The sequence below is a fragment of the Candidatus Chlorohelix sp. genome (genome assembly GCF_037138995.1).
Classification (GTDB): Bacteria; Chloroflexota; Chloroflexia; order Chloroheliales; family Chloroheliaceae; genus Chlorohelix.
This window is the reverse complement of the sequence record NZ_JBAXHI010000004.1, coordinates 57,672-115,342: the sequence shown is the minus strand read 5'-3', so window position 1 is coordinate 115,342 and position 57,671 is coordinate 57,672. Positions and strand designations below refer to the sequence as shown.

Annotated in this window: 47 protein-coding genes (2 of these 47 cut by a window edge); 23 read left to right on the top strand and 24 right to left on the bottom strand. The window is 46.4% G+C overall.

Features of this window, described 5'->3' with window-relative positions:
* On the bottom strand, positions 1 to 136 hold the 5' end (the start) of the coding sequence (locus WCK19_RS03415) for a PAS domain S-box protein (protein ID WP_342395955.1). The gene continues 2,105 nt to the left of window position 1, outside the view; the window shows 136 of its 2,241 coding nt (coding positions 1–136); the start codon lies at positions 134 to 136; the stop codon falls past the left edge of the window.
* 179 nt (positions 137 to 315) lie between these two features.
* On the opposite strand from WCK19_RS03415, the gene WCK19_RS03410 reads away from it, so the two are divergent.
* Positions 316 to 1,734, top strand: a complete 1,419-nt coding sequence (locus WCK19_RS03410) for a replication-associated recombination protein A (RefSeq protein ID WP_342395954.1) — start codon at positions 316 to 318, stop codon at positions 1,732 to 1,734.
* A gap of 31 nt (positions 1,735 to 1,765) precedes the next feature.
* Here WCK19_RS03410 and WCK19_RS03405 read toward each other — a convergent pair whose 3' ends face one another.
* The 8 genes from WCK19_RS03405 to hisB all read right to left on the bottom strand — a co-directional run bounded on the left by WCK19_RS03405 (position 1,766) and on the right by hisB (position 7,205).
* Positions 1,766 to 2,293 carry a hypothetical protein gene (locus tag WCK19_RS03405; protein ID WP_342395953.1) on the bottom strand — a complete coding sequence of 176 codons (528 nt, stop codon included), beginning with the start codon at positions 2,291 to 2,293 and terminating at the stop codon, positions 1,766 to 1,768.
* 22 nt (positions 2,294 to 2,315) lie between these two features.
* On the bottom strand, positions 2,316 to 2,696 hold the full coding sequence (gene hisI / locus WCK19_RS03400) for a phosphoribosyl-AMP cyclohydrolase (protein ID WP_342395952.1): 381 nt from the start codon (positions 2,694 to 2,696) through the stop codon (positions 2,316 to 2,318).
* Positions 2,693 to 3,079 (bottom strand): hypothetical protein, encoded by a 387-nt coding sequence (locus tag WCK19_RS03395; RefSeq protein ID WP_342395951.1) that lies wholly within the window; start codon positions 3,077 to 3,079, stop codon positions 2,693 to 2,695. The genes hisI and WCK19_RS03395 overlap by 4 nt, the downstream gene beginning before the upstream one ends.
* A gap of 66 nt (positions 3,080 to 3,145) precedes the next feature.
* A complete protein-coding gene (hisF, locus tag WCK19_RS03390; protein ID WP_342395950.1) occupies positions 3,146 to 3,904 on the bottom strand; it encodes an imidazole glycerol phosphate synthase subunit HisF in 759 nt (252 codons plus the stop codon).
* Between the two features lie 17 nt (positions 3,905 to 3,921).
* Positions 3,922 to 4,623, bottom strand: a complete 702-nt coding sequence (gene hisA, locus WCK19_RS03385) for a 1-(5-phosphoribosyl)-5-[(5-phosphoribosylamino)methylideneamino]imidazole-4-carboxamide isomerase (protein WP_342395949.1) — start codon at positions 4,621 to 4,623, stop codon at positions 3,922 to 3,924.
* Positions 4,617 to 5,264 (bottom strand): imidazole glycerol phosphate synthase subunit HisH, encoded by a 648-nt coding sequence (gene hisH / locus WCK19_RS03380; protein WP_342395948.1) that lies wholly within the window; start codon positions 5,262 to 5,264, stop codon positions 4,617 to 4,619. Before hisH ends, hisA begins: the two co-directional genes overlap by 7 nt.
* 96 nt (positions 5,265 to 5,360) lie before the next feature.
* Positions 5,361 to 6,542, bottom strand: a complete 1,182-nt coding sequence (locus tag WCK19_RS03375) for a hypothetical protein (RefSeq protein ID WP_342395947.1) — start codon at positions 6,540 to 6,542, stop codon at positions 5,361 to 5,363.
* Positions 6,543 to 6,602: 60 nt separating this feature from the next.
* Positions 6,603 to 7,205 carry an imidazoleglycerol-phosphate dehydratase HisB gene (hisB, locus tag WCK19_RS03370; protein ID WP_342395946.1) on the bottom strand — a complete coding sequence of 201 codons (603 nt, stop codon included), beginning with the start codon at positions 7,203 to 7,205 and terminating at the stop codon, positions 6,603 to 6,605.
* Positions 7,206 to 7,348: 143 nt separating this feature from the next.
* Here hisB and WCK19_RS03365 point away from each other — a divergent pair, with 143 nt between their 5' ends.
* Entirely contained in the window at positions 7,349 to 7,777 is a 429-nt protein-coding gene (locus WCK19_RS03365) for a response regulator (RefSeq protein ID WP_342395945.1), read from the top strand.
* A 60-nt stretch (positions 7,778 to 7,837) separates the two neighbouring features.
* Here the strand turns inward: WCK19_RS03365 and WCK19_RS03360 are convergent, their stop codons facing one another.
* From WCK19_RS03360 to WCK19_RS03320, 9 genes are all read right to left on the bottom strand, one after another.
* Positions 7,838 to 8,545, bottom strand: a complete 708-nt coding sequence (locus WCK19_RS03360) for a pentapeptide repeat-containing protein (protein ID WP_342395944.1) — start codon at positions 8,543 to 8,545, stop codon at positions 7,838 to 7,840.
* A 35-nt stretch (positions 8,546 to 8,580) separates the two neighbouring features.
* Complete coding sequence (locus tag WCK19_RS03355) at positions 8,581 to 9,027, bottom strand: PaaI family thioesterase (protein WP_342395943.1); 447 nt, start codon at positions 9,025 to 9,027, stop codon at positions 8,581 to 8,583.
* 58 nt (positions 9,028 to 9,085) lie between these two features.
* Positions 9,086 to 10,201 carry a histidinol-phosphate transaminase gene (gene hisC / locus WCK19_RS03350; RefSeq protein WP_342395942.1) on the bottom strand — a complete coding sequence of 372 codons (1,116 nt, stop codon included), beginning with the start codon at positions 10,199 to 10,201 and terminating at the stop codon, positions 9,086 to 9,088.
* Between the two features lie 174 nt (positions 10,202 to 10,375).
* Positions 10,376 to 10,546 (bottom strand): hypothetical protein, encoded by a 171-nt coding sequence (locus WCK19_RS03345; RefSeq protein ID WP_342395941.1) that lies wholly within the window; start codon positions 10,544 to 10,546, stop codon positions 10,376 to 10,378.
* 3 nt (positions 10,547 to 10,549) lie between these two features.
* The gene (gene hisD / locus WCK19_RS03340; protein ID WP_342395940.1) at positions 10,550 to 11,857 is read right to left on the bottom strand and encodes a histidinol dehydrogenase; all 1,308 of its coding nucleotides are present in this window, start codon (positions 11,855 to 11,857) and stop codon (positions 10,550 to 10,552) included.
* Between the two features lie 64 nt (positions 11,858 to 11,921).
* A complete protein-coding gene (locus WCK19_RS03335; RefSeq protein WP_342395939.1) occupies positions 11,922 to 12,446 on the bottom strand; it encodes a hypothetical protein in 525 nt (174 codons plus the stop codon).
* Positions 12,447 to 12,456: 10 nt separating this feature from the next.
* Positions 12,457 to 13,422 (bottom strand): ATP phosphoribosyltransferase, encoded by a 966-nt coding sequence (hisG, locus tag WCK19_RS03330; RefSeq protein ID WP_342395938.1) that lies wholly within the window; start codon positions 13,420 to 13,422, stop codon positions 12,457 to 12,459.
* A gap of 143 nt (positions 13,423 to 13,565) precedes the next feature.
* Positions 13,566 to 13,916 (bottom strand): RloB family protein, encoded by a 351-nt coding sequence (locus tag WCK19_RS03325; protein WP_342395937.1) that lies wholly within the window; start codon positions 13,914 to 13,916, stop codon positions 13,566 to 13,568.
* A 121-nt stretch (positions 13,917 to 14,037) separates the two neighbouring features.
* Positions 14,038 to 14,841, bottom strand: coding sequence for a DUF169 domain-containing protein (locus tag WCK19_RS03320; protein WP_342395936.1), 804 nt, complete (start codon positions 14,839 to 14,841; stop codon positions 14,038 to 14,040).
* A 198-nt stretch (positions 14,842 to 15,039) separates the two neighbouring features.
* On the opposite strand from WCK19_RS03320, the gene pgi reads away from it, so the two are divergent.
* The gene (gene pgi, locus WCK19_RS03315; RefSeq protein ID WP_342395935.1) at positions 15,040 to 16,668 is read left to right on the top strand and encodes a glucose-6-phosphate isomerase; all 1,629 of its coding nucleotides are present in this window, start codon (positions 15,040 to 15,042) and stop codon (positions 16,666 to 16,668) included.
* A 208-nt stretch (positions 16,669 to 16,876) separates the two neighbouring features.
* Complete coding sequence (locus WCK19_RS03310; RefSeq protein WP_342395934.1) at positions 16,877 to 18,466, top strand: YifB family Mg chelatase-like AAA ATPase; 1,590 nt, start codon at positions 16,877 to 16,879, stop codon at positions 18,464 to 18,466.
* A gap of 128 nt (positions 18,467 to 18,594) precedes the next feature.
* Here the strand turns inward: WCK19_RS03310 and WCK19_RS03305 are convergent, their stop codons facing one another.
* Positions 18,595 to 19,794 (bottom strand): NAD(P)/FAD-dependent oxidoreductase, encoded by a 1,200-nt coding sequence (locus WCK19_RS03305; protein WP_342395933.1) that lies wholly within the window; start codon positions 19,792 to 19,794, stop codon positions 18,595 to 18,597.
* 1,006 nt (positions 19,795 to 20,800) lie between these two features.
* Between WCK19_RS03305 and WCK19_RS03300 the strand changes: the two genes are divergently transcribed.
* Complete coding sequence (locus WCK19_RS03300) at positions 20,801 to 21,208, top strand: hypothetical protein (RefSeq protein WP_342395932.1); 408 nt, start codon at positions 20,801 to 20,803, stop codon at positions 21,206 to 21,208.
* Entirely contained in the window at positions 21,208 to 29,883 is an 8,676-nt protein-coding gene (locus WCK19_RS03295; protein ID WP_342395931.1) for a glucoamylase family protein, read from the top strand. Before WCK19_RS03300 ends, WCK19_RS03295 begins: the two co-directional genes overlap by 1 nt.
* 232 nt (positions 29,884 to 30,115) lie before the next feature.
* Here WCK19_RS03295 and WCK19_RS03290 read toward each other — a convergent pair whose 3' ends face one another.
* Positions 30,116 to 31,537, bottom strand: a complete 1,422-nt coding sequence (locus WCK19_RS03290; protein WP_342395930.1) for an ATP-binding protein — start codon at positions 31,535 to 31,537, stop codon at positions 30,116 to 30,118.
* Positions 31,538 to 32,072: 535 nt separating this feature from the next.
* On the opposite strand from WCK19_RS03290, the gene WCK19_RS03285 reads away from it, so the two are divergent.
* The 17 genes from WCK19_RS03285 to WCK19_RS03205 all read left to right on the top strand — a co-directional run bounded on the left by WCK19_RS03285 (position 32,073) and on the right by WCK19_RS03205 (position 53,310).
* On the top strand, positions 32,073 to 32,990 hold the full coding sequence (locus tag WCK19_RS03285; RefSeq protein WP_342395929.1) for an NAD-dependent epimerase/dehydratase family protein: 918 nt from the start codon (positions 32,073 to 32,075) through the stop codon (positions 32,988 to 32,990).
* A 205-nt stretch (positions 32,991 to 33,195) separates the two neighbouring features.
* Positions 33,196 to 33,846 (top strand): SIS domain-containing protein, encoded by a 651-nt coding sequence (locus tag WCK19_RS03280; protein WP_342395928.1) that lies wholly within the window; start codon positions 33,196 to 33,198, stop codon positions 33,844 to 33,846.
* A gap of 9 nt (positions 33,847 to 33,855) precedes the next feature.
* Positions 33,856 to 34,452, top strand: a complete 597-nt coding sequence (locus tag WCK19_RS03275) for an HAD family hydrolase (protein WP_342395927.1) — start codon at positions 33,856 to 33,858, stop codon at positions 34,450 to 34,452.
* Positions 34,449 to 35,705: a glycosyltransferase family 4 protein gene (locus tag WCK19_RS03270; RefSeq protein ID WP_342395926.1), complete on the top strand. Its 1,257-nt coding sequence runs from the start codon at positions 34,449 to 34,451 to the stop codon at positions 35,703 to 35,705. The genes WCK19_RS03275 and WCK19_RS03270 overlap by 4 nt, the downstream gene beginning before the upstream one ends.
* Positions 35,706 to 35,750: 45 nt before the next feature.
* The gene (locus WCK19_RS03265) at positions 35,751 to 36,455 is read left to right on the top strand and encodes an acyltransferase (protein ID WP_342395925.1); all 705 of its coding nucleotides are present in this window, start codon (positions 35,751 to 35,753) and stop codon (positions 36,453 to 36,455) included.
* A gap of 10 nt (positions 36,456 to 36,465) precedes the next feature.
* Complete coding sequence (locus WCK19_RS03260) at positions 36,466 to 37,584, top strand: DegT/DnrJ/EryC1/StrS family aminotransferase (RefSeq protein ID WP_342395924.1); 1,119 nt, start codon at positions 36,466 to 36,468, stop codon at positions 37,582 to 37,584.
* A gap of 244 nt (positions 37,585 to 37,828) precedes the next feature.
* The gene (locus tag WCK19_RS03255) at positions 37,829 to 39,019 is read left to right on the top strand and encodes a glycosyltransferase (RefSeq protein ID WP_342395923.1); all 1,191 of its coding nucleotides are present in this window, start codon (positions 37,829 to 37,831) and stop codon (positions 39,017 to 39,019) included.
* Positions 39,020 to 39,048: 29 nt separating this feature from the next.
* Positions 39,049 to 40,617 carry a sugar transferase gene (locus tag WCK19_RS03250; protein ID WP_342395922.1) on the top strand — a complete coding sequence of 523 codons (1,569 nt, stop codon included), beginning with the start codon at positions 39,049 to 39,051 and terminating at the stop codon, positions 40,615 to 40,617.
* 10 nt (positions 40,618 to 40,627) lie between these two features.
* Complete coding sequence (locus WCK19_RS03245) at positions 40,628 to 41,395, top strand: acyltransferase (protein ID WP_342395921.1); 768 nt, start codon at positions 40,628 to 40,630, stop codon at positions 41,393 to 41,395.
* Positions 41,396 to 41,513: 118 nt separating this feature from the next.
* Positions 41,514 to 42,932, top strand: coding sequence for an FAD-dependent oxidoreductase (locus tag WCK19_RS03240; RefSeq protein WP_342395920.1), 1,419 nt, complete (start codon positions 41,514 to 41,516; stop codon positions 42,930 to 42,932).
* A 68-nt stretch (positions 42,933 to 43,000) separates the two neighbouring features.
* Positions 43,001 to 44,503, top strand: coding sequence for a radical SAM protein (locus WCK19_RS03235; protein ID WP_342395919.1), 1,503 nt, complete (start codon positions 43,001 to 43,003; stop codon positions 44,501 to 44,503).
* 13 nt (positions 44,504 to 44,516) lie between these two features.
* Positions 44,517 to 46,364: an O-antigen ligase family protein gene (locus WCK19_RS03230; protein WP_342395918.1), complete on the top strand. Its 1,848-nt coding sequence runs from the start codon at positions 44,517 to 44,519 to the stop codon at positions 46,362 to 46,364.
* Complete coding sequence (locus WCK19_RS03225) at positions 46,361 to 47,278, top strand: glycosyltransferase family 2 protein (protein WP_342395917.1); 918 nt, start codon at positions 46,361 to 46,363, stop codon at positions 47,276 to 47,278. The genes WCK19_RS03230 and WCK19_RS03225 overlap by 4 nt, the downstream gene beginning before the upstream one ends.
* Positions 47,279 to 47,402: 124 nt before the next feature.
* Positions 47,403 to 49,016, top strand: coding sequence for a hypothetical protein (locus tag WCK19_RS03220; RefSeq protein WP_342395916.1), 1,614 nt, complete (start codon positions 47,403 to 47,405; stop codon positions 49,014 to 49,016).
* A gap of 15 nt (positions 49,017 to 49,031) precedes the next feature.
* Entirely contained in the window at positions 49,032 to 50,570 is a 1,539-nt protein-coding gene (locus tag WCK19_RS03215) for a sialidase family protein (RefSeq protein WP_342395915.1), read from the top strand.
* 23 nt (positions 50,571 to 50,593) lie between these two features.
* On the top strand, positions 50,594 to 51,976 hold the full coding sequence (locus WCK19_RS03210) for a hypothetical protein (RefSeq protein WP_342395914.1): 1,383 nt from the start codon (positions 50,594 to 50,596) through the stop codon (positions 51,974 to 51,976).
* Between the two features lie 377 nt (positions 51,977 to 52,353).
* Positions 52,354 to 53,310: a class I SAM-dependent methyltransferase gene (locus WCK19_RS03205; protein WP_342395913.1), complete on the top strand. Its 957-nt coding sequence runs from the start codon at positions 52,354 to 52,356 to the stop codon at positions 53,308 to 53,310.
* Between the two features lie 106 nt (positions 53,311 to 53,416).
* Here the strand turns inward: WCK19_RS03205 and WCK19_RS03200 are convergent, their stop codons facing one another.
* The 4 genes in view from WCK19_RS03200 to WCK19_RS03185 are tightly spaced (at most 9 nt apart) and all read right to left on the bottom strand, a layout consistent with a single transcriptional unit that may run on beyond the window.
* Positions 53,417 to 54,790, bottom strand: a complete 1,374-nt coding sequence (locus WCK19_RS03200) for a glycosyltransferase family 4 protein (RefSeq protein WP_342395912.1) — start codon at positions 54,788 to 54,790, stop codon at positions 53,417 to 53,419.
* 3 nt (positions 54,791 to 54,793) lie between these two features.
* Entirely contained in the window at positions 54,794 to 56,251 is a 1,458-nt protein-coding gene (locus WCK19_RS03195) for a flippase (protein WP_342395911.1), read from the bottom strand.
* A 9-nt stretch (positions 56,252 to 56,260) separates the two neighbouring features.
* Positions 56,261 to 57,418 carry a glycosyltransferase family 1 protein gene (locus WCK19_RS03190; protein ID WP_342395910.1) on the bottom strand — a complete coding sequence of 386 codons (1,158 nt, stop codon included), beginning with the start codon at positions 57,416 to 57,418 and terminating at the stop codon, positions 56,261 to 56,263.
* Positions 57,415 to 57,671, bottom strand: partial view of a hypothetical protein gene (locus WCK19_RS03185; RefSeq protein ID WP_342395909.1) — the 3' end only. It continues 3,043 nt past the right edge of the window; the window shows 257 of its 3,300 coding nt (coding positions 3,044–3,300); the start codon falls outside the window, past its right edge; it ends in the stop codon at positions 57,415 to 57,417. Before WCK19_RS03185 ends, WCK19_RS03190 begins: the two co-directional genes overlap by 4 nt.

Here is a 57,671-nt window from a genome sequence, read left to right as displayed (position 1 = left end):
GTTCCAATTCTGTAATTCTAGAGGTAGCCTCAAGCGTTTGCAGTTTCTGTTTTTCTAATAAGTTCTCTAATTCTGTGATACGCCGGGATAGCGTTTCAATTTCGAGGCTTTCACGTTGACTACTTTCATCCGGCATATATAACTCCGCTTGGAACAATTCAGCTGTATATAAATTATTACACCTTATATTTTACTCTTTTATTTAGCTATTGGAAATGAAAAAAGATTTACCTTGTGTGAGAATGCTTAAGAAATATAATTAAAACTAGAACGGCGGTTTTTACAACCTTGCTGCACCTGTGTTGAAGTGTTACCATGCAGACAAAGGTAAGCAACTTGAAAGGTGGCTTTATGACTCAGGCTTCTTTTTTTGGCGAGGAGACATCCGAACATAAAAATGAACTAATCCTTGATGCGGCTATGCCACTGGCAGCCCGGATGCGCCCGATGGATTTTGAGCAGTTTGTAGGGCAAAATCATCTGACTGAACCGGATGCTGCGCTGCGCCGTGCTGTGGAAAACGATCGTTTTGGTTCAATAATCCTGTGGGGACCGCCCGGCGTTGGCAAAACCACGCTGGCAGAGATTATAGCCCGCTGTACCCATGCCCATTTTACCCGCGTAAGCGCCACTAGCGCGGGCGTTGCCGACCTTCGCAAAGTAGTTGAAGAAGCCCGCCAGCGTCGCAAAGCCTACAAGCAGAAAACCATTCTTTTTATTGATGAGATTCACCGATTTAACAAGGCGCAGCAAGATGCGATTCTGCCTGTAGTGGAGAACGGCACTATTACCTTGATCGGCGCAACCACCGAAAACCCCTCTTTTGAAGTGAACGCTGCTTTGCTTTCCCGCGCCCGCGTTTTTACCATGTACGCCCTGACCGATGAGGAAATCAAGCTGGTAATCCATCGTGCTTTATCCGACCCTGAGCGGGGCTTGGGCAAACTGAATATTAAGCTGACTCCAGAAGTGGAAGAAAATATTGCCAATTACGCCAACGGAGATGCGCGTTCGGCGTTGAATATTCTTGAATTGGCGGTTTCCATTGTTATGAAGAATGAAACCGACCAGATTTTAATTGACCTGCCTTTGTTGGAAAGCGCAGTGCAACGACGCGCCCTGTTGTATGATAAGGGCGGCGAGCAGCATTATGACCTGATTTCGGCATTGCACAAGACCATTCGAGGTAGTGACCCGGATGCCGCGCTTTACTGGCTTGCTCGCATGTTGGAGAGCGGCGAAGACCCCCTCTTTATTGTGCGGAGGTTGGTGCGGGCTGCCAGCGAGGATGTCGGTATGGCTGACCCCCAAGCGTTGGTAGTGGCAATGGCGGCACAGCAAGCAGTACATTTCATCGGGATGCCAGAGGGTGCGCTGGCGTTGGCGCAATGCGTGGTATATCTCGCCACTGCTCCCAAGAGCAATCGTTTGTACGGGGCTTACAAGCAGGTTCAGGCAGATGTGTTGCTCTCCCGCAATGAGCCTGTGCCGCTACATCTACGCAATGCTCCTACTCAGCTAATGAAGAATTTAGGCTACGGCGAGGGTTATCGCTATGCTCATGACCATGAAGGCGGTTTCGTGTACCAGCAAAACCTCCCCGATGCCTTAGAAGGTCGCCGTTATTACGAGCCAACCGATCACGGTTTTGAAATTACCATCGGTGATAGGCTCGCCTATTGGCGTAAAGTTGCCGAACAGGAAAGAGAGAAGCGTAAAATTGGCAAAGATTAATACCGTAGCGGAGTTATAGAAAGCCGCGTACTTATGGCTTTATAAGGTTGTTCCAGTAAGGTTGTAAGTAATTTTTCTCGCGCATCTCGGTCAGGTCGCGTTCTAGCAGTTGGGCGGGGGATAGGTTGGCGAATTTGCATGCGCGTCCCACCAATTCCAACGCCTGCCTGATTCCGCTACTATCTCCCGAAACTGTCTGCTTGAACAGCAAGGCTAACTCCTCTGCCGGAAGCGTAGGCGCGTCAAAGCCTTCTAGCAAGGCAACATCCGGCGCAATCTCGCCATATCCTATACCACTCGACACCGCATAGCACACTGCCCAATAGAATACCTCGTAGCCTTCCAGCACAATATCCTGTGGGAAGCCCTCATGCACATGCGTGCCTAGTACCACCCCTTTGAGTTCTTCCAATTCTTCCAGTAAGCGCAACCACAGCTTTTCCAGATTTCCGACTCGTAGGCGGTTACTGGTTCCGCTCTGTTCCGCAAGGTCGTTATCTCTCAAAAATTCGTAAACGCCCCATGCAACATGGCACATTTCAGCCAGATTATTTCGCACGACATATCCCTGATTATTCTATCTATTGTAGCGGCTTCCAATCCGCGCGGCGATAATAGCAACTTTTGTGTCCGGTATGGCACGCGATACCACCCGCCAGATTCACTTTCAGCAATAGGCTGTTTTCCTCGCAATTGATAAAAAACTCTTGCACCAGCAGAAATTGTCCGCTAGTTTCGCCCTTTAGCCATAAAGTTTGGCGGCTACGACTCCAGAAATGTGCCTTTCCAGTTTGCAACGTGCGCTCGAAAGCTTCGCGATTCATAAAAGCCACCAGCAACACTTCGCCGCTGCTCGTTTCCTGCACAATCGCCGGAATGAGATTCTGCCCGTCCTCTCCAAAATCGAGGCTAACCGTTTCTGTTCCTTCTACGCTCAGCGTTTCCAACGATATTTTGCTCATTTTTGCCCTTGCTCTTTGATGCTGCACCGAATCAAGAATTCAACCAACAGCACCGGGGGAATCATGTAACCAATTCGGCGCGAGGTAGGCTGGATAAAAACGCCTTTGCCGAACATGTGCATGGCAAAGTCGCTAATTTCCGCGAGCATGCGGATTAAAATCCCCTGCTTTAATTGCTGTGAATCTTTTGCCCGAATAATAAAACTGCCGATAATTACCTCACGCAATGCCAGCGCCCGTACCAACGCCAGCCCGGAACTTTTTTTTGTATCTACCCCTAGCAAAGAACCAAGCTGACGAGTCCATGCCAGCAGCATACCGCCAAGTATCAGGAAACCCCAGCCCATCAAGCGGGGGAGTATTTTTATCAATTGCGAAATCAAACGATGATAGCCTTTCAATGTTGTGTATGTGGGTTGGTATATATTTCCTGCTCACAAGGGTTTATTTCACAACCGCATCGGCAACCCTTTGTCGTGTAGATACTCTTTAGCCTGACGTATAGAGTATTCGCCGTAATGGAAGATACTTGCCGCCAGCACCGCATCGGCTTTACCCTGCTCTACCGCTTCGTACAAGTGTTGTAGGCTGCCAGCCCCACCGCTGGCAATCACCGGAACGCTCACACTTTCGGAGATGGCGCGGGTGAGCGGTAGGTCGTAGCCGTTTTTAGTGCCGTCCGCATCCATGCTGGTGAGCAAGATTTCGCCTGCGCCCAGTTCCACGCCGCGTTTCGCCCATTCTACCGCGTCAAGCCCGGTAGGGGTGCGTCCGCCATGCAAGAACACCTCCCAACCGCCCGTTTCGCGCTGTTTCGCGTCAATTGCCAGCACGATACATTGGCTACCGAAATGGTTTGCCCCTTCTGCAATAAGCGCCGGATTTTGCACCGCCGCTGTATTGACCGAGACCTTATCCGCACCCGCATCCAGCATTCGCAGCATATCGTTAAGGGTGCGAATACCGCCGCCGATAGTGAAAGGAATAAAAACCTGCGAGGCGGTGTGGCGTACCATTTCCACAACCGTTTCACGTCCGTCACTGCTGGCGGTGATGTCGAGGAATACCAATTCATCCGCGCCTTCCGCATCGTAGAAAGCCGCCAGTTCCACCGCATCGCCTGCATCGCGCAGATTCACAAAGTTAGTGCCTTTTACCACTCGCCCCTCTTTTACATCGAGGCAGGGAATAATACGTTTGGTTAGCAAGATAGATACCTCTGATTTTACAAAACTTCAGACAGTTTCAGGTCTCCGGTGTACAGCGCCTTGCCAATAATGACCCCTTCCGCCCCGGTCTCGCGCAGTTTCGCTACATGCTCGGCTTTGGCTACCCCGCCGCTGGCAATTACCGGCTTTTGAGCCGACTCCATAAAATCGCGCAGCGCCTCATAATTCGGTTCTGTCAGCGTTCCGTCACGACTGATGTCAGTATAGATAAAGCGGGTTGCGCCGCGTTTCGCCATCTCGGTTGCCAGAAGGGTTGCCGTTACATTTGAGGTTTCCGTCCAACCTTCCACCGCTACCAGCCCGTTGCGTGCGTCAATGCCGATTACGATGCGCTCGCCCCAGCGTCTGCACAATCGCTCTGCTAGTCCGGTGTCGCGCAGCGCCACAGTACCCAACACCACCCGGTCAACGCCCGCGCTCAGTGCTTCTTCCACGATTGCTTCATCGCGGATACCGCCGCCCAATTCCACCGGCAAACCGCTTGCCTCTATTATGCGCTTCACTACCAGCAGATTAACGGGCTTGCCCGCTTTTGCGCCGTCCAAATCAACCAAATGCAGGTATTGTGCGCCTTGTTCGCGCCATTGTATTGCTACCTCCACCGGGTCATCGTTGAACACCGTTACTTGATTGTAATCGCCTTGATACAGGCGTACACACTTGCCGTCCTTTAAATCTATTGCGGGAATTATTAACATTGGGTTGCATACCTCAAAAAGTTAGAATAGAGTTGTAAACCAACCGGACCGCTTTTTTCCGGGTGAAACTGCACACCAAACCAGTTGTCCTGACCTGCTGCGCTGCAAAAATTCACCCCGTAATCGGTAATTGCCATAGTGTAAGGGCTATTCACGCCCCCGTTTGGGTCACAATAATAGCTGTGAACAAAGTAGAAATAGCTGCCGTCTGGCACATTCTCCCATAAGGGCGATGGGCGTACTTGTTGAACTTGATTCCATCCGATTTGCGGGATTTTAAGCCCACTTGCTTCAGGGAAGCGCCGCACCTCACCCGGTAGCACGTTCAAGCCGGCAGTATCGTTTTCCTCCATATGGGTAAACATTAGCTGGAAGCCGACACATACTCCCAGAAAAGGACGACCGCTGGCAACCCGCTCTTTTACCACATTATCCAGATGGGTGGAGAGCAAATTGCCCATGCATTGCCCTGCTGCACCTTGTCCCGGAAAAACTACCGCTGCTGCTTCGCGGATGTAGTTCGCATCGCTCGTAATGTCAACCGCTGCGTCCTCGAACCCGGCTAATTGCGCTGCTCGTTGCAAGGCGCGTTGTACACTACGCACGTTCCCAGAATTGTAATCAATTATTGCGATTTTCATCCATAGTCATTTTCTATTTACTTATGATTTTCGTTTCAGCCATTTCTTCAAGCAAGGGGCTTAAGCCCCTTATTTCTAAATGTGGTGTAACCCACTTTACTTATCTTCACCCAACTGTTGTTTGAGTTTGACCAACTGTTCTGTAGAAAGCCGATCCAACCTTACGCTGAAAAGCTCAATAAAGCTGTCAAGACTGTAGCCTACCAGAAAAGCTGTCACTGGGGAAATGCTCTCAACTCCCACTGTGAACGCCATTCCGAAAAGCCCTACCAGTATAATAAGATACTTGAGCATTATCATACCGAATTTGACATCAATCAAAGTACCAAGTGTACCGAAAGATAATACCGAAGGCAACTCTACATTGCGTTGGCTCTCTTTGTAAACCGAAATCAGCAAATGTACCAGCACTCCCGCCCCTATTGCTCCCCAACCGGTTAAAAAGGTCATTAGGTTAGCGGGTTGGAAGGGCCAGCTCGGAAGGGCTATAAATTGAGCGGCGATGCACAATATAAAGATAAAGGCTAAGGATATTGCCGGCACTATCGGGAAAACAAAGCCCCATTTTGCCAGCCTGTCCGATTTTTTGCTGCAACGGTACACTAACCCTTTTGCGGTTTCAAACCACGCATCCGGGAGTATATCAGGTTGCAAGGCGAAAAGGATTATTAATTTATTGCGGTCTTCAGCGTAAGGTACTTCATCTTCAAAAACCCGGTGAAACGGCACATAATATTCGGCTTTGGTTCGACCTAGCCATTTCGCCAGACGGGTTGGGATGGTCTGATAGCCTATCAGAAACTCTATGGAGCGGGTAATTCGCTCAATTTGGTTCAGACATTTTAATTGCTCTTGCGCTTCCAGTTTTCCGTCAGCTTTAGCCAAAACCGGATTATATTTTAGCTGCTCCCACAGGTTTAAAAGTTTGCGAATACTTTCTACCTGATCCGCTTCAGCCAGCAATTCTTGTTGCTCTAGGTCAGCAGCTATTTTATTCAGGTTGTCATAGGTCAGTTTCAGATAGTTAACTTGTGTATCGAGCGGTTCTTCGCCTTTGCGAACTACCTCCAGCGCAGTACGCATATCCTGAACTTCTGCTCGGTACTGATACAACAATTTATTAAGAGCTTCGTTGAACTGATAATTATTCGGAGAAGCAGCAGGTAGTTGGTTGCCTTGTTGGCTGCCGTCAACGGGTGGCGCCATACGTGCGGTGGCAATAGCCGATTTTGGAAAGTTACCCAGCGGCGGTTGCTTAGGAGTTATACCTATAGACATTTTATCTGACATCCTCTCACAAGAATTTTGAAATATTTATTCCCGAATGTCCCAGATTTACTACTCGATAACGCCTTTGGTGCTTGGCAGCGAATCGCTGACGATGCGTGCCGATTCCCGAAGCGCCTGTGCAAAACTCTTGAAAACCGCTTCAAGGATATGATGCGAGTTTTTGCCGCGAATTTTATCAATGTGCAAAGTTAAACCGGCATTGAAAGCGACTGCTCTGCAAAACTCCTCGATTAGTTGGCAATCGAACTGTCCCACCTTATCCGACAAGCCCTCCACCTCGTACACTAGAAAGGGGCGCCCGGATATATCCAGTGCGGTACGTACCAGCGTTTCATCCATCGGTACATAAGCATGCCCGTATCGCTGAATACCTACCTTATCACCAAAAGCTTGCTTGAGCGCTTGCCCTAGCGCAATACCCACATCTTCGACCGTGTGGTGGTCATCAATCCAAGTATCCCCTTTAGCTTTGATGTTTAAAGTGAGGTTGGCGTGCTTGGCGAACAGCGTTAGCATATGGTCAAAGAAACCGACTCCGGTGCTAACAGTACATTTGCCATCACCGTCTAGGTTCAATTCTATCAAAATGCTGGTTTCTAGCGTTTCGCGCTGTATCCGACCGCGCCTTTCCCCCTCTTTCCTCAGTTCCAATGTTACATTCTCCTTACAAAATGCGTAACCCTCTTTTATTTATAATTGAGTTGTAGGTATAATTTACATTAAGGAATATACAACTTGTTCTACAGAGTTATAGTAAAAATTACAGACAAGCCATAACAGAAAAAGGTGCTAAAATGTCAAAATCGTCCAAACAACTCTATACTACCACAATTTTATTAATTGAAAACGATAATAGCTCTCGTAACGTAATGCGCGTCTTGCTGCAAAAATTGGCGGGGCAGCCTGTTCAAATTTACGACACCAGCGATGGGGACGAAGCTTTGAAACTCTTTCGAGAGAAGCAACCCCAGATTGTTTTCACCGATTTGATTCACCCCGGTCTGGATGGTTGCAGTTTAATTGAAAGAATGCGACATTTAAATCCCTATGTTTTTATCGTGGTTTGCAGCAGCGTTGAATTGATTTGGGAAGTGCGCGGCTATAATTTCTTTTTGGAAAAGCCTTTCGCCACCGCCGATTTTCAGCGCGTTATACATGCCGGGCTGGAGCATGCTGAAGATTTGATGGCTATCTCCGGTGATAAACAATTAAAAGCTGTATAAAAAAGCAAGAACCGTCGGACTTGTACTCCGGCGGTTCCCCCTTCTGTCTTCTTCCAATTACTAGAATGATTTCTTCAGATTTAAATCTTTCGCGCCTTTGGCTCTGGTAAAATTGACGCTGTGCATTTGGGCATGCTCGAAAGTTGCGCCGGTGAGGTCTGCGCCGAAGAAATCTACCCCCCGTGCCTTAACCCTATCCAGTTTGGCATTTATCAATTTAACGCTAAAGAAGCGTGAGCCGTGCAAATCTGCGCCGGTAAAAACAGCTTCGGTAAAGTCAACGCCTGCTGCGTAAACTCCCACCAGCGAAGCAGCCTTGAAGATTGCGCCGATAGCCTTTGCGCTGTGCATGTCGCAACCGTGCAAATCGGAGTCATCAAAGATTGCGCCGCTCAAGTTAGCCCCAATGAAATTTGAACCCATCAGTTTACAACCGCTCAGGTTTGCGTTTCTCAGGTCGGCTTGTCGGAAACTAACAGCATGCAGGTCAAGCCCGCGCAGGTCTGCGCCGCTCAAATCCACTCGCGAGAAGTTGCCACGCCAGAATAGCCCGAAACTGAAGTTGATGCCTCGCAATGCTTTTATTACGCTATTGCGGTCGAAGATTTCGCGAGCAGAGTTGGCAACTGGTATATCCTCAACTATTTCATCTTTGTTTCCAACCTTTAGTTCTTCATACTCTTCGGCATCATGAATCGTTACTTCTTCAAACTCGTCGTTTTCATCTACTATCGGAATCTTGTCCGCCTTACCGAATTGATTGCTCATAGTAGTTACTCCCTTTTAAATTGCTATAAAAGCTTTTACTCTACGCTGCCTGCTTTTATCTCTGCTTTACTGGGTCGCATGTAGGTGAGGGTGTGGTGCGTTAGAAGTATGCCGCTTGCCGATACACATTCTGCTACACCGTAAATTGCGCGTCTGCCAGCTTTAAGCACTTTGGCGGTGCATAATATATCTTCTTGCTTTGCACCGGTCAGGAAGTTGGTTTTCATTTCAAGGGTCAGGGTCATACGCGCTTCATCATATCCGGTGGTGGTGGCGATTGCGATCCACATTGCTACATCCGCTACCGCCATATAAACAGGACCTGCCACGTAGCCGCCCGGTCTTTCAAGACCGGCATGGAACGGCACTAATATTGTACACTCGCCCTCGCCAAGTTTGGATAGTTTGAACCCATATAAGCTGGTGAAGGTTGCTTCGGAGAGCATCTGCTGCATTTTTTCAAAGTCAACCGCGTTTTGCATCTGAGCCTTTCTTTTCCGGCGTTGGATATAAGGGTGGGCAGATACGCTGCCGCTTCGGTTATTGAGTATATATAATTTGCTTCAGATGCTCAATGAAAATGTCGGTTTGCTCTGGGCGACCCACGCTTACCCTGAAAGCATTTTCCAGTAGCGGCTTGTTATAATGTCGCACCAACACGCCCCGCTTTTCCAATTCATTTTTGATTTGTTTGGCTCTGCCCTTTTTCATGCGGCAGAAGATAAAGTTTGAGCTACTGGGTAATGCTTCAAAGTGGTCGCTGAATTGCTGCAACAGCCCGTAGAGCCGCTCGCGTTCAGCCACGATTTTCTGAATATGCTCTGAAATCCAAGTACCTTCGCTCAGGCTTGCTCGTGCCGCTTCCTGCCCTGCCACCGTAACATTATATGGCTGTTTGATTTTCCACAACTGACGTGCGATTGCTTCAGGTACGATGCCATAACCCACTCGTAAACCTGCCAACCCGCTCAATTTGCTGAAGGTACGCAACACCACTAGGTTTTCGTATATGTTGGTCAGCTTGATAAAACTGTGTCCGGCAAAGTCGTGATAAGCTTCGTCCACCACCACGATTTTGCCTGTATCTAACAGGGCGCGGACAACGCTTTCTGGGGCGCTGTTGCCAGTGGGGTTATTAGGGGTGCAGACAAAAATGAGCTTGGTGCGTTCGTCAATTGCCGCCAACCCTGCTTTTACGTCAATGCTGTAATCATTAGCGTGGCGCGGTACTTTGCGGATTTGGGCGCGGTATAGCTCTCCCAGAAAAGAATACATGCCAAAGGTAGGCACAAAATTCAGAATATTGTCGCCGGGTACGATAAAAAGCCGAGTTAGCAATTCCAGCAATTCATCCGAGCCGCTTCCCACAAAGATGCGTTCTTTGTTTATGCCCGTGTATTTTTCCAGTTCCTCGCGCAGATTTAAGGAGGAGGGGTCAGGGTAGATATGGTAATATTGCTGGCGCTTGAGAGCTTCTAGCGCAGCAGGCGAGGACCCATAGGGGTTTTCATTGGCATCTAGCTTTACAATCTGCTCCACCGGAATTCCTAACCGCTTGCTCAGGCGGTCTAGCGGTTCTACCGGAGTGTATTCTTCCAGTTTCAGCAGTTCAGGGCGCATCATGGCTTCCATATCGGGGCTTTTTTGGATTGTCATCGGTATCTTTCCCTGTTTAATTATTGACGTTACACGAACCACTCTTAACTGTATTACATTTGTTTTATGGCACGAGTGGCGAAATAATTCGGCATATATTGCCGATGCGTTCGCCCGGTTGAATATCTTCGTAGAAATTCTCTAGCAGGAAACCCGCTTCGAGTTGCCCACCGATTAGCCCCTAGTAGGTGTGGCTAAATTCCAACGGCGCATTTTCAGGAAACCAGTTTTGCTAGTACCACCGACCACTCGTTCCTGCGTGCTGCCGCGCTTGTCTCCGGTCTTACAGGAACAGCACAAGGATTGCCCGTTTATCCCAAGCATTGCGATTATACGCAACAACATCCATTAATGCTGCTCATCCTCGAAGCGAATGTTGATGGCGCGACCATGAGCGGGCAAGCCCTCAGCCGCTGCCATTACTTCCGCCGCTTTACGCAGATTTGCCAGCCCTTCAGAGGTCATTCGCTGCATTTGCATCTTTTTGCCAAAACTCTCTACCGAGAGCGGTCCAAACATTTTGGTATTTGCGCCGGTGGGCAGCACATGATTTAAGCCGCTCACATAATCGCCGCTTGGTTCGGGCGTGAAATTGCCCACAAAAATCGTTCCGGCGTTTCGCAAACGTGGCAGCACCTCATCCACATTTTCGGTGCAAACTTCGAGATGTTCGGGCGCGTAATCGTTGGAAAACTCGATGGCTTGCTCAATTGTTTCCACAATACCGATCATGCCATACTGTTCCAAAGAATTGGAAGCGCGGTCGGCAGTGGTAAGCAATGGCAACTGACGGCGCACTTCGGCGGCAACCGCTAACGCTAGTTTGGGCGAAGTGGTAAGCAACACCGCCGAACTATCATCGGCGTGTTCTGCCTGTGAGAGAAAATCGGCAGCGACATAGGCAGGGTTGGCGCTTGCATCTGCGATAATCAACACTTCGCTTGGACCGGCGGGCATATCAATACTAACCTCGCCTTCGCTGAAAGCCAGCACTTTAGCGGCAGTGACATAGGGATTGCCCGCCCCGAAGATTTTGTAAGTTTTGGGGATGCTTTCAGTACCGTAAGCCATTGCCGCGATTGCCTGCGCCCCGCCCACTTTGAACAGGCGTAGATTTGGCAGATTCAATACGGCAACCGCCGCCAGAATCGAATAATGTATCTTGCCCTCTTTATTGGGGGGTGTACACACGATGATTTCATCACATCCGGCTATTTCGGCTGGTATGGCGGTCATAAGTAATGAGGATGGTAGCGGCGCTCTACCGCCCGGCACATACAGCCCAACCTTTTCGATGGCACGCCACACCCGCCACACTTCCACGCCTGGCACGGTTTCAACATGCTCTTCTTCCGCTTTCACATGGGTGCGGTGGAACTTGCGGATATTGGCGATGGCGAATGTAAATGCTTCAATCAACTCTGAGGAGGCTTCACGTAAGCCTTCTTCTATTTCCTCTTTGGTTACTTCAAGGGTTTCAAGCTGAACCCCGTCGAAACGGGCGGTGAAATCGCGTAATGCGGAGTCGCCTCGTTGCCGCACTTCCTGCATAATGGCGCGTGCCTGTTCGCTCACTTTTCCGAACTCACCGGAGGCGCGTTGTTTGATACGCTTCAGGGTTTCGGGATCAACTTCGCTCAACCTAACAGGTTGCATGGCTCACTCCTTTAACTAAATAAGGCGCATTTCGTTGCGCCCGGTAGGTGTTGGCAGATTAGGTTTACTCAATCATCTGCTTTCGATGTTCTTTCCCTTTTTCCGGGCTGCCTCCCTTGCTCTTGCCTGTTCCATCGGCATGTTTTAGCGCATCTTTAAACTCCCCGGCAGTGGGATTGGGAACTGCTTTGTTGTCACCCGCCGGACGTTTAGGGGCTTCTTTTGCACCACCTGCGGGAGGTTTTGGCATACCTTTGGATTTCGAGCTACCGCCTTTTGCCGCTACCGCTTTCGGGGCTTTGGGAGCGCGTCTCCAGAAAAATAGTAGGGCGAGTATGTACATGGTCAGTATCGCAAAATATACCACTAAACCCGGCGTACCGCCAAAAATAGTGCCGAATATTCCCGGAATACCCGACAGCGGCAGTACAAATAGGTTTCCTCTGCGGTGGCGATCCATCGCCGACATAATTTCTACAAAAGTGACCAGCGCCCATAACGATGCAAACACTACCAATGCAGTATTGCCGCCCGCCAGCGAGGTGAGCGCTCCTAGTATCAGTAGAATTGTACCCCAAAAAAGATGCATTTTTACAGCCTTAAAGCAAGATTTTCTCAATCGGTACTACCAAAATACCACCAGCGCCTGCTTCTTTCAGCCGTTCCATCACTTCCCAGAAGGCTTCTTCGGTAACGGCTACGTGTACTGCCACCCAATTCGGGTCGTCCAACGGCACAATGGTTGGACTTTTCAAGCCCGGCACGGCTTTTTTGATATTTTCGAGTGCGGCTCTGGGAGCATTCATCACCACATATTTGTATTCTTTACCCGCCAGCGCGGCTTTGATGCGTACCTGTAAGCGGTTGATATTACGCGCCTTGTAGGGGTGCATAAGCGATTCTTTGTTAACTGCCAGTACCGCCTCGCTTTGCAGTATTTCCTCAATCGCGACTAGGTCGTTGAGAATAAGGCTGCTGCCGGTAGCGGTAATTTCCACAACGGCGTTCGCCAACCCCAGATTCGGGGCAAGTTCCACCGCTCCGCTCAAGGTTATAATCTCTGCTTCGATACCGTACTGTTGTAGCAACTTGTGTGCAGATTTAGGATAGCTGGTGGCGATTTTCTTGCCGTGTAGCTGCTGTACATCGGTGATGCCGCTATCTTTGGGAACTGCCACTACCAACGAGCAATGCCCGAAGCCCATCGGTAGCGCCTGCTCCACCTCAACGCCCTCCTCGTAGAGTAGGTTTTGCCCCACCACCCCGATGTCGGCAGTGCCTGTGGCAACATACTCTGGGATGTCATCATCGCGAGTGTACATAATGTCCAGTTCAAAATTACTAACGGTGCTGAACAGGCGTTGCTTGTAGCTATCAAATTCTAGCCCAATACTACGCAAAAGCGAAAGGGTATGCTCTGTCAGGCGACCTTCTTTTTGGATGGCAAGGCGCAGACGCGGTTTTTCCTGATTATTCGAGTTTGAGGCTAACTTCAACTTGGCGCTCCCGTTCAATTCGGTTAGGTTGAGGGGCTTGTTCTTTACAACCGCTTGCAACTCAACCATTTTGGTTATCACTCCCGGCGAAATTTTATTATTTGTACTATCCTTACACCTGAGCAATTTTACACTAATGGAAGCAACGCTTCAAGCCAGCCCCAAGCACGATTATAAAATAAAACAAGGGGTTTTGGAGAAAAGAAGAAGGGTTATTTTTCCCAACTGGGTTTGGAGGATTCTAGCAGTGTTTGTACCAACAGGTGTACGTGGGTCGAGGGATTGGGATATTTGTCCGCATCAGTTTTGGACATTTCAGCCAAAACTTTTGCTGAATTAGAAATTGCAAGTTCGCTTTTTTCCAATAAAAGCGTGAATCCTGCGGAATTTTTCTTGTAATCGGGTAGATGTTTTGCTAAAACTCTGATTACATCATCACAATTGGAAAAGAGGGTACAGGTATACTCAAAGTGAAGCAAAAACCAGAATTCAAAGGCAGGGTTTGAGATAGCCAATTTAATTTTACCTCCCTTTCCCCTGTCAGTTTTGAACCCCAAACCCATTCGTATTCATCCGTTCCCGGTTTGGTTTTAATATTCATATGTATATCTAATTTTTGCAGTCATTTAAATCGATGAGAGGCGGGAGTAGGGCGCAGGTGCAAAAACCTGCGCCGAAGACCAATTATTGAGGTTGGCTTACACCCTGCGGAGGTCCTGCGTGGCGCATACGGGCATACACACCCGGCATGACTTCCTTACGCATATCTACCGAGTTTATGGCAAAGTTTTCAATCATCTCGATGATGTATTTCATATCTTTAGCGGGTACTACCGCGAATAGCTCGCTTGGTTTCAGGCTGTTGTGGATGCGCCCGCCTCCATCCCCGATGGTGAACAGGCTACGGCGATTGTGGAAGGGCAGCGCGTAGAGCGAACTACACACCGACCAACCAACCTCGCCAAAGGGCAGGCTACCGGTACGCGCCAACGCTGCGCCCGAAATCATCATAGCGCGTTGCGGGTCGCAGATTACCGCCATCAAATGCACAGCCACGCCCTCCGGTACTTCATTCAGGGGCGCAACGGCAATCGCTTTGTACAGACCTTGCGGTAGGTTGGGGGTAGTCTCTTTGTTGATACGCGCCCCCTCTGCTGTGAACATCCCCTGTGACATAGTGAGATAACTGCCATCCTTAATCATGTCCATGCCGGGGTGCATACCAGTGTGGTACAAGCCCACGAAACAGGCGTTGTTGTTGCTATCCACATAAACTTTCCGTCCACTTGCGCCTTCTTTAATTAGGGTACAGGCGGGTTCGTTCAGTAACTCGTAGCCTTCGGGTGGCGTATCCTCGCAGAAGGTGACGGCAACCGGGCGACGTTCCACCTTCATCTTATCCATTATAATCTCATAAACGTAATTAAGGCTCACCGCTTCGCGATCTAATGCTTCGTAAGGCGCAGGCGTAGTATTCTCGACTTCCATTATCTATATCCTTTCTGTACAATCGGGTGAAAATTAATTCGGTAGTAGAGAAATGCTAATCCCGCTGTTTGGCGTGGTCAGTAGCAAGGGCTACGGGTTTGGAGTCGAATCGATTTTTAGCTCAAAGTCTGATAAACTTTGAAGCTGAATGTTATATAATGCTGCTGGGCTTATAAATGGAACGAAAGGATACTGGAAATGAGCAATAATCTAACTCAAACCCCTGCCTGGAAAGCTCTCGAAGCCCATTACAGGCAGATAAAGGATACGCACCTGCGCGATTTTTTCGCCATTGACCCAACACGTGGCGCTGCCCTCACTGTTGAGGCTGAAGATATATATTTAGATTATTCCAAAAATCGCCTGAACTCTGAGACTATCAAACTATTGTTGCAACTGGCTAAAGATTCGGGCTTGAAAGCACGCATCGAGGCGATGTTTACCGGCGAAAAAATCAATGTTACCGAGAAAAGGGCGGTATTGCATGTCGCCTTACGCGCTCCTCGCAATGCCACTGTGCTGGTGGGTGGCGAAAATGTGGTGCCAGAAGTGCATGGGGTGCTGGATAAAATGGCGGCTTTCTCGGAGCGTGTACGCAGTGGGGAGTGGAAAGGCTTTACCGGCAAGCCCGTTCGCAATATAGTCAATATCGGTATCGGTGGCTCTGACCTCGGACCGGTAATGGCTTATGAAGCTTTGCGTCACTACAGCGCACGCCATCTCAACGTCCGATTTGTCTCGAATATTGACGGCACCGATTTTGCAGAAGCCACCCGTGACCTTGACCCTGCCGAAACGTTGTTCATCATTTCTTCCAAGACTTTTACCACCGTTGAATCCCTTACCAACGCGCACACCGCTCGCGACTGGGCGTTGAAAACGCTCGGTGACGAAAAGGCAGTGGCGAGCCATTTTGTGGCGGTTTCTACCAATGCCACAGAAGTTGCCAAATTCGGGATTGATACCGCCAATATGTTTGGTTTCTGGGATTGGGTTGGTGGGCGCTATTCCTACGATTCGGCAATCGGACTTTCGCTAATGATTGCGATTGGCGCGGATAATTTCCGTCGTATGTTGGCGGGCTTCCACGCGATGGATACCCATTTTCGTACTGCGCCTTTTGAAAAGAATATGCCGGTGTTGTTGGCTCTAATTGGTTTGTGGTATAACAACTTTTTCGGCGCGGAGACGGTGGCGATTTTGCCCTACGACCATTATCTCGGTCGCTTGAGCGCGTATTTGCAGCAACTCGATATGGAGAGCAACGGTAAGAGCGTTGATTTGGACGGCAACCGAGTTGATTACCAGACGGGTCCCATTATCTGGGGACAGCCCGGCACTAATGGGCAGCACGCTTATTATCAGCTTATCCATCAAGGCACTAAGCTGATTCCCTCCGATTTCATAGGTTTCTCTCAATCGCTGAATCCGTTGGGCAATCATCACGACCTGCTGATGTCCAATTACTTTGCTCAGACCGAGGCGTTGGCTTTTGGCAAAACCGCTAGTGAGGTACATACGGAAGGAGTGCCGGCATTTCAAGAACCGCACCGTATTTTCGAGGGCAACCACCCCACCAATTCGCTGTTGCTGCCGAGCCTAACTCCGGAGGCGTTGGGTAAACTGGTGGCGCTGTATGAGCATAAGGTGTTTGTGCAAGGCACTATTTGGCGCATCAACTCTTTCGACCAGTGGGGCGTGGAATTGGGCAAGGCACTGGCGAACCGCATCATCTCACAACTCACCAGTGTTGAAGAGCCAGAACTGCCGCACGATAGCTCCACTAACACGCTGATTCGCCGCTATCGTAGCCAGAAAAACGGCTAACCCTTCTGCAAAATTTCTAGAGCAAATCAGAATTCCCGGTAAAGAAGCCGGGAAATTTTATTATCACAAAACCAACTACCCCCTTAACAAGGGGTTTACGCTCCTTGTTTTATATCGGGCGAAAATCTTAAAATAGCTGTTTATTAAAACAGATTGCAACACCCTAAGCCCCGTGCTAAGATAAAACAAGCCGAACCAAAAAATTGCAATGAGATGGGAAAATAGCCGCATGCTTGCCAAAGTTTACACCTGCGCCCTGCTCGGTCTGGAAGGTATTTTAGTAGAAGTGGAAGTGGATACTGCCAACGGCAACCCCTTTTTTGCCATGGTGGGTCTGCCTGATACGGCGGTGCAAGAGGCACGTGAGCGGGTGCGTGCCGCTATCAAGAACAGCGGCGGCTATTTCCCCGGCAACAAACGGGTGGTGGTAAATCTTGCGCCCGCCGATGTTCGCAAGGAAGGTCCTGCCTACGACCTGCCTATTGCGGTGGGTATTTTGGTTTCTGCCAGCGATGGCGCATATGGTGACCTCTCCGATGCTATTTTTCTGGGAGAATTAAGCCTTGATGGCTCGCTGCGTCACAGCGATGGAGTGTTGCCGATGGTATCGGTGGCGAAGGGACACGGTATTCGGCGTATCTTTGTACCTGCGATGGACGCAAAGGAAGCGGCATTAGTGGAAGGCGTGTCGGTGTATCCGGTGGCGACTCTGCGCGAACTGGAGGCGCATCTTGCAGGGCGACATCCTATCGCGCCTATCAAGCGCGACCTAACTCTGCTGCAAAAAAACCATGAAGAAGATTCCCGCTACGATTTCAGCCTTATCAAGGGGCAGGAACATGCTAAACGCGCGTTGGAAATCGCGGCGGCGGGCGGACACAACGTTTTCATGTCGGGACCTCCCGGTTCAGGTAAAACGCTGTTGGCACGCACTATGGTTACTCTTTTGCCCCCTATGACCATTGACGAGGCTTTGGAAGTGACCAAAATCTACAGCGTTTCGGGTCTATTGCCCTCCGATACGCCGTTGGTGATACAACGCCCCTTCCGCTCACCGCACCACTCGATTTCCTCGGCTGGTCTGGTGGGAGGTGGGCGCTTCCCGCGTCCGGGTGAAATTAGTCTGGCGCATCGCGGCGTGCTGTTTTTGGACGAATTACCGGAGTTTGGACAGCAAATGCTCGACCAGTTGCGGCAACCGTTGGAAGATGACCGCACGTTGGTGTTGTCCCGCGCCTCTGGCAGCGTCAAATACCCGGCTAACTTCATTCTGGTAGGCGCAATGAACCCCTGTCCTTGCGGCTATCTTGGAGACTCACAAAAAGCTTGCGTTTGCCCCCCTGCTCGTATCCAGAATTACCAGAAACGCTTGAGTGGTCCTCTACTCGACCGCATTGATATTCATATCGAAGTGCCGCGGGTGGAGTACGAGAAATTGGCAGATACCCGACTGGGCGAACCTTCCGCTCGCATGCGCGAACGGGTGGCACGCGCCCGCGAAATCCAGCTAAAACGCTTCGATAGTTACCGCCCCTCCGCCAACGAGGAAAGCAAAACGCCTCGCCGACTCTTTACCAACTCCGAGATGGGCGCAGGCGAGGTTCGCGTTTTCTGCAAGACCGATACGGCTGCCGAAAGTTTACTAAAAGCGGCAACCCGTCAGATGGCGCTGTCTGCCCGTGCCTACCATCGTATCCTGAAATTGGCACGCACAATCGCCGATCTTTCCGGTAGCGAAGCGATACAAGCGGCGCACATTGCTGAAGCCATCCAGTATCGCCGTAAAGAGCAAGTTTAACGGTCATATCAGATTCTGACTTGCAATGTTTGCAAACTGCTAGTCGATTGTAACAATCCAGCCGAAATCAAAACCGACCATATGCACAAAGCATGTGGTCGGCGATTGCTAATATACAAGAAACAAACCTAACCCAGTCTTACTTCCGGTAGCACATTGCGTACCCCTAGTTCGTGCTTGGTGTAGGAAAGGTCTTTCACTACTCGTCCCGGCATCCCTGTCAACTTTAGCGGACCGCTCAGGCTCAGGGCTTCTCCCCGCCCTAGCGAAATTGAGATGCCCATCGAGAAAGGGGTGTAAGGTTCGGGTGTGACACCCGGTTGTTCGTGGGCAAAGCATTTTGCCAGATACGCCGCCTGTAGCTCGGCATATTGTCCAGTCTGTGGGACTGGCTTTCCGGTGCGCCCATCGTGGATAAAGGCGTTATCACCGATAGCATAAACCGATTCGAATTGTTTGCTGCGTAGATTATGATTCACCTCAATGCGACCGTCTCTGGTAGTCTCGAAACCACTCTCTTTGACCAACGGCGGGGCTTTTACCCCTCCCGTCCAACAAATTATATTGCTTTTGATTGTTTTTCCATTGATAAGATGAACACTGCCGGGCAAAACTTGGTCAATGCCGCTATTGGTAAGAATCGCCACATTTTTACGGCGTAGGTCATTCATGGCGTAATCGCCATTCTCTGCGCCTAACTCTGGTAGCAAGTGTGGCGTTAATTCTGCCAGCACTATCCGGTATGCGTTGCGGGCTGTCGGAAATTTTTTGCACAGGTCGTTGCAGAAATCTACCATTTCTCCTGCCAGTTCAGTGCCGGTCAACCCACCACCGATAATAGTAAAAGTCAGGCGCGGGTCATTTTTACGCAAAGGTTCTGCGCCTGCTGCTGTGGCTTTGCGGAAAGCTTCGACAACCGCTTTCCTATACAAAATCGCTTCATCCAAAGTTTTCATAGCGAAGGCGTGTTCCTGCAAACCGGGGATGTTATGGAAATCAGTAACACTTCCCAACGCCACCACCAATCGGTCATAGCTGATAGAGCCTGAGGTAGTCTCCACCGTCCGCCCTACCGGGTCAATCTTTATCACTTTTGCTTGAATTGATTCCACTTTGTGACCTTGTAGAAGCTCGGAAAGGGGAATTTTTATCTGTGCTGCTGGAATACTATTTGCTGCCACCTCGTGAATGCGTACCTGAATGAGGTGGTAATCTCTATGGTCAACTAGAGTCACTTTCCAGCTATTATGCCCTTTGCTTAAAGAGACCAGCTTTTGAGCCAACGCCAGCCCACCGTATCCCGCTCCAAGAATTACCAAACGCTTCATCTTGTTCTCTCCAAAACTGCACTGCTACCATATTGTCCATCATATTATTGGGAGCTACGAATTGAGTTTATCACAATAGTTACTATTATGGTGTAAAGAGGTAAAAATGTTAGTATCGGTGGCTACGTTACATTGTGGAAAAAAGCCCGATTGCCTAAACTGTTAAGTACGGCATTATTCCGAAATAAATTTGTACCCTTCTTATAGCCTTTTGGTGATTAAAGATTTTAGCATATATTTCTCGTCAGGAGTTAGCAAAGCGAGAATTGGTGCCTCAGCTACATATCACAGGTCGGATAATTCGGTTGCAACCTCGAACTGAACGCGAAATATTATCACGGTAGTAGCGTTCAATTTGGTGCGCTTGTTTAACTGGTGGGAAGGGGCGCCGAAGGCTAGAACTAAGGGACGGCTCTCAAGCCCGCTTTCTGCGCTTAATTTGATTTATATAGGAATAGGGTTAGACTCATAGTTAAAAAGGTTGTATAATATATATACAAGGCAAGTAAAACTTGTATGATAAAACCATAACACCCACAACAATCCTTCCACTCAAATCCCCAAACAGGATTTGCAACTTTTTATCTGCTTCTTCTTTTCAATATGGTGTTTTTGCAGGATTACCACAGAGTCAAGATTACATTTATTACTGCTTTGTACATGACAAATTTAAGTTAAATTAAAAGAGTACAAACACACTACACTAGCCGGAAGCTATTTTTGTGGCTGTACCATGTAAATAGACTACATTCACCGCAATGTCTGACGCTCAAGAGTTGTTCCCAAGCGATTTTTCCTATCACTAATAAGTTCTAAATCGAAAATTTGCTTTTTGAATAGAATCCTTCTCTAGGATGGCTGTATCAACAGTGGAAAACTAGATGGTTTCGGTTGTGTGGTTAATAAAGGCTAGATGACCGTGCAAATATTTCGTATTCAGCTTGCTTTCACGAATATAGGTTCACTCAATTGGTGGAATATGCTCGAATATAAAAGGAGTAAAGAAATGCAAAGACCTGCCTCAAAAGTAAGAGTGTGCAATAATTGTGGTAATGAGCTAACGGGGACTGAGTCCCGCACCTCCTCTGGACTTGTGTATAGTTGCTCGGTGTGCCACTACGAAGAGGTAACTACAATATCAGTAGTCTCATCAGCAGCCTCTCAAAAAACCATTTCGCCAACCGAAGTGGCTAACCAATTAAAGACTTTGCTCAAGCGTGCGCATACAGCCCACATCGAATCAGAAGAGCTTATTAATATATTACGTGCTGAGATTGAGTTTGAAGCAGAAATAAGCCATCTGGGGAGACGTGTCATAGTGCAGATAATAGACCTTGGAGTCCAAGAAACAAATACTGTAATTACCACTGAGCAAAATAGCCGCGAAACTCATCAAAACCACGGAAACTATTAATGAACTTTTCAAAAAAATTAGCGCTTTCAGCAGGTGTCACATTGGGTTTTACCCTAACGCTTGCATGGAAGCGCCTTACTTCTCAGCGAATGTCCCCTTCAAAAGCTATTTCTAGCTTGCAAACCTCTCACCGAGATTTGCTTAGTAGCGAGGCGCTTGAACAAAAAGCCCATACTCTAGCAGAAGAACATCGGATAGTGCGGCATGCTGGTAGCATTAAGCAACTGAAAACAAAACTTGATATTCACGAACATGCTTTGCTTGAAGCCTATCAGGTTTCAGCGGAAGATGTAAGTAAAAAGAGGGCGATTTCACCGGGAGCAGAATGGTTGCTGGATAATATGCCGGTGGTACTCGACCAATTCCGTGAAATTCGGGAAGACCTTCCTAGTGGATTTTACAAGAAGTTGCCCAAACTCAGTAACGAACCCTTTGTTGGGTTTCCCCGCGTTTATTCTATCGCGATAGCCCTAGTTTATCATACTGACGGTCGTTTGGACCTTGAACACACGCTAAATTTCGTCTCCGCCTACCAAACGGTTAAACCGCTGCTTATGGGTGAGCTTTGGGCAATTGCAATTATGTTACGGCTTGTCTTGATTGAGAATCTTGGGCATTTGTCCACGCTTCTATTGGAAGAACGTAAGCTTCGACAAGAGGCTGACCGCTTGGTTGATCGTCTATTAGAACGGATTGTTCAGAAAAATAGCACTAAATCTATTTTAGCCGAGTTGACCGTACAATATCCGGTATTGCCTACACCCTTTGCAGCGCAATTCTTGTGGAGGCTGCGAGATTATGACAATGATAAAAGCATAGAGGCAGAAGTTGAATGGTTGGAAAACCATTTAACAGTTCATTACAGCAGCATCGAGGCGCTCATTAGGTCTGAGAAACTGCGGCAGGCGGCTAATCAAACTACCATTGGTAATATTATAACCAGTATGCGGACTATTTCCTCCATAAACTGGGCAGATTGGTTCGAGAAAATGTGCTATGTGGAGCAGATTCTTTGCAAAGACCCTGCCCGTACTTATGGTGTGGACACTTTCGCTACCCGCGATCGCTATCGTCATATTGTAGAACATTTGGCGAGAGGCACAGATTTGACCGAGATAGAAGTAGCATGGCGTTTGGTTAATGTTGTGTCTCAGAACCTTGATAATACCGAGACAAAAGGGGTAGCTAAATCGCATGTTGGTTATTACCTTACAGGTTTGGGCAGCAAGTCGTTTCAGAAGAGCATTAATTATCATGCCGGATTGGGGCAGCGCATTCGGGAATTTATTCTGAAGCATCCTGAACAATTCTATTTCGGCACAATTTCAGGCGGTACACTTACGCTGTTAGCCTTGGGGCTGAAGTTGGGAGGCAGCAAGCTTTTTCACCGAAGATTGCCATTAACCGCCACGTTGCTATTGCTTCCTACCAGTGAAATAGCCCAAGGGTTGGCTAATTGGAGTATTTCAAAAGTTTTCCCGCCTCGAGTATTACCACGAATTGATTTAAGCGAGGGTATTCCAGCTACAATGCGTACAATGATAGTTGTGCCTACTCTTTTACTCACTAAAGAAAGCATTGGAGGACAATTTGATCGGCTTGAGATTTGCTATCTTGCTAATGCGGACCCAAACTTACATTTTGCGCTTCTAACCGATTTTGCAGATGCGCCCCATGCCGAAATGCCCGAAGATAAGGTGCTTATTGATTTGGCTACCAACCGGATTGAAGATTTAAACTTCCGCTATGGGTCTAACCGCTTTTTCCTGTTCCACCGTGGGCGAGAATGGAATAATAGCCAAAGGTGTTTTATGGGCTGGGAACGCAAACGGGGCAAATTGGAGGAATTTAACCGTTTGCTGGCTGGCTCTACCGAAACCGGTTTTCAGATTCAGGTTGGAAACCTCTCTCTGTTACCCCAAATCCGCTACGTAATTACGCTTGATGCCGATACTCGTTTGCCGCGTGACCAAGCAAAAGTTTTGATTGGGGCGATAGCCCACCCGCTTAACCAAGCTGTAATAGACAAGGCAACTGGTCAGGTTGTAAAGGGTTACGGTATTTTGCAGCCTCGAATCGGAATTGATTTGAGTAGCGCGAATCGCAGCCACTTTGCCCGAATATTTTCAGGCAATGTCGGTCTTGACCCCTACACCACTGCCGTTTCAAATGGTTATATGGATCTTTTCGGGGTAGGAATTTATGCCGGGAAAGGGATTTATGACCCAAAGGTGCTACAAAATGTTCTAATGGGGCGCTTTCCTGAGAACACCCTTTTAAGCCACGATTTAATTGAAGGAAGTTACGCCGGAACCGGGTTATTGTCTGATGTCGAGTTGTTGGATAACTATCCTAGTTCCTATCCGGCATATGCTGCTAGGATGCATCGCTGGATACGAGGGGATTGGCAAATCCTGCGTTGGATTTTACCCAATGTGCCACAGGCTGATGGTAAAATTGTACCCAATGTGTTACCGCTTATGGCACGTTATAGAATATTTGATAATTTAAGGCGTAGCCTATTACCCTCATCGCTGGTGGCGTTGCTGGTGGCAAGTTGGTTGGGGATAATACCCGGAAAAGCAACCAGATGGGCTGCAATATCGGTCTCTCCGTTGGCGCTGCCGCTTTTGTTTGATTTGCTCGATCTGCTACTTAGCGTCGCTACCTCACGAACCCCTATTATTGTCTTGCAGGCATCTAGCCAAACCTTAAGACTCGACCTAGCACGATTCCTGATTAATCTAACCTTTTTGGCTGACGATGCCGGCAATAACCTGAATGCAATCGGGCGTACCCTCGTCCGGTCGTTTATTACCCATCGCAATCTTCTGGAATGGGAAACAGCGGAGCAGGTGCATCATCGCAAGGATAATTCTCACGGTAATTTGCGAAATCGGGTTCTTTTTGCGCTACTTCCACTGACGCTTTTTATAAGGCGTTTCTGGAAACTCTCAGGGTTTCCTGCCTTGCCAATGCTATTAGACTGGTTGGCAGCCCCGGTTTTGGCGGATTGGTTAGCCCGTTCGGTAACTGTGCCAGCCCTACAAGCAAGCGAGGCTGATAACCTTGAACTGCGAAAATTGGCACGCTCTTATTGGGAGTATTTTCATACTTTCACCACAAAAGAAGGTAACTACCTAGCGCCGGATAATTTCCAAGAAGACCCCAGCCCTGTTGTAGCATACCGCACTTCACCAACAAATATCGGTTTGCAATTACTGGCGGATATGGCTGCCCATGATTTGGGTTATATCGGGCTGTATGCTCTTACAGAACGTTCTGAACGTACCTTTGCCACCCTCAACGCCTTAGCACATTATCGGGGTCATCTACTGAACTGGTATGATACTCGCACATTGCAACCTCTTACGCCTGCCTATGTTTCCACCGTAGATAGCGGCAATCTGGCTGGCTATTTAATCACTCTAAGGCAAAGCTATCTTAATAAGTTAAACCAGCCGATTATAGAACCACAGGTCAGGGCTGCACTGCTTGACACCATCTCCCTACTGCAAGAGGAAATGCTGCCAAACGACCCGACAACCGAAATAGAAGCGTTGGTTTGGTTTATAACGAATACACCACTACTGACATTGGAAGATTACGCGCTATTTTTCCAGTCGGTAGCGCGTCGGATAGCTGCACTTACGCCCACAACAGCGAAAGCCAAGAAATGGCTCGAACATCTGGATGAACAGGTTATTAGCTTTCTCACCGACCTTGAAAATCTTGCCCCTTGGTCTTTTGAGCAATTGCAGCACCCGGCGCTGGCAACTTTGTACGCCTATATTCCGGTTTTTGGTGCGCTCACCGGACTGATTGATACTGCTCTGGAAGCTCTTTCCGGCGGTTCGGCGGCGGAGGATGAGTTAGTCGAAATGCTCCTGAAAACCCGCAATAACACCCTGAAACTTATTATGCGTCATGAAAAATTAGAGGGGGAAGCCTTCGAGCAGATGCACGCGATGGATTTCCAGTTTCTGTATGATTCCAATCGTAACCTCTTTTCAATCGGATACTCTTTAAATGATGGACGAATGGATAATTCATACTACGACTTGCTGGCATCTGAGTCGCGTCTGGCAAGTTTCGTTGCAATTGCCAAAGGAGATGTGCCACAGGAACATTGGTTTCATCTGAGTCGCGCACTTACTCCTGCCGGAATCGAAGCAGGTCTTATCTCTTGGAGCGGTACAATGTTTGAATACTTATTACCTCTCCTCATAATGCAAAACTATCCTGACACTTTGCTCGACCAAGCCTACAAAACGGTAGTTTCACAGCAACGGCAATATGGGCGACAGCATAAATTAGCATGGGGGATTTCCGAATCGGCGTATAATCTGCGCGATGTGAATATGAATTACCAGTACCGTGCCTTTGGAGTGCCGGGGTTGGGTTTGAAACGCTGGTTAGGCAATGAACTTGTATTGGCGCCCTACGCCACACTCCTAGCTTTGCCCCTTCAGCCCCATGCCGCTGTTGAAAATATCAGAGCGTTGATAGCCGAAGGGTTGCAGGGTGAGTACGGCTTATATGAAGCAGTAGATTATACGCCGGAACGCCTTTTGACGGGAGAAAAGAAGGTAATTATACGCTCTTATATGGTGCATCATCAGGCAATGAGTCTACTTGCTCTGGATAATTATCTCAATAAGAATCTAATGCAGACCCGCTTTCACCGCGAACCGATGATACGAGCTACTGAAATGCTTTTGCAAGAGCAATTTTCTCGTCAGGCTCCACGCCCTACCAGCCCGCAAATTGTGCAGGAAAGCTACGAGAATTATGTTCCAAAAGGGCTTGCCACACGTCAGTATAAAACGCCGAATACCCCCGTACCCTATACCCACCTACTTTCCAACGGTAAGTACACTCTGGTAATTACCAACTCTGGGGGAGGGTTCAGCCGTTACAATGGGCTGGCGGTATCGCGCTGGCATGAGGATACTACCCAAGACTCTTGGGGTAACTTCTGCTATATTCAGGAGGTACGTAGTGGTGAAACTTGGTCAGCGACTTATCAGCCTACCTGTCATGAAACGCAGGAATATGAGGTGATATATTCGTTGCATAAAGCGGAGTTCCGACAACAAATAGTCGGGATTGAAACCAGAATGGAGGTGACCGTTTCACCGGAGGACAACGCCGAAGTTCGTCACCTCTTTCTAACCAATCGAACCGAATTTGCGCGGGAACTGAAATTAACCAGCTATTGTGAGCTTGTTCTAGCACCGTCCGGCGCAGATAATGCCCATCCGGCGTTTAGCAATTTGTTTGTCCAAACTGAATTTTTGCCGGAACAAAATGCAATTCTGGCATCCCGCCGCCCCCGCTCACGCGATGAAGAACAAGTTTGGGCAATACATGTAGTAGCGGTACGCGGTCATATAACTGGTGAAGTAGAGTATGAAACAGACCGAGCCGCTTTCATTGGTAGGAACGGAACTCTGATAGAGCCAATCGCTTTAAAACAGCCTCTCACCAATACGATTGGAGCAGTGCTTGACCCGATATTCAGCTTGAGAAGGTGTGTGCGTATTGTTTCCGGCGGTACTGCCCACGTAACCTTTACTACTGCCGTAGCACAATCTCGTAAGGAAGCGGTAGAGTTGGCTGATAAATACCACGATCACAATGTGGTAATGCGTACTTTCGAGTTAGCCTTAGGCGATGCTCAGGTGGAAATGCAGCATCTTAACATCAATCCCGATGATATTCATCGCTTTCAACGCTTGGCATCCCTTGCTATTTACACTGACTCGTGGCTGAGAGCTGCTCCAGCAATACTAGAACGCAACACCGGCAATCAACCGGTACTCTGGAAGTACGGGATTTCAGGAGATTTCCCCCTTATTCTGGTACAGATTGGCAATCCCGAAGAACTTCCGCTGGTGTGGGAACTGATACTAGCCCACGAATATTGGAGAATTAACGATTTGCAAATAGATTTGGTGATTTTAAACCAAGAAGGGGAGGGCTATAACCAGCCGCTTGAGGATCAAATAATGGCGCTGATTCGGAATAGCCCGGCGGTTGGTTGGTTGGCAAAACCCGGCGGCATCTTTGTTCTAGGCAAAAAAAACATGCCGGAAGAAGACCACATTCTATTTCAAACAATAGCGCGTGCCGTATTGTTAGGTACGTGGGGAGACTTGACCCAGCAATTGCGTTTCAAAAAATCGAAAGACCGCCAAGTCTTGTTACAATTGCCCAAAGCCATTGCCCGCACACAAATTTACACAGAATCGCCAAAACTGGAAGAACTCGGTTTGGAATATGGCAATGAGTATGGCGGTTTTACGGTAGGTGGTCAGGAGTATGTTATTAATCTAAAACCGGGAAAACCAACCCCTGCTCCTTGGTCGAATGTGTTGGCAAACCAGAGTTTTGGTTGTCTTGTGACAGAACGCGGAAGTGGCTATACTTGGTCTCAAAATAGCCGTGAGAACCGTCTAACTCCTTGGTCAAATGATCCGGTGTGCGATAAACCCGGAGAGTTAATTTACCTGAGAGATGAAGACCACCAGTTGGTCTGGACACCTACTTCAGCTATAAACGGTGTAGGGCATTACCGCACGCGACACGGCTTCGGATACTCTTCCTTTGAGCATATTGAGAACGAAATTCACAGTGAATTGACCATCTTTGTTCCCCCAAATGATTCGGTAAAAATTTATCGGTTAAGGTTACGCAATATTTCTGTTGTAAAACGTCGGCTTTCCGCTACGTTTTATGCAGAGTGGGTGTTGGGAGTTCTGCGAGAAGAAACCTCGCTCTACCTAATTACTTCTCGCGATGAAAAAACAGGGGCAGTGCTTGCACGTAATCCTTATAATACCGAATTTGGCGGGTTGGTTGCTTTTGTAGCAGGGGACAAACAAAACTTAAATTATACCTGTGATAGGCGGGAATTTATTGGGCGGAACGGCAATTTGGGCAAACCTGCCGGGATGTCGCTGCCAAGTTTTTCCGAAAGTAGCGGCGCGGGTCTTGACCCTTGCGTTGCTATGCGCTCTTATTTAGAGTTGGAGGGCGGCGAAGAAGCTGAGCTAATATTCCTGCTCGGTCAAGCTGAAAGCGCGTCCCAAGTGCAAGAGATGGTAACTCGCTTCCGCGACCCTAATGATGTGGAAAGGGCTTATGCCGCAACACGGCAAAACTGGCAAAAAATTTTGCAAAAGGTACAAGTGCTTACCCCTGAACCTCAGCTTGATATACTGTTAAACGGTTGGATGCTCTACCAGACTCTATCTTGTCGAATTTGGGCGCGTTCGGCTTTTTATCAATCCGGGGGCGCCTACGGTTTCAGGGATCAGCTTCAAGATGTGATGGCGTTGACGTTGGCGGCTCCTGAAATTACCCGCGAGCAACTTTTACGCGCTGCCGAACGGCAATTTGTGGAAGGTGATGTGCAGCATTGGTGGCATCCACCTTCGGGTCGCGGGGTACGTACCAGATTCTCGGACGATTATTTGTGGCTACCTTTTGTTACCGCTCATTACGTAAAAACCACCGGGAATGTAGAAGCGCTAGATGAAATCCTTCCTTTTCTGGAAGGAAGACCTCTAGCACAAAGCGAAGCTGAATATTATGGCTATCCTGTAACCTCAGAGGCACAGGGAACACTTTACAACCATTGCATTAAAGCCATCGAGTATGCGCTAGGACATCTAGGCAGTCACGGACTACCCCTGATGGGTTCGGGCGATTGGAACGATGGTATGAATCTGGTGGGAGAAGAAGGCAGAGGCGAAAGCGTTTGGTTGGGCTGGTTTCTCTATCTTAACCTGCTGGAAATAGCGGCGCTGGCTGAAAACAGAGGTGAAAACGAACGTGCCACTGGCTATCGTTTGGCAGCCCGTAACCTTCAAACTGCGCTTGAGAAGCATACTTGGGACGGTGAGTGGTATCTCAGGGCATTCTATGATGATGGAACTCCGCTGGGCTCGGCTCAGAACGAGGAATGCCGAATTGATTCCCTGTCTCAATCTTGGGCTGTTATTTCGGGTGCGGCTGACCCCTCCCGTAGTCGTAAGGCTATGGAAGCGGTCGAACAGCAGCTTATTGATCGAGAGGCGGGACTCATAAAGCTTTTTACCCCACCCTTTGATAAGACCTCGCATAATCCGGGATATATAAAAGGCTATGTACCGGGCGTGCGCGAGAACGGAGGGCAATATTCACATGCCGCCATATGGGTGATTTGGGCTTATGCCCAACTTGGGGAGGGTCAAAAAGCTATGGAGTTACTTCATATGATTAATCCAATTACCCACTCGCTTTTAAACCCTGTACTCTATAAAGTCGAACCCTATGTAATAGCGGCAGATATTTATTCTATTGCACCGCATACGGGTCGAGGCGGTTGGACATGGTACACCGGGTCGTCTGGATGGTTATATCGTCTGGGAATTGAAGCGCTGCTTGGGCTACGAAGGGAAGGTAGGTTTCTTGCCTTCGCCCCTTGTATCCCACCGGCATGGAAACAGTATGAAATAAAATATCTTTACAACAGTACCGATTACCATATCAAAGTCGAAAATCCAACCGGTATTGCAAAAGGTCAAATCAGAGTTGAACTGGATGGGCTATTTCTCGCTACCGGAAAGGTTTTCTTGCAAGACGATGGGGTGAAACATAACATAAGGGTTATAATCTCTGAGGGTTGAGTTCCTCGCCGCTATGCCCCATCCGGTGTTCTTTAGCCCGCAACAGGCTATTCTAATTCCCTGCGCCAAAGCCCCAATGTCTTGGTCACGCCCATCCGCCCCTACCTTCGCCACTTGACGTAGATTGGGAGCATTTGGCGACAATAGCAGAAGAAGAATTGCCGGGTCACTTGTATCGAATTTGCCATCCCGCTTTTCCCCCGAACTGCTATACTCGCGTTCCTGCCCTATATCAAAGTTGATAACGAGTAGCGGGTCCTTTACCTACTTTCCGAAGTGACCCTCTTGTCACCAACCCTTCCAAATCCCTTATTGCAGTTGATTCTGATACGCCTGTCAACTCTCGATATTGCTTAAATGTGATAAAACCTTTCTCCCCAACATGTTGCATTGCCAATTCTTGCCGTCTTTCTGGAAAAAGGGTCTCCACAGGTGCATCTACAAGCTTGGCTGTCTCTTTTCCTCGCCGGTAAAAAGTAACCACAAATTCATTCTGCTCCTTGAATTCCGGGTCTGGCAAACCTAACGCATGCATCTGGTCTATTATAAACCTGATACCGCTACCGACCCGCTCCATATAGCCTCCCGGCATATCCTTTAAGATGCTGGCAATTATGGGATTGCGTGGCTGGGAAGTGGCTTGCCCAAGCCTTAGATTTTCCAGCGATATGCTACTCGGCAAAAGCCCCGGATTATGTACTTCCACCCGGTCTAAATAATAGAAGATACGTACCGAAGTTCCTTCCTGACTGTAATCCCGATGTACCACCGCATTTACCACCGCTTCCCGCAGGGCTTCGATAGGTAATTCAGGCTCTTCTAGTCGTCTAAAACCTTCTATTCGACCAGATACCGGAGTCCATAATCGCAGAAGCCCCTCCGCTTGTTCAACCTGTTCCGATATAGTGCCGGTGATAGTTTTGCGGTCACTGAAACGCCGTACCCCGCTATTATCCAAGTAATTGGTAGCAATTATTTCAGCCTGATTCAAATACTCACGGGGGGAATGCCCGAACAAGAGCAGTCCGGCATTAGTAGGGTGCGCTATCGGCTTTTCCGGCTTCCCGTTAATTACGGCACATTTCAGTTTTACCAGTAGTTCTTGTAGATTATTAAGGCGAGCAGGACGACGAGTGATAGCCGAAAGTTGTTGCAGGTAGAGATTAATCTTGTCCTTGTCCAAATCTTCCAAGTTAGCTTCCGGCACAGGCTGTAGCTCCCATTTCAGAGAACCCTGCCCGTACAAAAAGCGACTGATTTCTTCCGCATCCATTGGGCTGGTCTGGGTGCCGCGCCGTAACCAGAACACGCCACTTGCTTGATAAATTGTACCATTATTGGGGGGAACGGTGGCGATTATTAAGTTTTTGCCACCAATCTGGGTTACTTCAGGGTGAATCGGTTGCAATGATATTGGGGGTTTGCATAAGCGAGCAGCTTGCAGAAGGTTATCTATGCTCTTTGCTACGGACTTGACCCCTACAATTTCCCAAGTTTCATCTGCCACCCCAATAATGAGCTTGCCTCCCTCTTTTGAGTTGGCAAATCCGCAGAGCCGCTCAGCCAGTTCGGATAAACGTGGCGGAGCTATCTTGAATTCAACCGCAGAGGTTTCCCCGTTTCGGATTAGCGCTTCAAGCTCTTCTATTTGCATAATCTCCGTATCTGCCTAAACCAATAACATTGTGCGCCATCATAATATCGCCATCATGACGGTATATGGCGGTATATGGCGGTATTGTAACACATTAAGTACGGATGTTCAGATAGGAGGCTATTGAGAAGATAAGGGTGGGACATATGCCAGACAGCTAATGCCGTGACTCTTTGAATTGCTCAAGAAAATAGAAGAAGACCCCAATATGACAAAGCCAAAGCTTCTTAGCTACTGCAATCGTTCGTAAATCTAAACGCGCCTGCCGTCCGCAAAAAGGTAGAGATTATAGTCGAGCATTTCGCCGATACCAGCCTTGAAAAGCTGTACGAGGTTGGAAAATTGCTACTTCTTTTCAGGAGAGTACAGCAGGTTTGGGGCGTTTTTATTTTTTCATTTCCCTAAAATGCCTCCAATTTTTGGCTTCTTTCGACAGCTTGCTAGACTTCGAATAACTTTAATCCTTTTTTCATAAGTGTTGTCTAAACTAGCGATACTTTCGGAAATACATTGCATTGGAAAAGGAGTAATTAGTATGAAAATCTTGGTAACTGGAGGAGCCGGATTTATTGCCTCACATATAGTAGATAGCTATATAGAAGCAGGGCATGAGGTAATAGTTATAGATAGCCTCTGGGAAGAAGGCGGAGGTAACCGCGATTATGTTAATCGAAATGCCAGATTTTATAAGCTGGACATCCGAAGCACAGAAGCGGCACGTCTGATTCTAACCGAAAAGCCCGAAGTGGTAAACTTACACGCTGCACAACACTCTGTCAAAATTTCTACCGATAAGCCCACGCTAGATGCGGAGGTGAACATTCTCGGCTTGCTGAACTTACTGGAGGCTTGTGTACAGGCAGGTACTCGAAAAGTAATATTTGCGAGTAGTGGCGCAACTTATGGCACACCGGAGCAACTCCCCATTACTGAACTCACTTTGCAAAAGCCGGAATCACCCTATGGCATCACAAAAATGGCTTCAGAGTATTACATCAAGTATTTTCATTCTGAGAAAGGCTTGGATTTTACAATTTTCCGCTACGGTAATATTTACGGACCACGTCAGAGTCCACATGGCGAAGCGGGGGTTATTGCCATCTTTGCACGCCGTATTCTGGATGGTCGTGAAGTGCGAATTGATTGGGATGGGAAACAGGAAAAAGATTACCTGTATGTAGGCGATGTAGCACAGGCAAATTTGTTGGCTCTGGAAAAGGGCGATAATCAATTATTTTGCCTAGCAACCGGGCGTGGCACTTCGGTAAACGAGCTATACGAGCGTTTATGCCGGATTATCGGCAAGGAAACTCCGGTTAGACACGCCACTAAAAGACCCGGTGATATTTATCAAGCCTATTTTGATTGTAGCCGCGCCGCGCAATCGTTAGGCTGGAAACCACAATTCGATTTGGATAGTGGATTGGAAAAAACTGTGGGGTTTTTCAGGTAGGCTGTGAGACCCCTTAAAAAAATTTCACAACCACTCTTGGGGCATTCATTGCACTCTCACTGATTGTCTCTACACTCAAATTTAGAGAATTAGTAGCCCTATACATAAGGAAACTGACTCGTTTATCTTTTGTCTATTTGGCAAACGCTCTTTCTACACCTTTATCTTGCCGCACAAGTGGGGAAATTTTGCTGGAGGCGATGTAATGATTAACTACCCAACACAGAATAGTAAGCTTGAGTATCAAACGCCTGAACTCTATACACAGCAGCGTGTCAAAATCTATTTGGGCGGCTTAGAAGAAGCTTTGAATAGCATTTCGCCAGTTGAAGTAGCACAAATAATAGATTTAATAATAGATGCTGGCAGGCATGGAAAGATGATTTTTATCTGCGGTAATGGCGGGAGTGCTTCTACTGCCAGCCACATGGCATGCGACCTAGCGAAAGGCACTCGTATTGAGGGGTTTCGCCCGTTTCGCGCAATTGCTCTAACCGATAGCTTGCCACAAATTACCGCATGGGCTAACGATAACGGCTACGATACTTGTTTTTCAGGACAATTGGAAGGTCTAGGGCAACCGGGCGATTTGCTTATTGCTATAAGCGGTAGCGGCAATTCTCCCAATGTGCTGAGTGCGGTAGAAACTGCCCAACAACTTGGTATGACTACTATTGGTCTGGCAGGCTTCAAGGGTGGGGCATTAAAAAGCAAGGTAGATTATTGCCTTGTCATTCCGGCGGCTTGTATCGAGCAAGTCGAGGATGCACATTTGGTACTGGAGCATACTATTTGTGCCACTATTCGATTGAATTTGGCTGAGAAAAAGAGAGAACTTATGGAGGCTGCTAGTTAGCGTGGCGCTATGGCTGTAAGAACTTTGACACGCCAAAATTCAATTATTTTTGTTGATCGGGATGGTGTCATTAATCATAACCGAGTCGAACATGTATTGCGTTGGGAAGATTTCATCTTCGAGGACGGTGCGCTGGAAGCTTTTCGCTTGCTACACCAACATAATTACGAAGTGGTGGTAATTACCAATCAAGCGGCAATAGCGCGTGGCTTGGTTACAACCGAACAGGTGGATTCATTACACCAGCGGATGATGCAGGAAATAGAGACAGGTGGAGGAAGGGTAAAATCGGTTTTCTACTGCCCCCACAAGCCAGAGATGGGTTGCCACTGCCGGAAACCACAGCCGGGACTTCTCCTGAAAGCTGCCCAAGTGTATGGAGCGCGGTTGGATAAAAGTTGGCTCATTGGGGATTATATAACTGATATTGAGGCAGGAGTAGCAGTAGGCTGTAACTCAGTATTGGTTTTAACCGGGCGCGGACGGGCTGCGCTTGCTTTGTTAGGAAATATCAAAGCACAAGATGGCAAGCGCAGGCTTGTACCAATAAGGCGAAACTTTCTTGAGGCGGTAAAGTTTATTTTAGATTGCGAGAATCTTAGATGACACTGCTTAACACCGGATTAAGCCCCAATTCTTATTCGGAGAAAGCGAAAGCTGGTAAACCCAGCCTGTTATTACTTACGCAAGTCTTACCTTACCCACCTGATGCCGGTCCCAAAATCAAGACCTATAACCTGATTCGTTATCTTGCAAGCTCTTTTGATATTGTGCTGGTTTCTTTTATACGTTCGGACAATACCCCTTCGCATGTTGATGAATTATTAAAGTATTGCTGTGAAGTTTATACAGTACCGATGCAGCGTACTCGTTTGCGAGATGTGGCTGCTTTGCTTTTAAGTCTTTTAAGCGGGCAACCTTTTTTGATGGTGCGAGATCGTTCTCGCCCTATGAACAAGTTGTTGCAAGGTTTGGTGGCTACCAATAAATTTGTGGCGATTCATGCAGACCAATTGAATATGGCGCAATTTGCCCTGTCGCTTCCAGTCTCGAAACGGGTACTGGATGAACATAATGCAGTTTGGGCAATTGCTGATAGGCTTCGACGGGGGCAGAAAAACCCGTTAAAAAGGCTGCTGCTGAAGCTCGAAGCTCACAAATTGCGCCGTTACGAGCAGAAAACCTGTCGGCGTTTTGATGTGGTGCTGGCGGTAAGCCGGGAAGATGCGCTATCACTGGGCGTACCCTGCCAAGTTATCCCAATCGGAATTGATGCGGAAGGGGTAGAGCCGCTTAAAATTAGCTCGGCTTCATGCAATCTGGTTAGCCTAGGCACAATGTTTTATCCGCCCAATATAGAAGCGGCGTTATGGTTTGGTAGAGAAGTATTCCCTCTGATTCGTCGCAAATGTTCTAAGGCTACCTATACGATTATCGGGGCGCGACCTCCCGCTGAAATTTATCAGATGGCAGCACAGCAACCGGGTATAAGGGTTGTGGGTTACGTAGAGGATTTACGCCCGGAACTGGAACGGTGTTCCGGTTTGATTGTGCCGTTGTTATCCGGTGGAGGGATGCGAGTCAAAATTCTGGATGCACTGGCGTTAGGCTTACCGATTGTTTCTACTACGGTAGGGGCAGAGGGGGTGCAGTTAGAACATGACAAAAACGCCTTGCTTGCGGATACGCCCGCAGCTTTTGCGGCAGCTTGCCTACGATTGCTGGATGGAGATTTGGCACAGCGTCTATCCGAAGCGGGGCGCAAACTGGCATTGGAAGAATACGATTTTCGGGTAGCTTACAAACCGCTCGATGAATTGTATTCCGAGCTAATCGGAAAGCAGGATAAGGTGTTGTGAAGTGGCTATTTAGATGTGCTACCTGCAAAAGGAGAACGTAGTAAGATGGGATTAACTGTGGGAAAAGGGCGCAAAACTAAAGAAGATAATGCGTTAAAGGCGGTTGAATGTGAGGTCGGTGGTGGGGATTTGGTGTTAAAGGTTGAGCAAATTCCTGCCCCTTTTTTTCAACATGCTAACGTATATGTTCACGCTACTGCTGATGTTTCTTCCGAAGCATTAATCGGGGAAGGGACTCGAATTTGGCACCACGTCCAGATTCGAGAGAAAGCAGTCTTAGGCAAGAATTGTATCGTGGGTAAGGATGTCTATATTGATAGCGAAGTGGTAATCGGTGACAGAGTGAAAATCCAGAATCGGGTTTCGCTCTATAAAGGGGTTATGATTGAAAGTGGCGTGTTTATCGGACCACATGTATGTTTTACCAACGATTTGTATCCTCGCGCTATAAACCCGGATGGCGAGTTAAAAACCGATTCAGATTGGAATGTGGAATGTACACTAGTGCGTTATGGCGCTTCTATCGGCGCAGGTGCCGTTATTTTACCGGGGGTGAGAATCGGCACTTTTGCATTGGTAGCAGCAGGAGCAACGGTTACTGCGGATGTGCCAGACCATTGTCTGGTAATGGGTACTCCTGCGAGGGTGCGCGGCTATGTTTGTCGCTGTGGCAGACCTCTCACCCTAAGCCAGAAAGAGGTTAGCTGGTTCTGCCAGAATTGTCGTGAAAGTTATGTGTTTAATTTTTAAGGAAGGTCTTATGAACGCTATTTCATCACAAATTAACATCCCCATCGCCCGCCCAGAAATCGGCGTGGAAGAACAAAAAGCAGTGTTGGCGGTGATGCAATCTGGACAACTGGCACAGGGTTCAGAAGTAGCTCACTTTGAAGAAGAATTTGCCCGCGCTTGCGGTGTAAAATATGCTATTGCCGTTTCAAGCGGGACTACTGCCCTGCACACCGCTTTGCTGGCTTACGGAATTGGTGAGGGTGATGAAGTAATCACCTCCTCTTTCAGTTTTATTGCTACTGCCAATTCAATTCTTTATACAGGCGCACGTCCTGTTTTTGTGGACATTGAGCCTGTTACTTTTAATCTCGACCCTGCCCTTATCGAAGCTGCTATCACTCCGCGCACTAAAGCTATAATGCCGGTGCATCTGTTTGGACACCCCGCGCCGATGTACGAAATTATGGATATTGCAGCGCGTCACGGGTTGGCTATAATCGAAGATGCTTGTCAGGCACACCTAGCTGAGTACAATGGCAGAAAAGTTGGGAGCTTTGGAACTGGCTGTTTCAGTTTCTACCCGACCAAGAATATGACTAGTGGTGAAGGCGGTATGCTTACTACCAATGAGGAGCAAGTAGCCGAACGCGCTCGTATGTTCAGGGCGCACGGAATGCGTCGTCGCTATTATCATGAAATGCTCGGCTATAATTATCGTATGACCGACTTGCATGCTTCAATCGGTCGGGTGCAGTTACAGAAATTGCCGGGCTGGAATGCACGTAGGCGCGAAAACGCCGCTTACCTGAACGGTAGGCTTGCCGAACTCGAAGCAAAAGTGGTAACGCCTATGACACGCGACAATTGTACGCATGCTTTCCATCAGTACACTGTAATAGTGGAGGAGAGCAGCCCAATTAAACGCGACCAACTGGTAACACACTTGGGCGAAATGGGGGTCGGCTGTGGTATTTATTATCCTGTGCCAATTCACCAGCAAGATGTGTATCTGAATCTCGGCTACAAAACGCGCCTTCCGGTTACGGAACAGGCGATGGGGGCGGTGTTATCACTGCCGATTTATCCTTCGCTAACTGTAGAGCAATTGGAGCGGATTGCGGGAAGTGTTGCCAACTTGACCAGATAATAAAACTCATGCTTCTATATGCGCCATTGTAAGGCTTTAGAAGAATAGCGCCGGCAGGTAACTCAGGCTTGCCGGTGTTTTTTATTACTCCTTAAAAAAGATTAATAGCCTAACATGTTTTTTCACAGCCTTTTCAGAGCAAAAAACTAAAATCAAATTAGTTTTGGCTATCCTGATAAATTTTATTAATAGCTAAGGTTTGCCTGTGCATGTATTATTTATAACTCCTTATATACCAAATAGCTTGCGAACCAGACCTTACCACCTGTTAAAGGCGCTGGCTTGCTGCCATCAGCTAACTTTACTTGCCCCAGTTTTCAATCGGCAAGAGCAGGCAGACGCTGCACGGCTTGCAGCAGAAATACCCGGATTGTCAGTAGAAACCGTGCAATGCTCCAAGAAGGCAGCTATAGCGCACAGCTTGAAGGCGTTGTCTAAAGGCTTACCTATGCAGGCGCGTTTCTGTTACAGTCCAGCGTTGCTGCTACGCCTTGAGGAACTGGCACGCGAAAAGAAATTTGATGTGGCGCATGTGGAGCATTTCAGGGCAGCCTATACCGGAGAACGACTCGCGGCGATAGGCTTGCCCGCAGTTTGGGATTCAGTTGATTGTATTTCCTTGCTGGTTCAACGCACCCTTCGTCATGGTCCGCTGAAGAATCGGGCAATAAGTGTTCTTGAGTTAAACCCTTCTCGCCGCTATGAACGAAAACTGGTAGTAAGCGCATTTTTCAAACAGATTTGTGCAACCAGTGCCGAAGATGCTGCCGCTTTGGAGGAGTTAGGGGGGGTATCTAACGGCACAATTAGGGTAATCCACAACGGGGTTGCGCTCGATCATTTCACGCCCCCAACTGAGCCATCCGCCCGTGAAGATGCTACCGTTATTTTTTCTGGCAAATTGAGCTATCACGCCAATGCTGCTGCTGCTCGCTATCTGGTAGAAAAGGTTTGGGGAACAGTGCGCCGAGAAATACCCCATGCACGTTTGCAATTGGCAGGCAGCAATCCATCTAATGATTTGTTGCGTTTATCGGGAAAAGCTGGAATCGAAGTAACAGGGTTTGTGCCGGATATTGCTCCGTTATTGCGCCGTGCGACTTTGGCAGTTGCCCCGATGCTTTACAGCGTCGGTATTCAGAACAAAGTGCTGGAAGCAATGGCTTGTGCCACGCCCATAATCGCCACCCACGATGTAACTCGCGCTATTCAGGTGCGCGATGGCATCGAAATCGAACTGGTGGAGCAAGGCAATCCCGCGGAATTAGCAAGGCGAATTGTGGAACTGTTGCGAGACAAGCGCAGGGCAACCGAGATGGGGCATAGAGGGCGCGAATATGTAGCGTGCCATTATAACTGGGCGCAAGCTGCCCGCGCTATTGAAGAAATGTGGCAGTTAGCAGTACGGCACGCGGCTGTAATCCCCGTTTCTTAAAAAACAAGTGTATCGAGAGGCAAGCTATTATGGCACTACCCTACGAATTATCGAGTGAGGATAAATTACTCCCGCTGGCACACAAACATGCGCGGGATTCTGTGGGAGCGAAGGTTAATAATGCACGTCATCGTCAGCGGTTACTGGTAGTTGGAGGGCTGCTATTGGCAGACTCAATTGCTTTGTTACTCACTTTCGCGCTGGTATATATTATCCGCTTCAAAGTATTTGGTTTTCTATATCTTCCACCCAATTCACCCCTGCGCTTTTATTCTGAATTGGTTTTCTGGTTGATTCCTCCTTGGTTGGCGCTGCTGGCTATTTATCGGCTTTACGATTTGAAAGTATTACATGGCGGGATTGCCGAATATCGGCGCACCACTCAGGCATGCAGCCTTGCCATTATTATGCTGCTGGCGCTCAGTTTTTTTATGGATGAACACCTGATAGTTTCGCGGGCTTGGTTGTTAATGATTTGGATTAGTAGCATTGTCGTACTTATTTCTACCCGCTTTGTAGTGCGCCGTGTGCTTTATCGTCTTCGGACGTTAGGGTTAGCGATGACGCGAGTATTGATTGTAGGAGCTAATGCGGAAACATGCCGGATTGCACAACAATTAATAGAAGGGCGCAACCAACCCGGATTGCAAATTGTGGGGTTTGTAGGGGAACGCCGCTGCAAACCGCGTGAAACAGCCGACTCACGTGATGTTTCGATTAGACCGGTTTCAAAAGAAGTGTTGGCATGGCCCGGCGCATGGATGGGTTTGGTAGAAGACGTGCGAAACGCGGTTGAACAGCATCACATAGACGAGGTAATTATTGCCAGCACTGCGCTTGAACAGGAAGAATTGTTCGAGGTCGTACGGTATCTTACCACCAGTAAAGTTGAAATTCGCCTCTCTCCTACCGTTTACGAAATTCTTACTACCGGGCTGGAAGTGCAAGAGATTAACGGTTTACCACTGGTGACAGTTAGCAAGGTGCGGATTACGGGACTGAACGCGCTTCTCAAGCGGTTGCTGGATATAGCGGTTTCGCTGGCAATTTTAGCAATCTTATCGCCCCTCTGGTTGGCATTGGCGTTGGTTGTGAAATTTACTTCCTCCGGTCCGATTATACATTACCGCAAAGTAGTAGGGCAGGGCGGAAACCTGTTCTATGCTCTCAAGTTTCGCACTATGCACACAAATGGAGATGCCATTCTTGCCGCACGCCCCGATTTGTTGGAAGAATTGCAAAGTTACGGCAAGCTGAAAGATGACCCGCGCATAACCAAAGTAGGGCAATTGCTAAGAAAACTCAGCCTCGATGAAATACCACAACTGGTGAATGTACTCAAGGGGCAAATGAGTTTGGTGGGACCACGTATGATTACTTACCAAGAAATGATTAAATTCGGACGTTGGCAAACCAATCTTATGACCGTTAAACCGGGTTTGACAGGCTTATGGCAGGTGAGCGGACGCTCTAACCTTAGTTATGAAGATCGAGTCAGGCTGGATATGCACTACATCCGCAACTATAGCATTTGGATTGATATTCAAATACTGTTTCAGACTGTTCCGGCGGTACTAAAGAGTAGAGGAGCTTATTAGGTAGTAACCGATGAGCAAGCTTAATTATTACATACAAACTCAGAGCGGCAGCAATTTTGCCGGCTATCTAAAGCAGGAAGCAGTTTTGGCAACCGCCTCTTGGGTGCCAAGTCTGCCCGGCATTGCTCTTCGCAATCTTTTATACCGCGCCATTATGCAACTTGACGGCACGGTAGCAATTGAAGCAGGGGCGCGTTTACGTTGCACACGCCATATTCATTTACACCCCGGCGTATTTGTTGATTATGGCGTGTATATGCATGCCACCCCCGGCGGCATTGAAGTGGGCGAAGATTCTTTCCTGATGCACCACAGCGAATACCACGTTTACAACTTTCGCAATCTGCCAAACGCCCACATCAAAATTGGCAAACGCTGCATTATCGGCGAATTTAGCATTATTCGGGGGCAAGGAGGCGTAACCATTGGCGATTCAGTTTTGTTCGCTCCAATGGTACAGGTTCTAGCGGTACAACACCGCTACGGAGATACTACCCGCCCGGTGATGGATCAAGGTATTACCGCAAAAGGCATAGAAATTGGGGATGGCGCATGGCTTGGTTCCGCTGCAATTGTGCTTGATGGTGTGAAAATTGGCAAAGGGGCGATTATCGGCGCAGCTGCGGTAGTGACAAAGGATGTACCAGACCACTGTATCGCGGTTGGTAATCCTGCCAAAGTAGTGCGAAATTTGCAAGAGCAACCGCTTGCACCCGAAAAGCTGTCTGAGCTTGAGTTAGGCTTACCTTCTATTTTCCAACTCGAAAATTCCCGGTAATGAATAAAGGTTCATAAAAATAGTCGAGCCTGTGCGCCTTACTTTCACGGCACTTTGATAATTTGAGAATAGTTAATCAAGTTATCCGGCTCATTCTCAAATAGAGAGGTGCATTTATATGGCTAAGGGAAGAGTGGTAATTCTTGGAGCGGGTCCTGCAGGTTTAGCGGCGGCATGGAAGTTGACCGAACGCGGCTACCAGCCCGATGTGATTGAGCTAAAACCCTTCGTGGGTGGTATGGCATACACCATACGCAGTGATGGCTATTTGTGGGATTTAGGTCCCCATCGCTTTCATTCTTCTAACCCTGCCATAATTAACGAAATCGATAAATTATTGGGAGATGAACTGGAAAAGCGTGACCGTAAGACGAGGGTCTTTTTCTGGAATAAGATGTACGATTATCCGCTTAACGCCGGAAACTTGCTCAAGAATCTTCCCTTATATGTAGCAGGTTTATCTTTTCTTGATTTTGCCGCTACTGTCGTAAAAAACAAAATCAAGCCCAGCCCGGATGATAATTTTGAATCTTGGGTTGTAAATCGCTTTGGAAGACGCTTGTACGATATTTATTTTGGACCGTACACCGCTAAAGTATGGGGACGCGACCCCCGTAAGCTCTCCAGTAGTTGGGCAGCACAGCGGGTTGCGGTAGTGGATCTCTGGGATTTAACCCTACGTACTCTTGGTTTTCGCAAGGGCGACAACAATTTTCACCACTCCGAGTATAAAGACCTGTTTTATTACCCACGTCAAGGAGTAGGACGAATATCGGAAGTTATTGCGGAGAAGGCAGCCGAAGGGGGCGCACGTATTCATCTTAATGCGCGTATGCTAGAAGTGCGCCACCAAAAGGGTCGCATCGCTGAAGTGGTTTATGAACAGCATGGCAAAACCCACGTTCTCCCATGTGATTATCTTATTTCTACTATTCCGATTAGCTCTTTAGTACGCAGCATACGTCCTGAACCCCCGGAAGCAATTATGCATGCCGCACAGGGTCTCAAATTTAGGGCGATGATTTTCCTTTTTCTCAAGTTAAACAAATCTCAAGTAACCAATGACCACTGGATTTATTTTCCAGACCCGAAAGTTATTTTCAATCGCGTTTCCGAGATGAGAAATTTCTCGCACGAGGCTGCCCCGCATGGCAAAGGTAGCCTGACGGTGGAAATAACATGTGATATTGGTGACGAAATCTGGACTGAGAGTGAAGAAGTTCTGTACGAAAAAACGATTCAAGGACTAGTTGAAGCAGGGCTTTTCAAGCGGGAAGAAGTGATTGGTCATTTTTTTGAGCGATTGCCTAATGCCTATCCTAGCTATGACCTTAACTATGAAGGTAATCTGGCAGCGCTTATTTACCAGTTAAGTTCCTTCGATAATATGATTACCGGCGGGCGGCAAGGCTTGTTCCGGTATATCAATACCGACCACGCCCTAGAAATGGGCTTTTGCGCTGCACAGGAGATTGCCAACCAAGAAATCGGCACAAAGGTAGCTAGGGTAGGAGATGCGCCCGTATATTTTGGCTGATTAGTTGATAAATATAGGGTCGCATTGGGTATAGGACATCACTAATTAATAAATGGAGGACGTAGAAAGTGCCACATCTAGCGCAACGGCGCAGCATTTCCTTGCTGCTAGAACACAAAAGTATCAAGGATGTGATACCGCGTACTTATAACCTAGATTGCTTATTTGTCAATCCCCCTTCTCCCGATGGTGAGGTATATATCCGCGATATTCATCGGGTGGGCAGGCGCAGCCGCGAGAAAATGATTTGGCCCCAAGTGGAAATGGCTGGATTGGCAGCGATGATTTATCCGCAGAAGAAAATAGAGCTAATAGATTGTATCGCCGAATATATGGGCTGGCACAAGTTTGAGGCTTTGCTGGAAGAAAAGAAGCCTAAGTATTTGGTTACAAATGTTACCGCACCTACGATTACCAATGATATGAAGGTAACTTTCCTTGCCCGGCGTTACGGCACTAAAACTATCGCTATTGGTAGCCACGTAACGCCGATGTGGAAAGAGACGATGGAGGATTATCCAACCCTTGATTTTATTATTCGCTTTGAGCCTGAAGTAACTTTCAAGGAGCTTATAGATAACCTTGAAGCAGGAGTAGAAGATTTCAGTCATATCTCAGGGCTGGTCTGGCGTAAGAATGGCATGCTTATTAATAACCCAGATCGCCCTAATATCGAGAATATGGACGATTTGCCAATGCCCCTGTACCATCTGCTGCCGATGCACAAATACAAAATCCCGATGATTAAGGGCAATTATTGCTTTGTGACCACCAGTCGAGGTTGTTCAGCAGGTTGCCGTTTTTGTATAAAACATGTGATGTGGGATTTCTCAGTACGCAGCCATAGCCCGGAACGCACTATTGAGGAGATTATCGAACTCAAGCGGTTAGGAGTGAATAGCATACATTTTTATGCTGACCTCTTTACGGTCAAACGTGATTATGTGATTGAGCTAAGCAAACAGCTTATCGAGAGGAACATCAAAATTCGCTGGACTTGCAATAGCCGCGTGGATTTCATTGATGAAGAAATGCTGGAACTAATGGCTAAATCCGGTTGTTGGATGATTAGCTGGGGTCTTGAGAGCGGCAGCGAAGAAGTGCTTAAACACATGAAGAAAGGTATCAATGAGGAGAAAACCCGTAAGGCGTTGGCTGCTTCCAAAAAGTTTGGTATCAAAAACTGGGGCTATTTCATAATTGGTATGCCCGGTGAAACTGTAGATACCATCAAGCAAACTATAAGATTTGCCAAGAGTTTGCCGCTGGATATTGCGCTTTTCCATATAGCTGTGCCTTATCCCGGTACGCCTTTCTACTACGATGCGCTGGAAAATGGCTGGATTAAAATGACCAAGTATGAAGATTTTGACATGGATCAATCAACGGTGCTGAATTATCCTCACCTTTCAAATGAGCAAATTCAGTATTGGGCGAAACGTGCCTTTCGAGAATGGGCATTCCGCCCTGCTCCAGCCCTGACTTTTCTTAAGAGTGCTAATAGCCTTGCTACCTTGAAGGATTTGCTCACCATTGGGGTGTCGCACTTCAAATGGGTAGGCAATAAGTAAAGATATTTAAGTGGTGCCTACAAAACGTTTTCCGGTGTGGGTTGAGACAGTAGTAAGCAAAGGCGCAGACTACCGTCTCCCTTTATTCGGAAGCAGTGTGTTGCTATACACTGCCGGACTGATAGTCGGATTGATTACAGCCGGAGGCAATCTTGGAAGAGCAATATTGCTCGGCTTGGCGGCAGTTCTTTTCTTTTTTTCTTGGTGGCTGTTTGGGAAACCACAGCATGCGAAGTTATTACATGAAGCAGGTCTGGCGCTGGTAATTGCTCTATCTCTGATTGGGTTATTGATATTACCTAATTTGGATGACGATTATCTAAGAACCAATTCGCTTTCAGCTTCCGTCCTCAAGCTTGCGAGTTCTATCTTGCCACATAGCGAGATGCTGGTAATGCACCGCAATACTTTGGCAGGTATGCTGGCAATATTTGCGCCACTGGCGATGGCTTATACACTGATTGGAAAAGGATGGCGCATTAGGATTTGTGGGGGTATATCTTTTGGGCTAATGTTGGGAGAACTGCTGGTTACAAACAGTCGGGGGAGTTTGGCGGCGCTGGCAGTTGGGTTGCTCTTGCTGGGAATACTGGTGTGGCAACGTGGCAGTAAAAGGCTACAGTTAATACTAGGTGTTCTGGCATTGGTTACGGTTACAACAATGGCTTTTTATCTAGCCGTAAGTGGGCAATACCGCCTTTTCAATCCGCAAACGTTGCTTAACGATGGTGGTTTGAGTCGATTAGAAGTATGGCAGGATACAATCTATATCTTGAGCGATGTGCCTTTGACCGGGATGGGAATTGGAGAATACAAGAATATCTATCCTTTTCCCCGTGACCCTTTAAATGACCTGGTTAATCTCGGAAATTATGGCTCACAGGAACACGCCCATAATCTTATCTTGCAATGTTACGTTGAACTTGGCTTGTTTGGGCTGTTAGCAGCATTGGGGGCGACAGCTTTATGGTTAACGTTACTTTTCCAATTGCTGGCAGGTAAAAAAAGTTGGCAGGGAATTGATTTAACTCCCAATGGCAATAAAGCAGTCCCTTTTATGGGTGGTATGGCAGCTATGGCAGCATTACAGGTGTACGGCGCAACCGAGTATAGTAGCTGGAATGGGCAATTTGCGCCGCTTTTCTGGATACCGACTGCTCTGATTGCCTGCTCATGTACCATACCATTTCGGGCAAAAAGTAAATATAGCTGGAAACCGAAGTTGCGAAGATATTTCTTATTCGCTGTACCAGTTAGCCTTTTATTGATAGTAGGTTGCTTGTGGCAATTTTGGGGATTAGCAGAAGTAAATGCTGCCAGTCTTGAGAAATTCCAATATTGGAGAGAGCAGCAAAAACCAAGTCTTCTTGAAATTCAAAAGAAATATGAAAATGCTAGTTCGATTCTAGGATGGGATTCAGCTACTGAAAGAGGCTTGGGATGGGTATTTTTGCAGAGAAATTTGCTATCGCAAGCTGAACAACATCTCAAGATGTCCCTAAAAAACAATCCAGAGGATCGTCCGAGCCTACTGATGCTGGGTGAAGCGCTAGAAAAAGAAGGTCGCCCTATGGAAGCTATGGAAATCTGGAAACAGGCTAAAGCTTCAATTCTCTTTTATTGGCGCGGGCGGCAATTGCTGGATAGTCAGAATGACCTTGAAGCTGAACCATTTTTTCTTAAAGCTATCGCTCTTAACCCCCAGCATTGGGAAAGTTATACTGCTCTTGAGATGTTTTATATACGGCATAGTAGGTTAAAAGAAGCAATGTCTCTTATGGAACATGCTAAAGCAGAGCTTCCAGACAGATTTGAACCAGTAGAGGAATTGAACAAATTAAAGGAGATGGCAATGCGGTGAAAACACCACAGGTTAGCATAATAATTCTTAACTGGAATAACCCTGACTACACAATAAATTGTCTCCATTCTTTGGGAAAGCTTACTTACCCAAACTACGACGTTATATTACTGGATAACGGTTCGGAGGATGACTCGGTTCAAAAGTTGCAAGCTATTCTACTGGGGTTGAATTATCCTGTTGAATTTATTACCAATAGTCGGAATCTGGGTTTTGCCGAAGGAAATAATGTAGGTATTCGGCATGCTCTTGAACGGAATGCCGATTATGTATTACTTCTTAACAATGATACTGAGGTGGCATCTGATTTTATTGAGCCGTTAGTCCAGATGGCGCAGAGTGATTACAGAATCGGAATCACCGGTCCAAAAATTTACTACTTTGATTCCCCAACACGTATCTGGTCGGCAGGCGGTCTAATAACCGAATCAGGCTGGACTCAGCAATTAGGGGTTAATGCGGTGGACTCACCTGAATATGACTACCTCAAAAGAGTAGATTACGTTTCTGGTTGTGCCATGTTGGTAAAGCGTGAAGTTATTGAAAAAATTGGTATGCTAGACCCTCGCTTCTTTGCATATTATGAAGAAACGGATTGGTGCGCCAGAGCAGCAAAAGCTGGATATAGCATTTGGTATGTACCCCAAAGTATAATCTGGCATAAGATTAGTCTGGAAGCACGCGAACAATCCCCGTTATATATTTATCTGATGACGCGCAACCGCCTTCTTTTCTTACGGAATCGTGGTGCTTCTAATCTACGGGTTTTACTCAACATGGTGTTGGTTGATTTACGCACAATTGTTGCTTGGACAATCTGGAAACGCTACCAGTCCGTGCGCCCTCTTCGCCAGTGGCGGTTGATAGGAATGTGGCATTTCTTGCAAGGCAAATTTGGTGAGCCAGACTTGTGAATCAATTTTCATTTCTTTAGGAAAAATAATAATGAAAATTAATCCGTTTGGCTCATAATCAATTTAGTCTGTTAGTATAAATGCGTTATTGGTCTAGTTATTTTTCTATTATTGTGTAAAAACTATGGATTTTTCACGCGAAGTACGTCGCTATACAAGATTAATTTTGAATTGGTGGTGGTTGATAGTCTTAGGTGTAATACTAGCGGGTGGTATCAATTACTATCTAACCTCCAAAGCTCCACCTAAATATGAAGCCTCCACCACGCTTATGGTTGGACAGGTTATTCGGCAAGCCAATCCCGATCAATCTGAAATACCTCTCGCCGACAGATTGGCGGTATATTATCTTGAATTGCTCAGGCGACAACCTATACTTGAAGGCGTAAAAAATGAATTAAATCTAAATATTCCCAATGAACAACTGTCAGGTATGGTTTCTGCCAGAGTTATTCCTGCCACCGCTTTTATTGAAATTGTAGTCACCGATGTAGATCCAACCCGCGCAGTTCAGCTTGTAAATAATTTCGGTAAGCAATTGATTGCCCAAAGCCCAACCGCCCCTGAAAATCAACGTAAAGAGCAAGCTGATTTTATCCAAAAACAAATGGATGATTTGCAATCAAAAATAGAAGAGGGACGAAAAAAGATACAGGAACTTAATCTGGATCTTAGTTCTGCCAGTACCGCCGCCGAAGTTACAGAAATTCGCGGTCAAATTAAGGCTTTGGAAAACCAAATTGATACTTGGCAAACCAATTATACAAACCTAATCAAGCAAAGTACCACTAACTCTCCAAACTCAATAAATATTCTTGAAGAATCAAAACAACCCCGTCTTGTAAAAGGGTTGAACCCACTAATAGCTGCTGCCATAACCGGAGCAATAGGCGGTTTTTTGGCTATTATCTGTGCCATTGTGCTTGAATATCTAGATGACCGCTTGAAGAATGGCGATGATATTTCGACTCGGCTTAAACTACGAGTTCTAGGACACGTGCCTAGAATTGTTTCCAAAAAAACTAAAAACATTGATAACGAAATCGTGGCTGAAGCTTATGAGGTAATTGGCACAAATATATTATTCTCAGAACACCTAGCTAATAGTCGCCGCGCCCTTTTACTAACTGCCCCTGATAGTGCCAGTATTCAACCTGAAATAGCGTTGAATCTTGGAATTGCTATGGCTAATTTCAACAGCGAAGTGTTGCTGGTAGATGCTAATGTAAAAACCCCCAGTTTGCATAAAATGTTAGAAGTGGACAACAATACCGGATTTTTTGAAATTTTTTATGGTAATAGTTTCCCAAATATCGAAGACTTAGTGCATGAAACGGGTGTACCAAACCTCTTTCTAATGACTGCCGGAGATGCTTCTCCTGAGAAAAAGAAACTGATGGTACTACGTCCCGGTTCAGAACATATCTACGGGTTGCCCCATAACTCCGTTCCCGGTGATATTGTAGTTTTCAATTGCGATAGCATACTGACCGAAAAGACGCCACGCCTATTGGCAAACCACGTAAGCGGTATAATTTTAGTATGCGAGTTAAAGAAAACGCGAAGTCAGGAATTGAAAGCAACAATTGAGGTAATTGAGCGTTTAAAAGGCTATGTGCTGGGTGTTATAACTATTGATGCTCCACGACGCTCATCTTTCCATTTTATTAAGTTACTAAAACAACGCCGTCCAGAGCAAAGCAGTGCAAAAATCGAAACAAGCGAAGCTGTAGCATAAATTGAGGTGTAAAATATGCGTTTCAAATTATGCCTTACAATACTTCTTTTCCTTTTCACAACCCTTTTGCTACCGCTGCTCTATCCGGTGGAAGCCGCTTCCGATTGGAGTGAGCCTGTAAACCTTTCAAGCAAAATGCAGCATGCTTGGTTTCCAGATATTGTAGTTGATGGGGCGGGTACTGCTCACGTTGTATTTTTAGGCTCAGATTTTTTTGAGATGAAAGATTCTCCCATTTGGGAGAAATATGATAAGGTCTATTACAATTCTATTTCCCCTGAAGGTAATGTTGACCCAAAAGGACCTTATAATATTTCGGTTTCTCCCTATGGAGTTGTACCTCGTAGCTCTGTTGCATTTGACAATACCCGCGGCATTTTAGAATTGGTCTATCGCTCAAGACCTTCATTGAATTTTCAATATGCCCCGGCAATTGAGGCTTCAATTCCAACAGCCTGGAGTACCTCACGTAATATTGATGATTTTAACACCTCATATTACTCAGATATTTTAGTAGATAAAAAAGGGACAATCCATGTAGTTTGGACTCAGATAGAGGGAACTGATTTTGCAAAAATGAGTCAAGTAGTTATGTATCGTCGTAGTGAGGATTTTGGAAAAAGCTGGTCGTATCCCAAACTTATCGGTGAACCGAAATATGGCGCTACCAAAGTAACTATTAAAGCGGATATATCCAACGGGTTACACGTAAGTTGGGATGATGGCTATGATAACCAGACCGGACGCAATCAGGCGGCATTCGGAGGATATACCCATTCATTTGATGATGGAAACAAATGGAGCGACCCCTTGACCTTCGGTAGTGAGAAAGAACCTATTGCTCAAACTACTCTTACTACCTTCGGTGAAAATGGGGTTATGCTGGCATGGAGAGTATTAGAAAAGCAACAAATATTCTATATGGTTTCTCAAGATAACGGGCTTAATTTCTCAGAGCCTACTGCTATACCGGATATTTCAGCAAGACGCTTTTCTTCACAACACTTTTTTGATCGTTATTATTTGGCAGGGGATGGGAATGGTCGCGTTCACCTAGCGGCTATTGCACTTACTCCAAGTGGAAAAAAAGGTGAGATAGAGAAAGCAGAAGATCTTGCTGCCTACCATGTAGTCTGGGAAAATGGCAATTGGTTACAGCCGGAGATTATTGGAATTGTACCCGGTTTTGCTGAATATCCTCGTATTGGCTTGGGTCCTGACCGCATACATGTCGTATGGTTCGCTCGCAACAAACCCACTGATGATGATTCAAAAAGTGTGTGGTATAGCTCAAAAACTTATGATACCGGGATTCAACCACAACCCATAGGAACTTATACTCGTCCAGAACAAACCCCACAAACCCCTTCTATGCCAGTTGCAACCGTTAAGCCGCAACCCGTTCTTCCGCCTGTAGAAGCGGGCGGAACCCGGCAATGGCTTGAGGAGAGCTATACAGCGGCGGCTCTTGCCATAATTCCTGTTTTTGCAATTGGCGGCTTATTGGCTATAACCATTACTTTGCGAAATCGTCATCGCGGGAAACGTCTCTAGCTTCAAAGGGTCTAAAAATGAGGATGTTCTCTGGTACCGGAGTCGAGTTACGCAAACTAATTGTTAGGCTATTGCGTTGGTGGTGGCTTTTAATATTGATTCCGGTTATAAGCGGCATTATTGCTTACGTTATAATCCAGCATGGCACCAAATATTATCAGGGTAGAGAGCTTCTTATTGTTAGCCCTTCTTTCAAACAAATAAAAGACCAAACACCTGATTTAATTACAATTCGTTTGGGAGGAAGCTATAGCAAGCTCTTGAAGCAGGAAAATTTTCTTGCAAATATTGCACAACGTTTTAACGGGAAGCTTTCAACCGAAGAGTTAAATCGCTCGCTTGTTATTCTGTTGAGTGCGGGAACACCCTTTTTTGAAGTGCGGTATGTGGATACAAACCCCGAACGCACTTTACAAGTATTAGATACAATTGTAGAAATGCTAACCAATGAGACTCCACTCTTAAAAGAACTCAGACAAAAAGTGCAGAAACAATTCATAGCAGAGCGCCGCACCGAATTAATTAGTCTTATTGATAAAGGTACTAAAGAAATTACAAGCCTTGAAAGCCAAAGAGGGGTTCGAGGTGAGGTCATCGAGTTAAATGCTCAGCTAGATTTCCAAATCCGGGATATAAAGAACGCCAGTGACGCATATACGGCTGAACTTCAAGCTCTATCCAAATTTGAAAGTGACGGTTCTGAGGCAAATCAGATTCATGTAATTGAAAAATCGAGTCTTATTTCCGGAGCTCTAGGACCTCAACCGCGTAACGCTGCGCTGGCAATGGGTCTGATTAGCCTATTTTTGACAATTTTGCTGATTACTTTTCTCCAACGCATTTCTGGAAGGATACTAGATGAAGTTGACCTTAGAGAACTCACCGGATGGGAAATTCTTACCAGATTAAGCCAGTTTGATGACCATGAAAAGCTAGAATTATTAACTTCCGAATTGATGCTCCTATTCGAGAAGCTACCTCAAACGGAAAAACGCCGTGTATTGGTAGTGTGCGAGCAAAATGTAAAATCTTCTTCCCAGATACTTACTTGCTTTTCCGCAGCAATACAACAATTTGGTTATAGTGTAGAAAAAATTACTGAAATCCAATCACATACTAATGTGGGAAATATTCGCGAAGACCCAGAAATATATGAATCAGTACCTATTAATACATTTGAAGATAATGGCGTAGTAACGGTATTGCCTGTAAAAACATCAGCCTTATGTGAGTTGGTAAGCCTACGCTGGCCAACTACTTTGAGTGCATTGGGGAAGCAAGTATTTGAATCGGACTGCGTTCTGATTTTGCTGAGTCTTCGCTACTCCAAACGGGCTAATATTCTAAAGCTCACCAAACTCAACCGCGCTTCATCTTTTAGGGTTTTAGGGGTTATATTGGTGTAATATGGCGTTAGTTGAGGTTTCTCATTAAGCTGCCTATTTTTACAGGGAGTACCTAATATATAACTCTAAGGAAGTAGTTCTAAAAAACTTTTTTGGTTCTTTTTATGCACCTCAGGAATTTGGCGGGATAAAAAATCACATCTCCTAAAATAGGCACTCCCGTTTTTATGGGATGAACAGTTTTTATAATTCCAAAATAGTTCGGAATTAATTCAAACAGAAGTCATTAATAAACTCTCATTAATATCATTTTGGTTTTCACAAATATCTAAAGAACATGAAGCTAAAATATTATAAATTATCGTTTGTATAAGTATTTAGGATTGAAGAATAATATATTGCTGAATTCTTCATTCGAGCAAAGGAGCATATAACATATGCATGTTTTATGGGCTGAGACTAAAGCTTCTATTCAAGAAAAATCAACATTATTCGAGCAATTCTTTGAACCGCATCTAGATCAGCTTGAGCAATATTTCAATATACATAAGGATGAAGTAGCAGGAATTTCTGAAATCCCACAATATTTACAAGTTTGCCGCTGGCCTTTCCGTAAACTCGAATATTCTTTCGCACTTGATGCCCTATTGGACAACTTAAAATCAGGCGATTCTTTTCTAGATGCGGGCAGTGGAGTTACACCTTTGTCTCATATACTAGCAAATAAAGGTGTAGTAGCCGAAGCATGTGATGGAAACAAAGGGTTAATTCAAAAATTGAAGGAGTTACACCCTGAGAAAATATATGGATCGCAGGTAAATTATTCTTATCAGGATTTAACCTTATTATCTTACCCCGACTCTTCATTTAACGCCATTTCATGTATCTCTGTGTTAGAGCATATTCCAGCCCCTTCCGACCAAGTAGCAATAAAAGAATTGATTCGTGTACTCAAACCCGGTGGCATTCTTGTCCTCACTGTGGATTATACTCCCACACAAGAGAATTCTGATTCATACCGATTAATATATTATTTAAAACGATTATTCACACTAATAAAAAAAGGAAAGCTAAAAGAAATCACTGGAGGTGTGTCTCGCAAATTGCAGGCTCGCCAAATAGTAAAGGATGGTTTAGCGCGGCAACCTCGCAGTGCAAACCAATGCTTTGAAGCATCACATCTGGAGCAAGATATATTACCAATTCTTCTAGATAGTTGTGAAGAAGTGAAAAGCAGGCTGACATTCCCAAAAGATTTGTACGCGCTCTCACCAAACGATAGCTACCAATTCTGGAATTTGGAAAAGGAATTATTTAACAATCAAGGGCAGAGAGCCGTATTACCTGCTGCGATAATTCTCCAGAAGATTCTAGTACCTTCTTTAAGTTTATAAAATCATGATTTTACGTTGTTGTATTCTATAAGCTAAAATAGATAATAGAAAAAGCCTTTGAATCAGAATTGATTCGAGGGCTTTTTCTTTTATCTTACTATTATATTTACCTCACCACTATGTAATTTTGTAGCACATCTTGATAAATCTTCGTTAATTCAGAAAATTCTTCATCCAGAGTTTTAACCTGAATGGCTCCTGTCCTTAGTTGTTCCAGCAAAGAATCCTGTTCAAGTAATTTCGTAATTTGAGCAGCCAAATCGCGGGGATTACCTCGTTCAAAAAGCAAGCCATTTTTCTCATGCTTTACCAATTCTGCCATACCGCCCAAATTAGAAGCTATTACCGGGACACCGGCAGCCTGAGCTTCGAGAATTACCAGTGGTGAGTTTTCATAGCAAACGGAAGGCACAATAACTGTGTCAAGTTCTGACATAATTTTTGTCAGCTCTTCGGGTAAATAGGTGCCAGCAAATTTGATTCGAGTATCTTTGCTGACCAATTCCTTGATTTTTTTCTCATACGATTTATCTCGACCCATTGGTCCGTAAATAGTAAGAATAATATCAGGTTGTGAGAGATGCCTGAATGCCTCCAACAACACATCGAGTCCTTTATGAGGTAATACCTGCCCGAGAAATCCTATATGAAGACCAGGTTTAATTCTTTTCGAGTTTTTAGTTTGCTTTGCAACTTCTAAGGCTTTTATTTTTTCCTGATCAAGACCAATACGACAATGTTGAATTTTCTCTGAGGTAAATCCATTCTTTATAAACATCTGTTTAAGCTGAGATGACGGAGCTATAATTGCTTGTACACTATCAAAAGCTTTTTTTAACCGAATTCGTCTTTGGGTTAATGTTTCTATTTTTTCAGTACCACCTAGAAGCCATGATAATGGAGTAAATCCTGATCGTGCCCCTTGAACCATGATTTTCCCGACTCTATTTCCACTATATTGATCTGCGACTAAATAGCGTCGTTTGTCGTTTGCAAGACAAAGGGCACAATCTTCACCGGTGACATTCCCATCACAAAGACTGCCATCTGGTTTCATCAGATTAATACGCTGGCATAAGAACCAGAAATCGTGCAGGGTAAGTACCACCGGTACGCCACATTTTTTGGCAGCTTCCAGTATTCCCACTCCCAACAGATAACAAGCATTAACCAGCATCAGGTCTGGTTTATACTCCCTGAGAAAGTTTTCCATCCAGTCCCTTATCTCAGGATTATAGTGACTCGCTTCTAAAGGGTTTGGGTAGGAAAGGCGGTTAAAATAAAGGCGCTCAATATCCAGCCCCATGTAATTATCTTGTTTTACTTCTAGCGCAGATACCGGCGCTTCTATATCCTCAACACAGACAGCCCTAACAATATTGCCTTTATTTTGTAACCAGAGGGCTTGTCGGAACGCATATAACTCAGCGCCCGATTTATAGTTGGGCGGCAAGTGATGAGAAACAACTAGAAATTTCATAAGCTATATTTCCTGTCTGGATAAAGCATTCCCCTCAATCTTGGGTTTATTTTTATGGGTTATTGCGGTTAATACTAATTTTATCTCAGTGCTATTGATAGAACCTGTTAGAATCAGACCCGCCAGATATACCAACAACCCTGTTAGTCCCGCCAGTAATACCGGAAGCCCTGCGCTTAGGTAACCCATTAATCCTGCCAGCGTAGCTGCTACTCCAATTTTGAACAAGTGCATTTTTGAGTTAGAAAACACTTTTTTACTTCGCATGAGCCATATAAACTGTGTTAAGCCAATTGCTTCAGTAACAACAGTGGTGATGCTTGCTCCTATCAATCCATAAATTGGAATAACAAGAATATTCATGCCAATATTGCTTATAGCATTGACTACTCGAATGGTCGCCATCTGACGCTCCATTCCAACAGTAGCCGCTATATAGCCCAATAACTCGTTAAGGAACATCAAGGGTAAAGCCCAAACTAGAATTGCCAGTGCCTTGCCGCTATCGGTATAGCTTGCCGAAAAGAGCAGATGTGCCAGCGGTTCTGCCAGCACGCAACCGATTGTAGCCATAGGCAAGGAAAGCATTAACAAGTAGCGTATATAATTACCAAAGTTTTTTCGGGCAATTTCCGGGTTCTGCGCGAATTGGCGACTCATATAGGGGAATAAAGCTAGATTGATGCTGTTGGAAAGGGTTGTCAGGGTAAATATTAGGTTGTAAGCCGCTCCATACATGCCTACCACTGCGTTGTTCCAGCACCAGCCCAATATCAAACTATCTAACCGATATGACATGGATAGAGCAAATTGATTAATACCAAAGGGCAACCCCTTTCGCACCATTGAAAACCAATTTTTAGGCGAAAATACAAGCCGAATATTACCTATTCGCTTTCGAATTGTCAGGCTATTTAGAACAGTAGCTGCCAGAATTCCTAGTAAAGAGGCTACGCTTAGACCAATAAAACCAAAACCCAAGAGTAGTATTATTACCCCTGAAAACACCAGCACTATTTGATTGGCAAGGTTGGCAAAGGCTGATGCGCCAAGCCGTTGCGAACCTATCAAAACTGAATCAAGGCTACTTTGCACCGCAAATAGTAATTGGCTGGAGCTACCCAAAAGAATTGCCAGAATTATATCGGATGAATAGCCGATTGCCCATGCGCTACCGGTAGTAAATACGATAAAAATAGTTGCCAGAATAAAACGCAGCGCAATCATATTGCCGAGCAATTCTTCAGCCCGCTTTATATCTCTTGCTACTTCCCTGCTTACATAACTGCCCAACCCCAAATCGCAAAGTACCATCAGCACAGCGACAAAAGAAGTAGCGATGGCGTACTTGCCAAATTCAATCTTTCCTAACTGCCGTACAACAAAAATCATAAAGCCAAAAGAAACCAACTTTATGGCTATTTGTGCTGCCAGATTGTACAGAGAGTTTCGGACAACCAATTTTGAAACCTATCCAATCGCTAAAGCAGGGCTAGGGATTTTTGCCAGCTTTTTATAAGTAAAGTAGTGTTCTTCCGCTGTTTTTCGCCAGCTAAATTCAGCAGCGCGTTTGTATCCGCGTGTCTGCATCTCTTTTCGCTTTTCTGGAGAGGTTAGCGCTTGTTCAAGCAAACGCGCTAGGGAGACTTCATCTTCGGCATCATGATAGTAGGCTGCTTTGCTACCGATTTCTGGAATTGAGCCTCTATCTGAGGCTATAACCGGCGCTCCACATGCCATTGCCTCCAGAATAGGCAAGCCAAAACCCTCAATCCAAGAAGGAAAAAGAAACAATGTCGCAAGGTTATAAAGCGCTACCAAATCCTCATTCTTCGGTCGGATTAGATGCTGTGCCTTATTTGCCCGAATTGCCTCCATCGCTATCGGTAATAGTTCTGGTTTGCGACTGAAAAATACAATTCGGTACTCATTTCGTAAGTTCTCAGGTAATAACTCCCATGCGCGTAAAATAACTCCCGGATTTTTCAAGCCGTCCGCCAGCACAAATTTACTCGGTAATTGCAAGCGGCGTTTAGCTTCCTCAAGCGTCTGTATATTTTCGACAACCCGAAAATGAGCGGCAGGGGCGGAATGAATTACCTCGATGTTTTGGTGCGGGATTTTCCCACGACTCACTTCTGCAATATTGCTGGCTGACCAGCCCGATACGGTTACAAAGCGGGTTGCTCTTCGCCCAGACAATCGGGTGAACCCTTGAAGATACAGGATTTGAGCTATCGCTTTTGGCTTTTTCAGTTCCCGTTTGATGGATTCCCAGACCGGGAAAATATTCAAGGCATCATGAAGCGTTATGAGTGTAGCTACTCCCTGCGGACCTAACCCATAATTTGCTGGAAAATGGATAACATCGAGTTTATCTTCAGCAATGTATCTTGAGAAGAATGCGTCTATTTTCAGGCTATCCAGTTTGTTGCGCCAAGGCAAGAGTTTCAAGGTAAAATTGTGGGGCAAGTTTTGCAGTTCAAAAGGTCGTTTGGTATCAGCATACAGAAAAAACTGGTCGGTAGTGTCGAGTCTTGCAAGTTCTTGAATTAAATTAAAAACGTAGGTATGGACACCTCCAACCAGACCATGTGACAGATAACGTGCGTCAATCCCAATTCTCATACCCGATTACCTCCCGCACTAGATACCAACGGCGTATATAAATAGATGTCCGCACCGATTGAGGAAAAAACCTTTTGCAAGTTCGGGTCATCCAGTGCAGGTGAAAGTTTTTTATCCTCAGAGCCATAGAGGATGTATGTAACCTTGTATTCTTTGAGAATTTCTGCTCGTCTAGTTGAAGTTGTAGCAGGATTCATTACTTCTGCTACTAACGTTCGTTTTGTGTAATAGTCTAAGGTCATTGCCCAATGTG

Coding starts and splice junctions, on each gene's coding strand:
- WCK19_RS03335 (WP_342395939.1), bottom strand. CDS start 12,446: ATGCATCTTTTTTGGGGTACAATTCTACTGATACTAGGAGCGCTCACC.
- WCK19_RS03190 (WP_342395910.1), bottom strand. CDS start 57,418: ATGAGAATTGGGATTGACGCACGTTATCTGTCACATGGTCTGGTTGGA.
- hisA (WP_342395949.1), bottom strand. CDS start 4,623: ATGTTAATAATTCCCGCAATAGATTTAAAGGACGGCAAGTGTGTACGC.
- hisI (WP_342395952.1), bottom strand. CDS start 2,696: ATGAGCAAAATATCGTTGGAAACGCTGAGCGTAGAAGGAACAGAAACG.
- WCK19_RS03215 (WP_342395915.1), top strand. CDS start 49,032: ATGCGTTTCAAATTATGCCTTACAATACTTCTTTTCCTTTTCACAACC.
- pgi (WP_342395935.1), top strand. CDS start 15,040: ATGAGCAATAATCTAACTCAAACCCCTGCCTGGAAAGCTCTCGAAGCC.
- WCK19_RS03210 (WP_342395914.1), top strand. CDS start 50,594: ATGTTCTCTGGTACCGGAGTCGAGTTACGCAAACTAATTGTTAGGCTA.
- hisG (WP_342395938.1), bottom strand. CDS start 13,422: ATGGTTGAGTTGCAAGCGGTTGTAAAGAACAAGCCCCTCAACCTAACC.
- WCK19_RS03270 (WP_342395926.1), top strand. CDS start 34,449: ATGACACTGCTTAACACCGGATTAAGCCCCAATTCTTATTCGGAGAAA.
- hisH (WP_342395948.1), bottom strand. CDS start 5,264: ATGAAAATCGCAATAATTGATTACAATTCTGGGAACGTGCGTAGTGTA.
- WCK19_RS03205 (WP_342395913.1), top strand. CDS start 52,354: ATGCATGTTTTATGGGCTGAGACTAAAGCTTCTATTCAAGAAAAATCA.
- WCK19_RS03320 (WP_342395936.1), bottom strand. CDS start 14,841: ATGGAAGTCGAGAATACTACGCCTGCGCCTTACGAAGCATTAGATCGC.
- WCK19_RS03410 (WP_342395954.1), top strand. CDS start 316: ATGCAGACAAAGGTAAGCAACTTGAAAGGTGGCTTTATGACTCAGGCT.
- WCK19_RS03285 (WP_342395929.1), top strand. CDS start 32,073: ATGAAAATCTTGGTAACTGGAGGAGCCGGATTTATTGCCTCACATATA.
- WCK19_RS03220 (WP_342395916.1), top strand. CDS start 47,403: ATGGATTTTTCACGCGAAGTACGTCGCTATACAAGATTAATTTTGAAT.
- WCK19_RS03245 (WP_342395921.1), top strand. CDS start 40,628: ATGAGCAAGCTTAATTATTACATACAAACTCAGAGCGGCAGCAATTTT.
- WCK19_RS03260 (WP_342395924.1), top strand. CDS start 36,466: ATGAACGCTATTTCATCACAAATTAACATCCCCATCGCCCGCCCAGAA.
- WCK19_RS03240 (WP_342395920.1), top strand. CDS start 41,514: ATGGCTAAGGGAAGAGTGGTAATTCTTGGAGCGGGTCCTGCAGGTTTA.
- WCK19_RS03280 (WP_342395928.1), top strand. CDS start 33,196: ATGATTAACTACCCAACACAGAATAGTAAGCTTGAGTATCAAACGCCT.
- hisC (WP_342395942.1), bottom strand. CDS start 10,201: ATGACAATCCAAAAAAGCCCCGATATGGAAGCCATGATGCGCCCTGAA.
- WCK19_RS03300 (WP_342395932.1), top strand. CDS start 20,801: ATGCAAAGACCTGCCTCAAAAGTAAGAGTGTGCAATAATTGTGGTAAT.
- WCK19_RS03355 (WP_342395943.1), bottom strand. CDS start 9,027: ATGCAAAACGCGGTTGACTTTGAAAAAATGCAGCAGATGCTCTCCGAA.
- WCK19_RS03360 (WP_342395944.1), bottom strand. CDS start 8,545: ATGAGCAATCAATTCGGTAAGGCGGACAAGATTCCGATAGTAGATGAA.
- WCK19_RS03200 (WP_342395912.1), bottom strand. CDS start 54,790: ATGAAATTTCTAGTTGTTTCTCATCACTTGCCGCCCAACTATAAATCG.
- WCK19_RS03305 (WP_342395933.1), bottom strand. CDS start 19,794: ATGAAGCGTTTGGTAATTCTTGGAGCGGGATACGGTGGGCTGGCGTTG.
- WCK19_RS03375 (WP_342395947.1), bottom strand. CDS start 6,542: ATGTCTATAGGTATAACTCCTAAGCAACCGCCGCTGGGTAACTTTCCA.
- WCK19_RS03295 (WP_342395931.1), top strand. CDS start 21,208: ATGAACTTTTCAAAAAAATTAGCGCTTTCAGCAGGTGTCACATTGGGT.
- hisD (WP_342395940.1), bottom strand. CDS start 11,857: ATGCAACCTGTTAGGTTGAGCGAAGTTGATCCCGAAACCCTGAAGCGT.
- WCK19_RS03290 (WP_342395930.1), bottom strand. CDS start 31,537: ATGCAAATAGAAGAGCTTGAAGCGCTAATCCGAAACGGGGAAACCTCT.
- WCK19_RS03310 (WP_342395934.1), top strand. CDS start 16,877: ATGAGATGGGAAAATAGCCGCATGCTTGCCAAAGTTTACACCTGCGCC.
- WCK19_RS03325 (WP_342395937.1), bottom strand. CDS start 13,916: ATGGGTTTGGGGTTCAAAACTGACAGGGGAAAGGGAGGTAAAATTAAA.
- WCK19_RS03275 (WP_342395927.1), top strand. CDS start 33,856: ATGGCTGTAAGAACTTTGACACGCCAAAATTCAATTATTTTTGTTGAT.
- WCK19_RS03265 (WP_342395925.1), top strand. CDS start 35,751: ATGGGATTAACTGTGGGAAAAGGGCGCAAAACTAAAGAAGATAATGCG.
- WCK19_RS03365 (WP_342395945.1), top strand. CDS start 7,349: ATGTCAAAATCGTCCAAACAACTCTATACTACCACAATTTTATTAATT.
- WCK19_RS03345 (WP_342395941.1), bottom strand. CDS start 10,546: ATGTTGTTGCGTATAATCGCAATGCTTGGGATAAACGGGCAATCCTTG.
- WCK19_RS03250 (WP_342395922.1), top strand. CDS start 39,049: ATGGCACTACCCTACGAATTATCGAGTGAGGATAAATTACTCCCGCTG.